This is a genomic window from Bifidobacterium animalis subsp. animalis ATCC 25527, from assembly GCF_000260715.1.
GTDB classification, from domain to species: Bacteria; Actinomycetota; Actinomycetes; order Actinomycetales; family Bifidobacteriaceae; genus Bifidobacterium; species Bifidobacterium animalis.
This window is the reverse complement of sequence record NC_017834.1, coordinates 230,686-288,356: the sequence shown is the minus strand read 5'-3', so window position 1 is coordinate 288,356 and position 57,671 is coordinate 230,686. Positions and strand designations below refer to the sequence as shown.

At 62.6% G+C, this 57,671-nt stretch carries 44 protein-coding genes and 1 other RNA gene (2 of these 45 only partly in view); 8 read left to right on the top strand and 37 right to left on the bottom strand.

Annotated features, from left to right (window positions below):
* The 3 genes from BANAN_RS01190 to BANAN_RS01180 form a co-directional block, all read right to left on the bottom strand.
* Window positions 1-357, bottom strand: partial view of a Cna B-type domain-containing protein gene (locus BANAN_RS01190; protein ID WP_014697167.1) — the start only. 792 nt of this gene lie to the left of the window's left edge; the window shows 357 of its 1,149 coding nt (coding positions 1-357); it begins with the start codon at window positions 355-357; its stop codon lies off the left edge, out of view.
* Window positions 358-412: 55 nt separating this feature from the next.
* Entirely contained in the window at window positions 413-1,372 is a 960-nt protein-coding gene (locus BANAN_RS01185; RefSeq protein WP_014697166.1) for a class C sortase, read from the bottom strand.
* Between the two features lie 147 nt (window positions 1,373-1,519).
* Window positions 1,520-3,049, bottom strand: coding sequence for an isopeptide-forming domain-containing fimbrial protein (locus BANAN_RS01180; protein ID WP_014697165.1), 1,530 nt, complete (start codon window positions 3,047-3,049; stop codon window positions 1,520-1,522).
* Window positions 3,050-4,035: 986 nt separating this feature from the next.
* On the opposite strand from BANAN_RS01180, the gene BANAN_RS08095 reads away from it, so the two are divergent.
* Both BANAN_RS08095 and BANAN_RS01175 read left to right on the top strand, forming a co-directional pair.
* A complete protein-coding gene (locus BANAN_RS08095; protein WP_337442331.1) occupies window positions 4,036-4,155 on the top strand; it encodes a type II toxin-antitoxin system HicA family toxin in 120 nt (39 codons plus the stop codon).
* A 26-nt stretch (window positions 4,156-4,181) separates the two neighbouring features.
* On the top strand, window positions 4,182-4,592 hold the full coding sequence (locus BANAN_RS01175) for a type II toxin-antitoxin system HicB family antitoxin (RefSeq protein ID WP_014697164.1): 411 nt from the start codon (window positions 4,182-4,184) through the stop codon (window positions 4,590-4,592).
* Window positions 4,593-5,000: 408 nt separating this feature from the next.
* Here BANAN_RS01175 and BANAN_RS01170 read toward each other — a convergent pair whose 3' ends face one another.
* From BANAN_RS01170 to BANAN_RS01130, 10 genes are all read right to left on the bottom strand, one after another.
* Window positions 5,001-6,518 carry a formate--tetrahydrofolate ligase gene (locus BANAN_RS01170; protein ID WP_014697163.1) on the bottom strand — a complete coding sequence of 506 codons (1,518 nt, stop codon included), beginning with the start codon at window positions 6,516-6,518 and terminating at the stop codon, window positions 5,001-5,003.
* Between the two features lie 437 nt (window positions 6,519-6,955).
* Entirely contained in the window at window positions 6,956-8,581 is a 1,626-nt protein-coding gene (locus BANAN_RS01165) for a C69 family dipeptidase (RefSeq protein WP_014697162.1), read from the bottom strand.
* A gap of 512 nt (window positions 8,582-9,093) precedes the next feature.
* A complete protein-coding gene (locus BANAN_RS01160) occupies window positions 9,094-10,707 on the bottom strand; it encodes a C69 family dipeptidase (protein ID WP_014697161.1) in 1,614 nt (537 codons plus the stop codon).
* Between the two features lie 567 nt (window positions 10,708-11,274).
* Window positions 11,275-11,829 carry a YbhB/YbcL family Raf kinase inhibitor-like protein gene (locus BANAN_RS01155; RefSeq protein WP_041777084.1) on the bottom strand — a complete coding sequence of 185 codons (555 nt, stop codon included), beginning with the start codon at window positions 11,827-11,829 and terminating at the stop codon, window positions 11,275-11,277.
* A 222-nt stretch (window positions 11,830-12,051) separates the two neighbouring features.
* Complete coding sequence (locus BANAN_RS01150; RefSeq protein ID WP_014697159.1) at window positions 12,052-13,344, bottom strand: DNA polymerase III subunit delta'; 1,293 nt, start codon at window positions 13,342-13,344, stop codon at window positions 12,052-12,054.
* A gap of 5 nt (window positions 13,345-13,349) precedes the next feature.
* Window positions 13,350-13,970 (bottom strand): dTMP kinase, encoded by a 621-nt coding sequence (tmk, locus tag BANAN_RS01145; protein ID WP_014697158.1) that lies wholly within the window; start codon window positions 13,968-13,970, stop codon window positions 13,350-13,352.
* Between the two features lie 351 nt (window positions 13,971-14,321).
* On the bottom strand, window positions 14,322-17,282 hold the full coding sequence (topA, locus tag BANAN_RS01140) for a type I DNA topoisomerase (RefSeq protein WP_014697157.1): 2,961 nt from the start codon (window positions 17,280-17,282) through the stop codon (window positions 14,322-14,324).
* A 459-nt stretch (window positions 17,283-17,741) separates the two neighbouring features.
* The gene (locus BANAN_RS01135; protein ID WP_014697156.1) at window positions 17,742-18,908 is read right to left on the bottom strand and encodes a phosphatase PAP2 family protein; all 1,167 of its coding nucleotides are present in this window, start codon (window positions 18,906-18,908) and stop codon (window positions 17,742-17,744) included.
* A 38-nt stretch (window positions 18,909-18,946) separates the two neighbouring features.
* Window positions 18,947-19,043, bottom strand: an RNA gene (gene ffs / locus BANAN_RS08085) — signal recognition particle sRNA small type.
* 201 nt (window positions 19,044-19,244) lie between these two features.
* Window positions 19,245-20,387, bottom strand: coding sequence for an inositol-3-phosphate synthase (locus BANAN_RS01130; RefSeq protein WP_004219311.1), 1,143 nt, complete (start codon window positions 20,385-20,387; stop codon window positions 19,245-19,247).
* Window positions 20,388-20,696: 309 nt separating this feature from the next.
* Here BANAN_RS01130 and BANAN_RS01125 point away from each other — a divergent pair, with 309 nt between their 5' ends.
* Window positions 20,697-23,093, top strand: coding sequence for a transglycosylase domain-containing protein (locus tag BANAN_RS01125; protein ID WP_014697155.1), 2,397 nt, complete (start codon window positions 20,697-20,699; stop codon window positions 23,091-23,093).
* A gap of 146 nt (window positions 23,094-23,239) precedes the next feature.
* Here the strand turns inward: BANAN_RS01125 and leuA are convergent, their stop codons facing one another.
* From leuA to BANAN_RS01055, 14 genes are all read right to left on the bottom strand, one after another.
* Window positions 23,240-25,153, bottom strand: coding sequence for a 2-isopropylmalate synthase (gene leuA / locus BANAN_RS01120; protein ID WP_014697154.1), 1,914 nt, complete (start codon window positions 25,151-25,153; stop codon window positions 23,240-23,242).
* Between the two features lie 380 nt (window positions 25,154-25,533).
* Window positions 25,534-26,163 carry a DUF5701 family protein gene (locus BANAN_RS01115; protein WP_041776938.1) on the bottom strand — a complete coding sequence of 210 codons (630 nt, stop codon included), beginning with the start codon at window positions 26,161-26,163 and terminating at the stop codon, window positions 25,534-25,536.
* A gap of 155 nt (window positions 26,164-26,318) precedes the next feature.
* A complete protein-coding gene (locus tag BANAN_RS01110; protein WP_014697152.1) occupies window positions 26,319-27,389 on the bottom strand; it encodes an aspartate-semialdehyde dehydrogenase in 1,071 nt (356 codons plus the stop codon).
* A gap of 56 nt (window positions 27,390-27,445) precedes the next feature.
* Window positions 27,446-28,012, bottom strand: coding sequence for an ACT domain-containing protein (locus BANAN_RS01105; protein WP_004218521.1), 567 nt, complete (start codon window positions 28,010-28,012; stop codon window positions 27,446-27,448).
* Window positions 28,013-28,084: 72 nt separating this feature from the next.
* Complete coding sequence (locus BANAN_RS01100) at window positions 28,085-28,849, bottom strand: aspartate kinase (RefSeq protein ID WP_014697151.1); 765 nt, start codon at window positions 28,847-28,849, stop codon at window positions 28,085-28,087.
* A gap of 121 nt (window positions 28,850-28,970) precedes the next feature.
* The gene (recR, locus tag BANAN_RS01095) at window positions 28,971-29,573 is read right to left on the bottom strand and encodes a recombination mediator RecR (RefSeq protein WP_014697150.1); all 603 of its coding nucleotides are present in this window, start codon (window positions 29,571-29,573) and stop codon (window positions 28,971-28,973) included.
* Window positions 29,574-29,603: 30 nt separating this feature from the next.
* Window positions 29,604-32,156 carry a DNA polymerase III subunit gamma/tau gene (gene dnaX / locus BANAN_RS01090; RefSeq protein WP_014697149.1) on the bottom strand — a complete coding sequence of 851 codons (2,553 nt, stop codon included), beginning with the start codon at window positions 32,154-32,156 and terminating at the stop codon, window positions 29,604-29,606.
* Window positions 32,157-32,304: 148 nt separating this feature from the next.
* Entirely contained in the window at window positions 32,305-32,721 is a 417-nt protein-coding gene (locus tag BANAN_RS01085; protein WP_014697148.1) for an Rv3654c family TadE-like protein, read from the bottom strand.
* Complete coding sequence (locus BANAN_RS01080) at window positions 32,718-33,107, bottom strand: TadE/TadG family type IV pilus assembly protein (protein ID WP_014697147.1); 390 nt, start codon at window positions 33,105-33,107, stop codon at window positions 32,718-32,720. Before BANAN_RS01080 ends, BANAN_RS01085 begins: the two co-directional genes overlap by 4 nt.
* 4 nt (window positions 33,108-33,111) lie before the next feature.
* Window positions 33,112-33,387, bottom strand: coding sequence for a DUF4244 domain-containing protein (locus tag BANAN_RS01075; protein ID WP_014697146.1), 276 nt, complete (start codon window positions 33,385-33,387; stop codon window positions 33,112-33,114).
* Window positions 33,388-33,563: 176 nt separating this feature from the next.
* The gene (locus tag BANAN_RS01070; RefSeq protein WP_237705822.1) at window positions 33,564-34,193 is read right to left on the bottom strand and encodes a type II secretion system F family protein; all 630 of its coding nucleotides are present in this window, start codon (window positions 34,191-34,193) and stop codon (window positions 33,564-33,566) included.
* A 4-nt stretch (window positions 34,194-34,197) separates the two neighbouring features.
* Window positions 34,198-34,929 carry a type II secretion system F family protein gene (locus tag BANAN_RS01065; RefSeq protein ID WP_014697144.1) on the bottom strand — a complete coding sequence of 244 codons (732 nt, stop codon included), beginning with the start codon at window positions 34,927-34,929 and terminating at the stop codon, window positions 34,198-34,200.
* A 5-nt stretch (window positions 34,930-34,934) separates the two neighbouring features.
* Window positions 34,935-36,131, bottom strand: coding sequence for a TadA family conjugal transfer-associated ATPase (locus tag BANAN_RS01060; protein ID WP_041776937.1), 1,197 nt, complete (start codon window positions 36,129-36,131; stop codon window positions 34,935-34,937).
* Window positions 36,128-37,237: a CpaE/TadZ family protein gene (locus BANAN_RS01055; RefSeq protein WP_237705821.1), complete on the bottom strand. Its 1,110-nt coding sequence runs from the start codon at window positions 37,235-37,237 to the stop codon at window positions 36,128-36,130. Before BANAN_RS01055 ends, BANAN_RS01060 begins: the two co-directional genes overlap by 4 nt.
* A gap of 1,144 nt (window positions 37,238-38,381) precedes the next feature.
* On the opposite strand from BANAN_RS01055, the gene BANAN_RS01050 reads away from it, so the two are divergent.
* The 4 genes from BANAN_RS01050 to upp all read left to right on the top strand — a co-directional run bounded on the left by BANAN_RS01050 (window position 38,382) and on the right by upp (window position 43,876).
* Window positions 38,382-40,616 carry an RNA degradosome polyphosphate kinase gene (locus tag BANAN_RS01050; protein ID WP_014697141.1) on the top strand — a complete coding sequence of 745 codons (2,235 nt, stop codon included), beginning with the start codon at window positions 38,382-38,384 and terminating at the stop codon, window positions 40,614-40,616.
* A 207-nt stretch (window positions 40,617-40,823) separates the two neighbouring features.
* A complete protein-coding gene (locus tag BANAN_RS01045; RefSeq protein ID WP_014697140.1) occupies window positions 40,824-41,885 on the top strand; it encodes an NUDIX hydrolase in 1,062 nt (353 codons plus the stop codon).
* A 4-nt stretch (window positions 41,886-41,889) separates the two neighbouring features.
* Window positions 41,890-42,609, top strand: coding sequence for a hypothetical protein (locus BANAN_RS01040; protein WP_014697139.1), 720 nt, complete (start codon window positions 41,890-41,892; stop codon window positions 42,607-42,609).
* A gap of 625 nt (window positions 42,610-43,234) precedes the next feature.
* The gene (gene upp, locus BANAN_RS01035; RefSeq protein WP_014697138.1) at window positions 43,235-43,876 is read left to right on the top strand and encodes a uracil phosphoribosyltransferase; all 642 of its coding nucleotides are present in this window, start codon (window positions 43,235-43,237) and stop codon (window positions 43,874-43,876) included.
* A gap of 90 nt (window positions 43,877-43,966) precedes the next feature.
* Here the strand turns inward: upp and BANAN_RS01030 are convergent, their stop codons facing one another.
* The 10 genes from BANAN_RS01030 to ftsY all read right to left on the bottom strand — a co-directional run bounded on the left by BANAN_RS01030 (window position 43,967) and on the right by ftsY (window position 57,256).
* Window positions 43,967-45,004, bottom strand: a complete 1,038-nt coding sequence (locus tag BANAN_RS01030; protein ID WP_014697137.1) for a glycerophosphodiester phosphodiesterase family protein — start codon at window positions 45,002-45,004, stop codon at window positions 43,967-43,969.
* Between the two features lie 111 nt (window positions 45,005-45,115).
* Entirely contained in the window at window positions 45,116-47,266 is a 2,151-nt protein-coding gene (locus BANAN_RS01025; protein WP_014697136.1) for an ABC1 kinase family protein, read from the bottom strand.
* A 108-nt stretch (window positions 47,267-47,374) separates the two neighbouring features.
* On the bottom strand, window positions 47,375-47,722 hold the full coding sequence (locus tag BANAN_RS01020; RefSeq protein WP_014697135.1) for a phasin family protein: 348 nt from the start codon (window positions 47,720-47,722) through the stop codon (window positions 47,375-47,377).
* Window positions 47,723-47,829: 107 nt separating this feature from the next.
* Window positions 47,830-48,579, bottom strand: coding sequence for a type 1 glutamine amidotransferase (locus BANAN_RS01015; protein WP_014697134.1), 750 nt, complete (start codon window positions 48,577-48,579; stop codon window positions 47,830-47,832).
* Between the two features lie 63 nt (window positions 48,580-48,642).
* A complete protein-coding gene (locus BANAN_RS01010; RefSeq protein WP_014697133.1) occupies window positions 48,643-50,145 on the bottom strand; it encodes a Mur ligase family protein in 1,503 nt (500 codons plus the stop codon).
* Between the two features lie 96 nt (window positions 50,146-50,241).
* Complete coding sequence (gene dnaB / locus BANAN_RS01005; protein ID WP_014697132.1) at window positions 50,242-51,621, bottom strand: replicative DNA helicase; 1,380 nt, start codon at window positions 51,619-51,621, stop codon at window positions 50,242-50,244.
* A 177-nt stretch (window positions 51,622-51,798) separates the two neighbouring features.
* Window positions 51,799-53,625: a [protein-PII] uridylyltransferase family protein gene (locus tag BANAN_RS01000; RefSeq protein ID WP_014697131.1), complete on the bottom strand. Its 1,827-nt coding sequence runs from the start codon at window positions 53,623-53,625 to the stop codon at window positions 51,799-51,801.
* 334 nt (window positions 53,626-53,959) lie between these two features.
* Window positions 53,960-54,298: a P-II family nitrogen regulator gene (locus tag BANAN_RS00995; RefSeq protein ID WP_004218496.1), complete on the bottom strand. Its 339-nt coding sequence runs from the start codon at window positions 54,296-54,298 to the stop codon at window positions 53,960-53,962.
* 1 nt (window position 54,299) lies between these two features.
* Window positions 54,300-55,595: an ammonium transporter gene (locus BANAN_RS00990; protein ID WP_014697130.1), complete on the bottom strand. Its 1,296-nt coding sequence runs from the start codon at window positions 55,593-55,595 to the stop codon at window positions 54,300-54,302.
* Window positions 55,596-55,855: 260 nt separating this feature from the next.
* The gene (gene ftsY / locus BANAN_RS00985) at window positions 55,856-57,256 is read right to left on the bottom strand and encodes a signal recognition particle-docking protein FtsY (RefSeq protein WP_014697129.1); all 1,401 of its coding nucleotides are present in this window, start codon (window positions 57,254-57,256) and stop codon (window positions 55,856-55,858) included.
* 126 nt (window positions 57,257-57,382) lie between these two features.
* On the opposite strand from ftsY, the gene BANAN_RS00980 reads away from it, so the two are divergent.
* On the top strand, window positions 57,383-57,671 hold the beginning of the coding sequence (locus BANAN_RS00980; protein WP_014697128.1) for a TetR/AcrR family transcriptional regulator. The gene runs 410 nt beyond the window's last position; the window shows 289 of its 699 coding nt (coding positions 1-289); its start codon is at window positions 57,383-57,385; the stop codon falls past the right edge of the window.

Below are 57,671 nucleotides of genomic sequence, written 5' to 3'. Positions count from 1 at the left end.
TGTGATGGTGATAGTTCCACCGTCGTTGCCCGCAATACCGATCTGGTTGAAGACACCGTCCTTGAATGCGCCGATTGGGTCATATCGCCCTTCCGCCCCGTTCCATTCACCGATTTGGTAGAGCTTGAACGTAGCGCCCGCCACCGCAGTTTTCACATTTTCGCCAGCCTCGTCTTTTACGACATTGCCCTTGTTGTCGGTTTTGTCGACAACAAAGTTGACGGTGATGCTCCCCGTCTCCTCCGCCTGCGCGGCCGGCACGCTTGCGCCGATGATGCCGCTGAGCCCGAGCCCGGCCAGCACTGCGCATACCGTGCCGACCAATCCTGCGCGCTTGCTGCGCTGCATGATGTTCATGGTGTTCTCCTTCACTCACTCTGTTGCCAAGAGTATTCCCGCGCATTGCGCGGAATCAAGTTCTGTTGCCGTGTTCCGTTGTTTCCGTTCCGGAATCGGCTCGCTGTTCTGTTCCGTGGTTGTCGCTTGCAGATTCGAGCGTCTGGGCGGCTTTGCGCTTCTTCCCACGCCTTCTCACGAGCCAGATCGCCAGCAGCAACAGCACGAGCAGCACCCCGGCCCCGATCGCGATGGCCGTCCACAGCATCGATTCGGGCTCATCGTAGTGTGCGGCCACCTGCTCCGCAGGCGGGTTCGGCACGCGGTGCCCGCGCACGAGCAGCCGGTGCGAGTTCACCCCGTACGGCGTGCAGGTGATGAGCGTCGAGTAGTCGGCCCCCGGTTCAATGGCGAGCTTGTCCATTTCGCCCGGCAGCACGACGTTGATCTCGTCCACTTCGTAGGTCAGCGTGCGGTCGAGCACGGTGTACTGGAACAGGTCGCCCTTCTTGAGCTGGTCCAGATCGGTGATCAGCTTGGCACTCGGCAGCCCGGTGTGCCCAGAGACCACGGAATGCGAGGTCTCTCCGCCCACTGGCAGTGATGAGCCGGTCAGGTGCCCGAGCGCGATCTGCAACACGGCTTCGTCGGTGCCGTGGTAGATGGGCAGCTGCACGCCAATTTTCGGGATCGACAGGTAGCCCATGATCCCGGTGCCGGTGATGTCGAGCGTGCGCTCGTACCGTTCGCGTTGTTCGGCGTTGTCGTCGAGGTGCCACCGGTCGGCCACGTTCGGCAGGTCGGCGTTGTATTTGTCGGCTTCGGCGAGCATGGCCGCCCGCCGTTCGGGTTCCATGCTTTTGACTTGTTCGACGTACCCGGCCACGGCGCGTGAGGCGTGCATGCGGTTCCACCAGTCCGCCACGGTGGGGTATGAGAGCACGCCGATGCCTACGAGCAGTATCACGGCGAACAATGTGATGAACAGATTGCTCACCAGATTGCTGCGTTGCTTCGCCGGCGTGTGTTTGCTCAACGTGCCCCTCCGTATGTGTGTGATTGTAGATACCGCAAAAGCGGGCATTTCATTCCGTGTATTGGAGTGGAATGCCCGCTTGTGCATGTGTGTCCTTAATCTAGCGGATTGCTATTCGCTCATCCTCAGATTTCGGTGTGCAGACTCTCAGGCCTGGCGGCGACGGAGAGCGACTGCGAGACCAACACCGGCGATCAGGACGATCAGGCCGCCCACGGTGTAGAGCACAACGGTGCCCATGCCACCGGTCGACGGGAGCTGGGAGTTCTTGGTGTTGATGACCGTCTTAGTCACAGAGCCCTCTTCCTTGTTGCCAGTGAAGTTATTGTTAGCGGTGAGGCTGGTAAGCTTTGCGTGGGTTTCACCAGTCTCGGTGGTGGTCTGATGCTCCGCCGAGATCACAAAGATGATCGGCTCAATCTTCTGGTAGCTGTCCGGAGCAGTCTTCTCAGTGAGGGTATAGGTACCTTCATCGAGATGGTTGAAGGTGAAGCGAGTGTCATCAGTAGCAGTCACCACATCGATGACATTGCCGTCAGCATCGGTCAGCTCGAAGACAGCGCCCGCAAGCGGCTTGTTATCGCCGTCAACCTTATCCACGACAACCTTGTAGGTGAAAACAATTGCGTAATCTGGCTTGGTTGTACCAGTCTGGTCAGAATCAGGGTTGTTCGAGTACTCGAGCTCAACCTTGTTGTCGTTGCCGGCAGAGCCGTGCACAGCGTGCTCGTTCAACGTAGCCTTATAGTTAATGATAACCTTCGTGTCCTTTGCATAGTCCGCAGCCGTAACACCAGAAACCTTCTTAATATCAGCATTAGTGAAGGTCAAAGTGGTCGCAGAACCATTACCACCGGTAGTGGTTACATCAAACTCAATCGGCTTACCGTTAATCGTACCGGTAACCTTATTATTCTTGAAGGTCTGAGCCGTCAAGCCTGCAGACAGCGTATCGTGGAACACCAGCTTGTAGGAATCATAGTCAGCGATGCGATCGCCAAGGGTGGCGGTCAGCTGGAACGGAACTTCTTCACCTAGACCGTAGTCTGCAGAATCATTCCAATCCTTGTTGTTCTCATCCTGCTCGTCGTCCTTAACCTTCTTCTCGACAGTCGGGGCGTCGAACTTCTTGGTGACCTCTACCGTGGCGCCAGAAGCAGGCAGCGCAACCAAGAGGCTGTACGCGTCTTTCTGGTTCAGATTAGCGGTAGCATCGGTGAGGAGATAGAAGCCCTCATCGACAGTCAACGGGGTAGCCGCGGAAACCTGACCCGCCTTGGTGCCAGAAATAGTACCATTATCGGTAATAGCGACAAAATCTTTCAGAGTCTCGAGCGCATCAACCTTCTCTTTATCGGTCGTCTTGTCTTTGAGCGCGTCCTCAAGGGTCTTCAGGTCTTCATCGGAAGCCGTGCCGGTCTTCTTGGCCGCAGCGCCCCAAGAGAGATTTGACCAAGTACCGTCAGCATTGTGAGTACCGGTGAAAATCTGCCAAACATCATAAGTGTGGCTATTGTTCGAGTTAACCGTGATGCAAGTCCGTCCTGCAACCGGCTGCTCTGCGCAAGCACCAGCAACAGCTTCGGCAGCATAGGCGCTGGAGGCGCCGACGAAGCCGGTGACGCCGAGCGAGAGAGCTGCAACAACAGCAGCCGCGCCCTTCCATACTTTCTTCATAATATCTCCTTATATCTCTGATGCGAGAACAGCCTCGCATCGGAACAATGTTCCGGCCTGTTGGGCCGGTTGCGTCTATGGTTGATCGGCTCGCGCCTCTCCCCCGCAGACGTGTCCTGTGCTGTACCAATCCACAAACCAGGACCTTCGTGCATTCGCGGTTCCATGGTTTCTTTGCCATATCTCCGTAAATGCCGCTTCTCTTCAGTTGTTCGTCAAGCCTTCCGCATAATCGCTCAGCCCTGAGCAATCTGAGTTGACTCCGCAACAAATCATATGCTATTTTCACAATTTCTGCAACATGAAGCGCCTAATCCAAACACTTGCCTAATCATTTCCCTAAGCAAATCAAGCGTTTTCGAATAACCAAGTATCTAAATCCGCTATCCACCATATGAACACCCTCACCCCACCTGTCTCCATCCACCCGACCCCTCTTCCCCCTTACCCCCTATACAATTCCCACAAACCTGCCCACCTCTCCAACACCCACCTTCAACCTGCTCAAACCCATTAGACACAACCCCTAATTCCGTCCTCCCCACCACGATCCACCTCCCCGTTACGGGCTAACCTTCCCGTTACGGGTATATTTTTTTGTTACGGGCTAGGGTTCTTCCCCAAATGCGGAACACAGATCGCCCAAAATCTCCCAAAAGCAACCATGTGGCACGACAACAAGAACACAAACAGTCAGTTCACGAACAATTCCGCACATGTATATCTGAACCCCAATAGCCCGTAACAGAAAATCCTAGCCCGTAAGGGTTTGAGTAGCCCGTAACAGAAAGGTCGTCCTGTAAGCGACAGCAATATCTAGCGACAGCGGCATCTGCAGTGATTATGCAGCGGCTAATGACATCCCGTAGCAGCATAGATCAACATGATCACAGAAACGCCGACTACACTACCATGCGCATTATGCGTATAATCAGAGACTGCGATTCAAGGAGGTCGAACGTACCTTACTTAGGGATGGCTGGCGCGTGAAAACACAGGTGGGAAGTCACCGACAGTACGTTCACCCCGCCAAAAGCGGGAAAGTGACTGTGCCCACCCATGCCGGCGATCTACCTCCCGGCACCGTGCGCGCAATCTGGAAATAAGCAGGCATTCAAGGAGAGAAAATAAAGTGAAGTTTACATACCCCATCGTCTTGGAACCGGAAGAAGAAGGCGGCTATACAGTCACCGCGCCCGATCTACCGGGGCTCGTCACCTTCGGCAACACACTCGACGAAGCGCTTGCCATGGCCATCGACGCAGCTAGCGGGTGGGTGCTCACCGAGCTTGAAGACGGCAAACCAGCGCCCGAAGCGACACCGCTCCACCAGGTACACACCAATGATTCCAAGGATCTCACCACACTCATTCTGCTCGATATGGACGCATACGCCGAGCGATACGGCAACCGGGCCGTGCGAAAGAACGTAACCATTCCCGCATGGCTCGACACCTGGGCATCGAAGGCAGGCGTGAACTATTCGCACACGCTGCGCAATGCTTTGGAATCCGAGTACAAGCGCGCAACGGCGAAAGCATAGCACCCCTCTGCCTCTCTTACGGATAGCCCATTATTTTTTACGGGCTAGCAAGGCGCTTACGGGCTAGGATTTTCGGTTACGGGCTAAGATCAACCGAGTAGCCACGGCGGCAATGAAAACAAGAAACGTTGGAAAATAGCCGTTTCCCAGACTCCAGCAAATCAGCGGGAGGCGGCAAATCACAAAAACCGGGAGAAATCTGCTAGCCCGTAGCAGAAAAGGCTAGCCCGTAAGGGTGATGATGGCCCGTAAGCCAAGCGTTAGCCCGTAACAGATAATGACATCCCGTAAGAGAGACGACGGGGCTAATGGAGGCGTGCGGGCCGGGAGAACAGGGATGAAGGCGGCCAAATGTCTGAGGGGCCACCCATTACGGGCGACCCCTCAGACGCTGAAGGCCAGAACAGATCAGACGATCTTCGGCATCGGGGTGGTCAGGCTCGTGGTCAGGTTCACCTGCACGAGGCCGGCACCCGAATGCGCCTCGACCTTCTTGAGCGTCACGGTGCGCTCGTCGGCGGGGGCGGCGTCGTTGTCGGTCATCGTGGCCGGCGACTTCACAGCCACCAAGGCGAGATCGGCGAAGTCGATGCCGGCGTCGGCGCACAGGCGCTCCGCCTCGGCCTCGGACTCGGCGAAACCGGCCTTGTCGACCACACGGTCGGCCGGCACACCGTACGCATTGCCACACACGAACTCGATCTTCTCGCGCAACGACTCGCCCTTGAAGCTCTTCGGCTGCTCGGGCAGCGCCTCGTCGGAAACGGCCTCGACGAACGCATCGAGCTGCGGTGCGAGCGCCTCGCCGCCATCGCGGAACAGATTGCCCACAATCGGGTCACGGAAGCCAAGTTCCTCCGCAGTCTCGCGCAGGGCGGGAATCTGGTCATCCTCGCCCTCCCACAGGTTGATGAGCGGGAAGGTGGGAATGCCGAGCTTCTCCAAGCGATCGACATGGAACGGGTAGCGCCACTGCAGGGCAGGATCGTCGCGCCAAGTGGTCGCGCGAGTCACCACAACCGCGGCACTCGGCCACTGCGCGCCGTATTCACGGCATGCGATGTCAAGCCACTTCTGCGCGCCGGCGTCGGCGCCGTAGCCGGCCTCGACGATCACCACGTCGTGCAGCGCGCACGCCATCTCAACGGAAACAAGCGTAGGAATGCCAATGGAAACGTTCGCGAACGGGCCGCCGTGCACATACACCGGCGAGCCGTTCACGGTCTCGGTTTTCGCCGGCTTCACGGCGTCGGTGAGCATGTTCGTGATGCGCCACAAGTCAATGAATTCGCCGAAGATCACGGGCTTGCCGTCCTTCGTGCCGGCGATCATATGCGCCACACGGTCTGCGATCTCGTCCATCGAGCGCGACAGCACGACGATCTGCATGAGCTCGCAGGTCGGTGTGAGCACCACGCGCTCGGGAACATTGCCCTTGCCGCGGTCCACGGCAATCTGGCGCAGCGAGCGCGACGGCACTTCGGAGACGCGCGGCACGAGCACCGTGTCGAGCAGGCCGTCGTCAATAGCCTTCTCGGCGAAGGAGACGAGCAGATTCTGCGCGGCCTCGATCGACCCCATCTCGCCGCACAGACCCCAGTCGATGAGCTCGGGATGCGTGAGCGACGCCTTGCCGCCGCCGGAGGCACCGCCCTTCGAACCGGCTGCGGTGATGCCCATGCTCGGCTGGCGAAGAACGGCGGCCGCATCGATGCCACGTTCGTTGAGCGCGTCGATGAGCGCGATTGTCGTGGTGGTCTTGCCCTCGCCGCGCGATGCCTTGAGCGGGGTGTCCGCCGTCACAAGCACCACCTTGCCCTGCTTACGCGGTGCGTCGGGGTTGTTCTTCAGGGAGTCGAGGTAACCGAAAGCGTCGATCTTGTCTACCAATCCGTAAGGCTTGGTGAAGTTCTCGATGAGCGTCACTACACGTTCCTTTCCGCGGGATTTGCTGCCCTTTCAACATATCAGCACGGCATGGCGCACGAGGCGAGCGTGTCACTGTGCGAACGCGGCGCAGCCTCGAGAACGGGCCTGATCATGGGCATTGCGGCTCCCTCCTATATTCTGTACTCGGCAATCTGCACGAGTCATACTCGGCAATTTGCATGAGTTCTACTCAGCAATCTGCATGAATCGTATTCTCCCCTTGTGCATGAATCTGCTTTGGTGTGACGGTCGGCTGAGCTGCCCTCATTCCAAAATGGCGGAATTCCGCCATTCGCAGTTCGGGTCTCTAAGTGGCACCGTCACACCAAAGCGGGAAACGCCACACCAAAGCATTCTCCGGGGCCGCTCGCCTCCCAACCCCACGACTGTCGTGGGGTTGGGAGGGGAGCGGGAGGGAGGACTGCAGGTGTGAATCAGTTGTCGGACATCGCGAAGTGGTTCTTCATCGCGAGGCTCGACGTGAACAGCGCGGAGTCGAGCAGCTTCTCGGTCTCCTTCTTGAGTTTGCGCGCCAAATCGTCGTTCGCCGTGGCCAGCACCTCGCGTACCTCCGGGTTGCGCACGGCGGCGATGATCTCGTCTGGGCTCATCGGCTGCACGTCTTCCACGAGCTCGTCTTCGACGAATTCGGCATCGGCCTCGCGCTCACGGGACGCGGCCTCGAGCACGGCGGCGCCACCCAAGCGGTTCACCTGCTCATCGGCGGCACGCACCATGGCATGACCGAGCGCGCCGACTTTCTGCTGGTAGGTCTCCACGGCGTTCGCGGTCTCGGCGAACTGCGCGTCACACAGCACGCCGATCAGCCGGTTCGCCCAGTAGAAGTTCTCCGAGGTCACGCGCGTGGTCGTGTCGCGCAGATAGGCCGGGGTGTCGTCCACGTTCGGGAAGAACGGGACCATCGCGTTGAACGGATTCGAACCATAGGCAAGCCACTGCACCGCGCGGTTGACCTGCGGGCGGTACGGGCGAATCTGCATGACGGCCAGATGATTCGTGCGGTTGATGCCGATCGGGCGGAAGCGCGTGCGCGACGCCGTGTCACCACGCGAGCCATACGGGTCGAACGGGGTCTCCTGGTAGTGCGAGCTCAGAATGTACTTCACATCTTCCATCGAGATCTTGCGGTCGGGCTGGCGGCACCACGGAATGTCGTCGGAATCCGGCTTGTGGTCGGCATCCGGACCGTCCCACACCTCGTCGAGCGGATTGAAATAGCGCTGCATATACCACGCGCGCGGCGTGTTGTACACATGGTCGGAGTCGGAGTGCGAGCCGAACGCGTCGCGCGGCGAGAACGGCGTGGACCCCTCCACCGCGAGATCGAGATGATTCTCCTCAATGAAGTCGAGCAGATCGGCACTGCACATGTAGTTGACCTGCTCGCCGGTGCCGTCTTCGATGTCGAACTCGTCAATGCCGAGCTGATTCGGCATCGTCACATAGCAGTCATCCGGCACGCGGCGCGCGATCCAGTGGTGGCCACCTACGGTCTCGAGCCACCAGATCTCGTTCGCATCGCTGAACGCCACACCGTTCATCTCGTACGTGCCATACTCCTCGAGCAGCGCACCCAGGCGAGCGACGCCCTCGCGCGCGGTCTTGACATACGGCAGCACGATGGTGAGGAAGTCCTCCTCGCCAATGCCGCCGGCGATCTCCGGCTCGTAGTCCGCGTCGCCCGGCTTGCCTTGCGCTGGCACATACTCGACGAGCGGGTCGGCACCGAGCACGCGCTCGTTCGTCGTGAGCGTCTCGGTGGCGCTCATCGCCACGTTCGCTTCATTCACGCCGGCCTCGCCCCAGATTCCCTGCTTGCGGTCCGCGTTCGGCACACTCGAATACTGCAGCGGGTCGTCGGGCAGCTCGATCTGCACATGCGAGATCACCGCGCGGTAGGTGCGCGGCTGGTCCTGCGGCTTCACAATGATGAACTGCTTCGGGTCGAATTCGCCGTTGCAGCTGTCTTCATTGCGCGCGATGATCGTCGACCCGTCGTAACTCGCGTCTCTGCCTACTAGCAGTGTGGTGCAGCTCATGATTCTCCTCAGCTCGTCTGTTGTTTTTCGAACATTGTAGAAGTTTACAGATTCTCCACACATGCGCCACCCATGATGCGATATGCGAAGTTCATATGCTGAGATTGTGCGCTGCGGCAGAGCGTTTCCTGCTTATGCATGGCATGGCATGCATAGTGCTTACGGGCCAACAAACCTCTTACGGGCCAGGATTTCCGTTACGGGCTAGGATTTCCTGTTACGGGCTAGGGCAAAAGTCCCAAATCCCAAATCAAGGCATTGGAAAATGGCGGTTTTGCGTCACGAATACTCCGGAATCCGGGGATTCGCCTTAGCCCGTAACAGGAAATCCTAGCCCGTAAGCACAAAACTAGCCCGTAAGAAGTACCCTAGCCTGTAACGGAGCACGTAACAGAACCCGTCGCAGAACCTGTGACGGAAAAGTGGGGCATGCGGTCAGAGATCGCATGCCCCACTTGCATATGAACAGCGACGCGACCCCAATGGAGGGAACGCATACGCCATATGGGAGATTAGAAGTCGGCCATGCTGAAGGCGTCCTTCATGTTCACGCTCGTGGCCTGCAGGCACTGGGCGAGAATCGTCTGGGTCTGGGCCTTGAGCTGCTTGGCCATGTTCTCGTTGGCGGCGGCCAGCACCTCGCGGGTCTTCTCATTGCGGGTGGCCTTCACCACGTCTGCGGGCTTCATCGGCTCCACGTCGGCAGGCAGCGACTCCTCCTCATCCTCGCGTTCGCGGGCGGCAGCGGCGCGCGTGTCTTTGCCGCCGAGACGGGCGAGCTGCTCGTCGGTGGCGAACACCATCTGATGCCCAAGCGCGGCGACGGTCTGCTTGTAGTGGGCGATTGGCTCGGCGGTGCCCGAGTAGTCCGAGTCACCGAGCACGGCGAGGAATCTGCTCGCCCAGTAATAACTGTCGAGCGTGACCTCCGGCGTCGTGTTGCTCACGTAATCCGGCATCGCGTCGACGTTCGCGAAGAACGGCACGGTGGCGTTGAACGGCGTGGCGGCGAACGTGATCCAGTGAATCGCGCGGTCGGCCTGCGGGGCGTACGGGCGAATCTGCATGATCGAGCGCTCGCAGGTGCGGTTGATGCCGGCAGGACGATACAGGTGACGGGTCGCCTCGGTGCCGAGCTTGCCGTACGGGTCGAACTTCGTGCCCTGGTAGTGCATGGCGAGCGCGTAGTCGATGTCTTCGATTGTGATCTTGTGGTCGGGCTGGCGGCACCACGGAATGTCGTCGCTGGATGGCGTGAGGTCGGCGTCCGGGCCCTCCCACGTCTCGTCGAGCGGATTGAAGTAGCGCTCGATCATCCACGCGCGCGGCGTGTTGTACACATGGTCCATGTCGGAATGCGAGCCGAAGGCGTCGCGCGGGTCGAACTGGCCTTCGAGCGCGTAGTCGACGTCGAGGTGATGCATGCGCATGAATTCGCGCAGATCGGCGGAGCACATGTAGTCGCGCTGCTCGCCGAACGCATCTTCGAAATCGAACTCGTCGATGCCCAGGCGGTTCGGATTCACCACGTAGCAGTCATCGGGCACGCGGCGCGCGATCCAATGATGCCCGCCCACCGTCTCGATCCACCACACCTCGTGCGAATCCGCGAACCCGATGCCGTTGCTTTCGTACGTGCCGTATTCCTCGAGCAGCGAACCCAGGCGCTCCACGCCCTCGCGAGCGGTGTGAATGTACGGCAGCACGATCGTGACGAGATCCTCCTCGCCAATGCCGCCGGCCACCGCGGGCACATAGTTCGCGTCGCCGGGCTTGCCGATCGCCGGCGTGTATGGCACGAGCGGATCTGCGCCGAGCACGCGCGCGTTCGACGTGATCGTTTCGGTCGCGGTCATCGCCACGTTCGCCTCGTTGATGCCGGCCTCGCCCCACACGCCGGCGCTCGTGAACGAATTCGGGGTCTCGGAATACTGCAGCGGATTGTCGGGCAGCTCGATCGTCAGGTGACCGTTCACGCTCGTGTAGGTGCGCGGCTGGTCTTCGGGCCGCACGATGATGAGCTTCTTGTTGTTGAACGAGCCGGGCTCGTCGTCTTCATTGCGCGCGATGATCGTCGACCCGTCATAGCTCGCGCCGCGGCCCACCAGAATTGTAGTGCATGCCATTTTGCTCCCTCGATTTCACGAATTGGTTTCTCTTCGCTCCTTTAGTGTTCTACCGCGCTTTGCCGCGCACCGGCAGCGCTGGGCGGCCAATTATTCCATAGGTGGATATGTGGGCGAATATGCGGGCGCCGATGTGGTTTGCAGATCGCCCCATTCGCGGCCTGTTATATGGAAGACTCCGTGAAACGAACCACTGCACGACATATCTGCGTCCCGTTTTACGGAAGCTTCCGTAAGATATGCCGCAGATTGCCCTCCTCGCGGTCTGTTACGCGGAAGGTTCCGGAAGATACGCCACAGATTGACTCCCCATGGCCTGGCATACGGAAGCATCCGTAAGACGGACCGCCAATCAGCTAATCTGCGGCCAGTCATACGGAAGCATCCGAAAAACGGACCGCGGAATGCCGCTCCCGCGTACCGTTACACGGAAGCTTCCGAAAGAACGACCAAGAAACTGACCCACCGCGGCACAGCATACGGAAGACTCCGCAAAACAGACCGCAGACGAACCTCACTGCGGCATAACGCACGGATGCTTCCGAAAAACGGACCGCGAGGCAGAGCTCAGCACTTGCCGATCAGCGTGATGCCGCCGCCGTCGACGACCTGCGAATGCTCGAGGCCGTGGAGCATCTCGTTGAGCCAGAAGCCGAGCTTCAGGCCTTCGATCGGCGAGGTGGTGCCCCAGATCTGCAGTACGTAGCCGTGGTCCTTGTCCGGCGGCTGCGGTCCGGTGTAGTGCGCGACGAGCTGCAGATTCTGCTGATCCTGCCCGTACAGCGGCGACGCTTGCGAATTGCGGCCCTGCACGGCCTCCGGGATCATCGCGGTGACGCGGCGCGAGAAGTCCGGCGGAATCTGCAAGGCGTGCGCGTCGGACGGGTCGAACATGAGCGCGGCGACCGGCAGATTCGCCATGGTCCAGTGTATCCATTCGAATCCGCACACCGGAATGGAATCCGGGTCGCTGAATTCCCAGTGCAAATACTTGGCAGCCGGGTTGAGATGGTCGATATAGAACGGGAGCGAGACGCAGGGCACGCCGTCGACGCGGGCATCTTCGGGCGCGTTCTTGGCATACTGCTCGGGGATTGTGTTGAAATCTGCGGAAACTAACATGATTCCAGTATCGCGCACAGTGTTGCCCTCGCGTTTCGTGTTCACGCCGAGCACGCACATTGAACGGCAGTTTGCGCAGACATTTCCGCGTAAACTGCCATTTCCAGATTACAGATTGGCGGTTTCCACGGGACCCTCTGAATGTTATGCCATTTTAGGGTGGCATAGTGGCTTGTTGATCGGAAGACTCCGAACAACATGCCATTCCCATAACGCAGTACGCTAGCGACGTTCGGGCAGCAGCGCGCAGAACAGCGCCTCGATGTCAAGCAACGCGTTGCCATTGCCCGCGATGCGCCGGCGTGCAGTGGAGATGGCGTCCATGCGTGCGAGGGTCTGCTCGCGGGTGAGCTGTGCGGAGAGCTCGGCTATGACGTCGCGGTTCTCGATGTTGATGAGTCCCACCGACCCCTCGGCATCGTTCTGGAACACGGCGACGTCGCGGTAGATGCTGGCGATCGTGGTGAACGCGCGGTCGAGCACATCGCGGGTCATGCGCGTGGCGTGCCGCTTGATGTCGTCTTTTTTGGCGAGCGCGGTGTATGCGCGGCGAAGATCGGCAGGCACCATCTCGTCGGGCGCGAGTCCGTTGAGTTTGCGGAATTCCGCCTGCCGCTCCCCAGCCGCCTGCTCAGCGCGTTCGTTCGCCTGCTCCTGCGCGGACCCATACAGTTCGCCCGCGAAGATGACCGCCTGCGATGCGCGGGTCATCTTCAGCACATTGTTCACAAGCCGGTCGCGCTCCCGCAGCACGCTCGGGTATTGCGCGTAGAGCCGCGCGATGTCGAGATTCCCCTCGCACAGCCGCGCAATGCGCACTGCCGTTTCACGTGAAACTGGGCACGGTTCGGGAGTGGGAGCCGTCTTGGGCGCCTTCGCAGATTTCCCGGCGCGCGCCGCCTTCGCATCCGCCCGGCCGCCGCTCGCCTTCGCCCGCGCGCGCTCGCGCTTCATCGGGTCTTCGAGCACGCGCACCTCGCGTTCCAGCCAGGTCGCGATCTCGTCGGCCACGGGCACGCCAAGTGTGACGAGCCGCGTGCGCGAACGGATCGTGGGCAGCACATCCTGCGCGCTCGGCGCACACAGCAGCCAGATCGTGTGCGCGGAAGGCTCCTCGATCTCCTTGAGCAGCACGTTCGTCGTGCGCTCGAGCATACGTTCGGTGTTCTCGATGGTGATGATTCGCCAAGGCGCGGTGCTCGGCATCTGCTCGCTGAGCGTGACCAGATCGCGCACTTCGTCGATGCCGATCGTCACCTTGTCGGTGGAGAGTGTGACGACGTCGGGGAAGCGGTCTGCGAGAATCTGCGAGGTGATCTTCGTCGGCAGCTCGCCCTCGCCGTGGTCGGGGCTCTCCAGCGCGGCGGCGAACGCGCGCGCGACCTGCATGGTGCCCGAGCCGGCCGGCCCGCAGATCAGCCACGACTGCGCCACGCCGCGCCCGTCACCCTCGGCGACGCGCCTGAGTTCCTCGACAACCTTCGGCTGCCCTACGATTGCATCCCACACACTCATAGGTGTTACTCAAGCAGATTCGCGACGTCGTCGCAAATCAATCCGGCGATTTTCTCCACGGACTGCTGCGCGTCGATCACGCGGAAGCGCTGCGGCTGCGCGGCCGCGAGCTCGAGGAACGCCGTGCGCGTGCGCTGCTGGAAGTCGTCGCCGGCGGATTCCATGCGGTCTTCGGCGTGCTCGAGGCGCGTGTGCGAGGCGCGCGGGTCGATGTCGAGCAAGTAGGTGCGCGCGGGCAGCAGATTGTTCGTGGCCCACATGCTTAGAGTCCCGATGTCGTCGGCAGTGAGCTCGCGGCCGCCGGACTGGTAGGCGAGCGAGGAGTCAAGGTAACGGTCGGTGATGACGATGGCGCCGCGCTCGAGCGCCGGGCGGATGACTTCGCTCACGTGCTGGGCGCGGTCGGCGGCGAACAGCAACGCCTCGGTGCGCGAGGAGATCTCCTCGTCGGGATTCGCGGTGAGCAGCATGGCGCGGATCTGCGTGCCGAGCGCGGTGCCACCCGGCTCGCGCGTGACGACCACCTCGCGGCCGAGCGTGCGCAGGTGGTCTGCGAGCAGATTCACCTGCGTCGTCTTGCCGGCGCCGTCCACACCTTCGAACGAAATGAACAGTCCTGCGCCCATCGCCTCTCCTTATCTGATACTTATCTGTGCCTGCTACGGAGCTGATACCTGCTACGGGCCAGAGTATCCTTTACGGGCTACCACAACCCTTACAGGCCAGACTTTTGCTTACGGGCTAGCAATTCCTGTTACGGGCTAGGGAAAATGAGTAGGGTACCCTGTATCGGCTGCATAAAACCGCCATTTTTCAACAATCTGTATCCTGCATACGGGCTACGGCCGTAGCCCGTAACAGGAAATCTTAGCCCGTAAGAAATAACTTAGCCCGTAAGGGATAACTTAGCCCGTAACGGGCTGGCGTTCCCGTTACGGGCTAGGAGTTTCCCTTATGGGACAGAGTTGCATATCCGGCTACTTGGCGGGGACGACCGGCGGGCGGGTGAAGCCTTCGTTCGCCTCCAAATACTCGACGTCGGCCTTCACCGTGGAGGCCGAGGAGCCGATCTCCTTCGCGATGCGCGTGTTCGCCCAGCCCTTGGCCGCCAGTTCGCGCACCTGCTCGCGGCGCTTGTCGCGGGCCATCTCGGTGGCGGACTTCTTCGGCGTGGCCTTCCTGCCCTTCGCTGTGCCTTTCGCGCTGGATTTCGCGCTGGCCTTCCCCTTGCGGCCCCGCTTCTTGGTCGGGCCGGCGGCACGCTTCTCGGCGAGCAGGCGGAACGCGTCCTCGGCGGAGATGGTCTTCGGATCGTACTGCTTGGGCAGCGAGCGGTTCGTCTCGCCGTCGGTGATATACGCGCCGTAGAATCCTTCCTTGATGCTCACCTCGCGCTTCGACTCCGGGTCGGGCCCGAGCGTGCGCAGCGGCGGCTTCGTGGCACCGCGCCCACGGCCGTACTTCGGCTGCGCGAACAATGCCTGCGCATGGGCCTCGTCAACGGTGAAGATCGCGTCTTCAGACTCGAGCGAGCGCGTTTCCGAAGCGCCGCCGTCCGCGCGCGTCTTCGTCAGGTACGGGCCGTAGCGGCCGTTGCTCGCGCTGATCGTGACCGAGACCGTCTCACCGGTCTTCGCATCCACCTCGTCATACGTGCACACGGTGCGTGGCAGGCTCAGCAAACGCAGCGCGTCGTCGAGCGTGACCGTCTCCGGTTTCATGCTCTTGAACAGCGACGCCATCTTCGGCTTCGGCTCTGCGGTCTTCTTCTTGCCGGCCGCAGCAGTCTCATTCGCAGATTCCGGCGCCACCAACGCCACATATGGGCCGAATCTGCCATTGCGCACCTCGACGGTGCCTCCGGTGGCCGGATCGGTGCCCAGCACGCGCGGACCGCCCGCATTGCTGGCGATGAGCTTGCGTGCCTCGCCCACCGTGAGTTCGTCGGGCGCGACGGTGTCGGGGATTGAGGCGCGCTTCGGATTGCCCTCGGCGTCCAGGTCCTTCGTGTCTTCCAAATACGGGCCATAGCGCCCCACGCGCACATGGATGCCGTCGCCGATCGGAATCGTGTTGATCTCACGGGCGTCGATCTCGCCGAGCTGCGCGACCTGGCGTTGCAGTCCCTCATGAGCCTCGTCGGCCGAGCGCGCGGAATCCGCACCCGAACCGAAGTAGAACTGGGTGAGCCATTCGCGGCCGGTCTCGTTGCCATGCGCGATCTGGTCGAGACCGTTCTCCATATCGGCGGTGAACTGGTAGTCCACGTACTTGGGGAACTTCGTCTCGAGCAGCTTGGTCACGGCGAAGGCGAGCCAGCTGGGGATTAGCGCGCGCCCGCGCTCGTACACATACCCGCGGTCGATGATCGTCGAGATGATGCTCGCGTACGTCGACGGACGGCCGATCTCCTTGGCCTCCAGAGTCTTCACGAGCGACGCCTCAGTGTAGCGTGCCGGCGGTTGCGTCTCATGGCCGTCTGCAAGCACGTTCTTCGCAGGCAATTCGGCACCCTCGGCGAGCGGCGGCAGCGACGCACTCTCCTCGCCCTTCTTGCCCGAGCCGCCGCGCTCGCCGGTCACGCGCATGAAGCCGGGGAATTCGATCACCGTGCCCGACGACTGGAACGTCGCCTCGCCGAGTCCGCCCGCAGATGCGGCAAAGCGCGCGGTGGCGGTGGAACCGGTGGCATCGGCCATCTGCGAGGCGAGCGTGCGCTGCCAGATCAGCGTGTACAGCTTGAGCTGATCGGGCGGCAACGTGGCGAGCTGCGAGGGATCGCGGAAGTGCGAGCCGGCGGGGCGAATACACTCGTGCGCCTCCTGCGCGCCCGCGGTCTTCGTCGCATACTGCTTGGGCTTTTCGGGCAGGTACTGTGCGCCGAAGTTCTTCGCCACGCTCTCGCGCGCGGCTTCGATGGCCTCATGCGACAGCGTCACCGAATCGGTGCGCATATAGGTGATGTACCCGTTCTCGTACAGACTCTGGGCCGCGCGCATCGTCTGCCGCGAGCTCATGCCGAGCCTGTTGCCGGCGGCCTGCTGCATGGTCGACGTGGTGAACGGCGGTTGCGGGCGCCTGCGATACGGCTTCTTCTCCACCGAGATCACGCGGAAGCGGGCGTCGGCGAGCGCATCGGCAAGCTCGCCGGCCTGCGATTCACCCAGCTGCAACGCGCCATCCGTGCGCGCGGCGTCGGTGAGCGTGCCGTCCGACTTGAAATCCTTGGACGTAGCCAGACGAGTGCCATTGAGCGCGATCATGCGCGATTCGAAATCGGTCATCTCGCCGAGCGCGTCCGGAGCGCACAACGTCGCCACGACATCCCAGTACGGCGCACGCACGAACGCCATGCGCTCGCGTTCGCGCTCCACAATGAGACGCGTGGCCACCGACTGCACTCGGCCGGCGGAGAGGCCCGGACCCACCTTGCGCCACAGCACCGGCGACAGCTCATAGCCGTACAGGCGGTCGAGCACGCGGCGGGTCTCCTGCGCGTCCACCATGTTGTTGTCCACTTCGCGCGTGTGGTCGAGCGATGTGCGGATCGCCTCCGGCGTGATCTCGTGGAACACCATGCGCTTGACCGGCACCTTCGGCTTGAGCGTCTGCACGAGATGCCACGCAATCGCTTCGCCTTCGCGATCCTCATCGGTGGCGAGGTAGAGTTCGCTGGCATTGCGCAGTGCGGACCGCAGTTCGGAGACGGTTTTCTTCTTCTCCGGGCCGACTATGTAGTACGGCTTGAACCCGTCGTTCACATCCACGCCGAACTTGCCGAACTTCGCCTTCTCGTCCGCCGGAACCTGGCTCGGCTGTGCGAGGTCGCGAATATGGCCCACCGAAGCCAGAACGGTGTAGCCGTCTCCGAGATACCCGCCGATCTTCTTCGCCTTGGCGGGAGACTCCACTATGACGAGCTTGCTGCCGGTGGTCATGATCGCTCTCCTTACTTTCCCTGACGAGTCCACATACTACTCACGTTCCACACAACTTTTGCGCGCGGAGCGTGTTTTCGAGCTATTGCGCCCCATATGGCCCCATTGTTCGAAGCACGCCGCCATATATACACGATATACACGTACACTATACGGAATACGAAGCCTCCCCCACTCTCTCCCCCGCACTTCCCGACCCGCTACGGGCTAAGTTTCCCATTACGGGCTAACCCGACCGTTACGGGCCAGCGTAACTGTTACGGGCTAGGATTTCCTGTTACGGGCTAAAATCCACTGGGTATCATATGACCCCACAACGTTGAAAAATGGCGGTTTTGCGGATTCTTCCTCGCGGAGATTATGGTTTTCACTCCGGAAAATCCTAGCCCGTAACAGAAAATCCTAGCCCATAAGGGGCACGCTAGCCCGTAACGATTTTGGTAGCCCGTAGCAGGGGGATCAGCGGCGCGGAGGCGCAGGCGGGGCGCCGATCTGGCCCAGGCGCGTGAGCGGCGACGCGGTGAGCTGACGCACGGCCAGCACAGCGCCGACGACGAGCGCGTTCACCGCAATCACGAGCACGCCGGCGGACATGCACGCGCCGCCCGTCGACCAGGCGACGCCGTATTCGAGTCCGGGGAAAATCTGCCAAATAACATAGCCGGCGTAGGCGAAACCGCAGATGCCGAGCGTGATGAGCACGGTCGAGGCAATCTGCACGCTGGCGGACGAGACGCGCTTGCCGGGGCGGTCCATGCCGCTCGTGCGCGTGAACAGCAACATGAGCATCGCGAGCGCGCCCACAAGGAACACGGCCATGAGCACGTCGCAGGGGCGGTGCCATTTGTCTGCGATCACAAAGACGCCCACGAGCATGGAATAGGCGGCGGCGAGCAGGGCGCAGGCGGCGCGCCACGCCCGGGGCACCGCGCAGACGAGCATGAGTCCGGCGGTGATGGCGAGCATCGTGTGTCCGCTGGGCGCGGAGTTCGCGGTGGACGAATGAATCTGCATAAGCAGTGGCCGAGGGAGTGCCGGTTTGAGCACGCGCGCGCAGGCGAAACTCACGGCGGCGAATGCGGCGAGCTGGCCGGCGAGCCACCAACGGCGGCGCAACAGCGCGACGAACACGGCGATGGCACCGAGCGCGATGCTCACGCTGATCACGACCACGGAATCGGTGAGTCCCAGATTATGTTCGAGCAGCCACTGCGGCGTGTAGTTCGCGAAATTGTCGATGACGAGGTCTTCGTAGCCCTGGCCTTTGAGCGTGTGCACGCCGAGCCAGTACGAGCCGAATGCGAGCAGTGCGAACACGAGCGCGAGCACCCCGCACAGGATGCGGCTCGAGGTGCGCGGGCGAATCATCAGCGGATCGACCTGCGTGAGCCCGGCTTCGATTTGGGCTTGCAGATCCTCCGGCGAATTCTTGGCCGTGCGCTCGCTTTCGCTTTCGGACAGCGGCACGAAGCCACGCGCGCGGGCGGCATCAATCTGTGCGGCGATGCGCGGGTCCTGATTCGGTTTGTCTGCGCGTACGTCCACGCGCTCCTGCAGCACGCTCCACTGTGTGTCGTCTGCGGGGGCAGATTGTGCGTTGGTATTCGTCTCGTCGTGCTCGCTCATGCTATTCACGATACGTGCAGAACTGAACAGTGAGCAGATATGAAAAACCTCCGCGCACCCACCAGAGGCCACTTACCCTTGCTGCATTCCTGCCCTGGGGGGATTGGGTGACATAGTGCCACGCGGAGGCGTAAGCCAGTGTACACCATCCCTGCCCCAATGCCAACCCAACGCGCGCACCCGTACCCGTCTGCGTAAATCCGTCTGCATAAAAAGGGACAGATAGAGACTTGCAGATGTCCCCGATTACGCAAAGGAGGAATTGCGTAGGGAAAACAAAAGGGTGACGCGTAGGCGTCACCCTTTCCACGGTTGCATAGGCTACGGGAAGCCGAATCAGGCCTTCCATACGTCCTTGCCGGCGGCCTTGGCGGCTGCGACATCGGCGTTGAGCTCCTCCTCGTTGGCTTCGACGTCACCCTTGATGAAGGCTTCGACGAGCTGGCGGGCCTCGGTGTCCTCATGCTGGACGGCCGGGGACTTCATGAAGTAGGAGGACGGCGCGAGCACCGGGCCGGCCAGACCGCGGTCGAGGGCGATCTTGGCGGCGCGCACGGCGTCGATCACGATGCCGGCGGAGTTCGGCGAATCCCACACCTGCAGCTTGTATTCGAGGCTCAGCGGAACATCGCCGAAGGTCGTACCTTCGAGGCGCACGAATGCGAACTTGCGGTCGTCGAGCCATGCCACATAGTCGGACGGGCCGATGTGCACGTTGTGCGGATCCATCTCGTGAGGCACCACGGAGGTGACGGCGCGCGTCTTCGAAATCTTCTTGGACTCGAGGCGCGAACGCTGCAACATGTTCATGAAGTCCATGTTGCCGCCCACATTGAGCTGGTAGGTGCGGTCGAGGCGCACACCGCGGTCTTCGAACAGGCGGGCGAGCACGCGGTGCGTGATCGTGGCGCCGACCTGGCTCTTGATGTCGTCGCCGATGATCGGCACGCCGGCATCGCGGAACTTCTGGGCCCACTCAGGGTCGGAGGCGATGAACACGGGCAGGCAGTTGACGAAGGCCACACCGGCATCCATGGCGGCCTGGGCGTAGGCCTTGTCGGCCTCTTCGGAACCCACCGGCAGGTAGGAGACGAGCACGTCGACCTTCTTGTCGCGCAGCACCTGGGCCACGTCCACCGGCTCCTCGTCGCTCTCGGTGATCATCTCGCGGTAGTACTCGCCGAGACCGTCGTGGGTCGGTCCGCGCAGCACCTCGACGCCGAGGTTCGGGACATCCGCGAACTTGATCGTGTTGTTCTGCGAGGCGCCGATCGCTTCGGAGAGGTCCTTGCCAACCTTGTCGGCATCAACGTCGAACGCGGTCACGAATTCGATGTCGCGAACGCGGTATCCGCCGAAATTGTTGTGCATGAGGCCGGGAATCTTGTCTTCGTCCTTGGTGTCCTTGTAATACTCGACACCCTGCACCAGTGACGAGGCGCAATTACCCACACCGGCAATAGCCACGCGAATGCTCATTGAAACGACTCCTCTAATCTGTGTTACTCGTGAGCGATTTTCCGCCTTTAAGCATACCTTCTTATCCCCACGAAGCAATTCGAGAGATATATACCGAAGATAGTCGGTATGCTGGAAAACGCCGCCAAAGCTACGCTTTCGTAAGTTCGCGCTGAGAATACAGTCCCGCGGCAGCCAGACACCCGCCGCGCAATCTGTTGACCCACCGCCGACCAGCGCGCTTGCCGAAACCGCACACCGCGGGTTGGCTTGTGCAGATTCCTCTTGTATTCTTGAGTTTTTTCAGGGTCTTTGACTACCGTGGAACGCATGGTCTACCAAGCACGTACCGTCAGTTCAAGCTCAAGCTCGCCGCGCGCCGCGCACAAGGCGTCCACGTCGCACCGCGCGCCCAAGCGCGGACAGAACGCGCCGAAAGGGCCGAAGAAGCGCACGAACCGCAAAAAAGGAATGTGGTGGAAGATTCTGCTCGGTGTGCTCGGCGGTCTGCTGGCGATCGGCATCGGCCTGTTCACCTACCTGTATGTGACCACTGACATTCCGCAGCCGGAGAAGGTCGCCATCGCCGAGAAAACCACGGTCTACTACAACGACGGCACCACCGAGATCGGCTCGTTCTCCGAGCAGAACCGCGAGATCATAGATTGCTCCGTGCTGCCGGACTACGTGGGCAACGCGATTGTCGCCTCCGAGGACCGCTCATTCTACCGCAACGGCGGCATTGACATCATGGGCATGGCGCGCGCGCTGTACAACAATCTGACCACGGGATCGCGGCAGGGCGGCTCCACGATCACGCAGCAGTATGCGGAACGGTATTATCTGGGCGACACCACCTCGTATTCGGGCAAGATTCGCGAGGCCATACTCGCCATGAAGATCGCGAATTCGCAGGACAAGCAGCAGGTGCTGTGCAACTACATGAACACGATCTACCTAGGCCGCGGCGCCTACGGCATACAGGCGGCGGCGAAAGCGTACTTCGGCAAGGAGGCAAAGGACCTCACCGTGGACGAGGCGGCGATGATCGCCGGCATCATCCCGGCACCGAGCATGTGGGACCCGGCGGTGAACCCGGAGCAGGCGAAAAGCAGATTCACGCGTGTGATCGGCATCATGCGCGAAGACGGTTACATCACCGGGCAGCAGGCCAGCGAGGCGAAGTTCCCCGAGACGAAGCCGGTGTCGGTGAGCAACGATCTGGCCGGGCCGAACGGCTACCTGCTCACCACCGTGGAGAACGAGCTCGTGGCGAGCAAGGCGTTCACCAAAGACGAGCTCGAGACCGGCGGATACAAGATCGTGAGCACGCTCGACCCGAACATGCAGAAGATCATGCAGACGGTGGGAGATGACCGGCCGGAAGGCATGCCGGAGAGCATTCAGGTGGGCGGCATCGCGCTCGACCAGAAGACCGGCTCGGTGAAGGCGATCTACGGCGGCAGCGACTACCTCAAGCACCAGCTCAACAACGCCACGCAGGCGAACTTCCAGCCGGGCTCCACCATGAAGCCCTTCGGCCTGCTCGGCGCCGCAATGGACGACGTGAACTTCAACACGATGTTCAACGGCAATTCGCCCGAACGCTTCGAGACAACGCCGGGCACGTGGGCGGAGGTGCCGAACGCGCTCAACATGAGCTGGGGCACGATCAACCTCAAGCAGGCGACCGCGAACTCGGTGAACACGGTGTTCATGAACGTGAACCAGCACCTGACGCCGAAGAAGTTCGCGCAGATCGCGCATGACGCGGGCATCACCGGCGACATTCAGGAAGACACGCTCTACAACATCCTCGGCATCAACTCGCTCACCGTGTGGGATCTCGCGCAGGGGCACTCGACCATCGCGAACGACGGCACGAAGAACACGCTGCACATTGTCGACCGCGTGCTCAAGGGCGACAAGGAGATGTACAAGCCGAACCTCGGCACCAAGCAGGTGTTCGACGCGAACGACTGCATGCTCGTGCAGAACGCGATGCTCGGCACCACGCAATACGGCACCGCGGCGGGCACGGCGGCCACGCTCGGCCGGCAGGTCGCGGGCAAGTCGGGCACGGCGAACGACGAGACGGCGGCCTCCTTCGTGGGCTACACGCCGTCGCTGATGAACGTGTGGGCGATCTGGAATCCGGGCGAGAACGGCGAATCGCAGATCGTGCCGGAATTCGCGGGCTACGGCGTGAGCTCGACCGGCTACCCGTCGCATCTGTTCACCGAGTTCATGGCGCAGGCGCTCGCCGGGCAGCCGGCGGAGACCTTCGCCACGCCGGTCGACAACGGCAAGATCGGCGGCCCGAACGGCGACTGGGGTCTGGGCGGCCAGCGGTACGTGCCGAGCACAAACAATGGCACGCAGCAACAGCAGCAGAACGAGCAGCAGCAGGATTCGCAGAACAAGCAGGAGTCGAACGATTCCAACACCTCGAACGAATCTTCGAACAACGGCGATGCGAAGCAGAACGAGCAGCAGCAGACCACGCCGGAAAACACGAAGAGCCCCGAGCAGTCGCAGCCCGAGAACGGCAACACCAACGGCAATAGCGGCGGTGGAACCGGCGGCAACAACGGCAGCAACAACGGCAGCAACAACAATGGTTCGAATTCCGGCGATTCCGGGAACTCCGGCAACCAGAACGGCAATGGCGGCGGCAACAGCGGCGGCCAGAACAACACCGGAAACGGTGAGCAATCGCAGCGATAGCGGAGCCACCTATGCGAAAGCCGCGGGCACAACACCCGCGGCTTTCGCATAGGCTCACATGCTTTTACTCACATGTCGACGGCCGGCATGGCGCATTCGCCGACCGGCTGTCAGTGCAGCGTCAACACAACGGCAGCGCCGCAACGTCAGCGGTTAGAGCGGTTGATCGCCGAGATGATCGCCTTGAGCGAGCTCGTGATGATCGACGAGTCGATGCCCACGCCCCACACGACGCGCTTCTCCTCGTCTTCCTGACCGACCTCGCACTGCACGTAGGAAGCGGCGCGCGCGTCCGAGCCGACGCCCATCGTATGCTCCGCGTAATCGAGCACGGAAGCCACGACGCCAAAGCTATTGAGCGCGTCCAGGAACGCGGCAATCGGACCGTTACCGGTGCCTTCGATCTCGCGCGTCACCTCGGGCTCGCGACCCACGTTGATGCCGCGGTCGAGCACGGTGGCGGTCAGGCGAGTGTCGGAACCGTCTTCACCGGACGACATGCTCACCTTGAGCAGCTTGAGACGGCCCCACTGGTCGAGCGTCTCGTCATGCGTGTCGGCGACCAGTTCGCCGGCCTCGATCGCGCCGGATTCCTCGACGGGCAGGTACTCATCTTTGAACAGATGCCAAATATCGGCATCCTTGACTTCCTTCTTCGTGGTGTCGGCATGCTGCTGCACCACCTTCTCGAACTCCACCTGCAGGTTCTTCGGCAGGTCGAGATTGTGGTTCGCCTTGAGCAGGTAGGCCATGCCGCCCTTGCCGGACTGCGAGTTCACGCGAATGATCGCCTCGTACGAACGGCCGATGTCCTTCGGATCGATCGGCAGGTACGGCACGAGCCACACGAAGTTCTCCACGTCCACGCCCGCCATGTCGGCGGCGATTTCGCGCGCTTCGAGGCCCTTCTTGATCGCGTCCTGGTGCGAGCCGGAGAACGCGGTGAACACGAAGTTGCCGGCGTACGGGTGACGCTCGGAAATCTTAATCTGATTGCAGTATTCGACGGTCTTGCGAATGCCCGGCATGTCGGAGAGATCGAGCTGCGGGTCAATGCCCTGCGTGAGCAGATTCAGGCCCAGCGTGACGAGATCCACGTTGCCGGTACGCTCGCCGTTGCCGAGTAGGCAGCCTTCGATTCGGTCCGCGCCGGCGAGCATGCCGAGTTCGGCCGCGGCGACGCCCATGCCCTCGTCGTTGTGCGGGTGGAGCGAGAGCACCACGGCATCGCGGTCGCGCAGATTGTTGGAAACATACTCGACCTCGTCTGCGAACACGTTCGGCGTGGTCATCTCCACCGTCGCGGGCAGATTGATGATCATCGGATGCTCGGGCGTGGGCTTGATCACGTCGATCACCGCATTGCACACCTCCACCGCGTACTCCGGCTCGGTTCCGGTGAACGATTCCGGCGAATACTCGTAGTACAGGTCGATGCCCTCGGCGTCGCCCTCGAGTTCCTTGCACAGGTGCGCCGCATCGGTGGCGAGCTTCTTGATGCCCGCGCGGTCCTTGCGGAACACGACCTCGCGCTGCAGCACGGAGACGGAATTGTAGAAGTGCACAATGGCGCGCTTACAGCCGTGCAGACATTCGTATGTCTTACGAATGAGGTGCTCGCGGGCCTGCGTGAGCACGACGATCGTCACGTCGTCGGGAATGAGTTCACGCTCGATGAGCATGCGAATGAAGTCGTAATCTGTTTCCGATGCGCTCGGGAAGCCGACTTCGATCTCCTTGAATCCCATGTCGACGAGCATGTTCCAGAAACGCAGCTTGCGCTCGGAGTCCATCGGGTTCACGAGTGCCTGATTGCCGTCGCGCAGATCCACCGAGCACCAGCGCGGCGCCCTGTGCAGCCGCTTGCCCGGCCATGTGCGCTCCGGGTAGTCGAATGGCACCTGCTTGTCGTATGCCACGTACTTGGTGTACGGCATATCGCTCGGCTTCTGCGGGGCGCCAATGTACCGTGCCGGAGGCAGCAGCGGGTCGTTGTTCCCTCCATTGGATGCCGCGGCAACGGCGGCGAGATCAAACACCGAAGATTGACCCTGACCCATCTTCTCCTCCTTCGAGAGTGTAAAATTTTCAGATTTCGTGACGCGCACGCGCGCGTAAACAATAACCATATACACGCTAGCAAGGGAGGGGCTTGCGACAGTCCGTATTTCGGCCATCCCACGCAGGGATTTTACAAACATTGCCTACAATTCGCGCCGCGCGGCACGGGCTGTGGCACCGCTTGCGGCATCGCCTGCGGAAAGCTCCGTAGAATCTGCCGTTTTCAGACTCCGCCGCGGCACATCTCACGGAAGCATCCGAGAATCTGACCGCAGAAGTTACCAAAAACAGCACGGCGCACGGAAGTCTCCGTAAAATATGCCATCCCTGGACCTCTCCGCAACGCAACGCACGGAGACTTCCTCAAAATACGCCGCGCTCAGCCGCGCCCTTCGATGAGACTTACACCGCGACGCGCGATGCAGTATGCATTGCCGAGCCAGGTATGGCGCGAGTTCGGCCAGACGGCGCCGAGTCGAGGGGCGCTCTGGCTCATCCAGATGCTCGGCACGCGCCCGTCGGCACTGCGCGAGCCCAGCAGATTGAATCCGTTCTTCTCAAGCAGCCATTCCGGATGCTGCGTGGCGATGGCGAGGCCCTCCTCAAGCGTGAGCGGCAGACGTTCGTCGGATTCGATGAGCTTGCGCGCCACGTCGGGCTCGCGGTTCGTATAACAGGTGCCGGTGTGCGGTTCGATGACCAGGTAGAACGGGCCTTCCGGCGGTTCGAATCCGTCGGTGGGCAGGAAGCTGACTATGTCGCGCGGCGGCATGGTGGTGAAGCCGGCCATGCGATCTATGCTGGTGCGCGCGATCAGCGATTCCGGAGTGACGAGTTCGCGTGTGGGCACGAGCAGTATATCGGCGCCCAGATCGCTGCGCTCAAGTGCGCGGATGAGCGGGCGCGCCAGCGCGCGGAATGCGTCTCCGCTCATGTCGGCCACGTCCGGGTAGCCGAGCGCCACGAGTCGTTCCAACTGTTTGTTCGCTTCGATCGATGCCATTGACATGCTTCCCAGCTTAGCCACATCCATGTGCGAAGCCTAGCCCGTAAGCAAAACCCTAGCCCGTAAGAACAATGACATCCCGTAAGGGCCAGTCCGGTATGACCGACCGTTACGGGATGTCATTGTTTTTCGGGGTGTTGAAACTGTTACGGGATGTCTCAGAGCTGGTCTGCGAAATGCTTGCGCGCGACGATCTCGGCGAGTTCGACGGCGTTGAGCGCGGCGCCCTTGCGCAGATTGTCGTTGGTGACGAAGAACGCGAGACCCTTGTTGTCGTCGACGGCCTGATCCACGCGGATGCGGCCGACGAAGCTCGGCGTCTTGCCGGCGGCGAGCTGCGCGGTGGGGATGTCGGTGAGTTCCACGGCGGGGGCGCTCTCGAGCACCTTCTTGGCTTCCTCGACGCTCACCGGGTTCTCGAACTCGGCGTTGACGCTCATGCCGTGTGCGGTGAACACGCCCACCCGCACGCAGGTGCAGGAGGCCTTGAGATCGGGCAGATGCAGGATCTTACGACTTTCGTTGCGCAGCTTCTGCTCCTCGTCGGTCTCCTGGGAGCCGTCGTCCACGATGTCGCCGATGAACGGCACCTCGTTGAACGCGATGGTGCGCGCCACCTTGGTGGGTTCCGGGAAGTCGATGGCGTTGCCGCCGAACACGAGCTTGTCGGCGCCCTGGTCAACGGCCGCCTTGGCTTCGTTCATCAGCTGCTCCACACCCGCGCGGCCCGCGCCCGACACCGCCTGGTAGGAGCTCACGATGAGGCGCTTCAGGCCGAACTTGTCGGCGAGCGGCTTGAGCACCGGCATGATGGCCATGGTCGTGCAGTTCGGGTTGGCCACAATGCCGGTCGGGATCTCGTCGAGGTCGTCCGGGTTCACCTCGGCCACGACCAGCGGCACGTCGTCGTGCATGCGCCACTGCGAGGAGTTGTCGATCACATAGGCGCCCGCTTCGGCGAACTTCGGCGCCCACGCCTTGGAGGTGCCGCCGCCCGCCGAGAAGATCGCGATGTCGATGCCGCTCAGGTCGGCGGTTGCGACATCCTCCACCGTGATGTCGTGCCCACGCCAGTTGAGCACCTTGCCCGCGGAGTGCGCGGAGGCGAGGAATCGCAGGTCTTTCACCGGGAAGTCGCGCTCGTCGAGCACGCGGCGCATCACCATGCCCACCTGGCCGGTTGCGCCCAATACCGCCACATTGACGCCACGATCGTTGATCTGTACCATTTCGGCTCCTTTTCCGGCTGCCGCCGAATACCTTGTTGTGAGTTTGCAGATTCCGCTCAGCGGCCGGTGCCGCCGTAGACGACGGCCTCAACCTTGTCGGCGTCCAGACCGTACGCGCTGTGCAGGGCACGCACGGCGTCGTTGAGCTGCGAGAGCGGCACGAGGGCGGCGATGCGGATCTCGGAGGTGGAGATCATGAGCACGTTGATGCCCTCCTCGCTCAGTGCCTGGAAGAAGCGCGCGGCGAGACCGGAGTGGGTTTTCATGCCGACGCCCACGACGGCCACCTTGCCCACGTTCGGATTGACGTCGAACGACTTGTAGCCCAATGTGTCCTGCGCGGCGGTGAGCGCCGTCTCCACTCGGGCGGCGTCGGAGCCGGGGATGGTGAAGGAGATGTCGGCGGTGCCGGTGGAGGCGCCCGCCTGAACGATCATGTCGACGTTCACACCGAGCTCGGCGAGGCGCGTGAACACCCTGCCGGCCATGCCCGGTTCGTCGGTCACGCCGCGCACGGTGACGAGGGACTCGCTGTTGTCGTGCGCCACGCCCGAAATAATCGGCGTTTCCTGACCAAGGTCTGGGAAGAGGTCACCCAAAGACTGATCGGTATTGTCGCTCATTGTCTGTCTCCATACTCCGATTTTTATATAAAAACTCGTATTGTATTGAATAATCTGTTTGCAGATTCCGTATTACCGCACGTTCGGCAGGCTGTTCGGGTCCACACCGTCGGGCAGCACGAGCGTGCCCGGACGGTGCGAGAACGAGCTGCGCACATGCAACGGCATCTTGAACCGCTGCGCATACTCCACGCATCGCAGTGCGAGCACCTTGGAGCCGCACGACGACATTTCGAGAATCTCGTCGTAGCCGATCGCCGGGATGCGGCGCGCGGTGGGCACAATGCGCGGGTCTGCGGTGAACACGCCATCGACGTCGGTGTAGATCTCGCACACGTCGGCGCCGAGCGCGACGGCCAGGGCGACGGCGGAGGTGTCGGAACCGCCGCGGCCGAGCGTGGTGGCGTCGCCGCGTTCGCTCTGTCCTTGGAATCCGGCCACAATCGCGACACTGCCCTTGTTCAGCGCGCGACGCACACGGTCGGGGTTCACGGCGCGAATATGGGCGGCGCCGAACCGGGCGTCGGTCATGAAACCGGCCTGCGAACCGGTGAATGAGTAGGCGTGCGAACCGGCGGCGTGAATCGCCATGGCGAGCAGACTCATCGAGATGCGTTCGCCTGCGGTCATGAGCATGTCCATCTCGCGGGCAGGCGGGTTCGAGTCGATGCTCATGGCCTGGTCGATCAAGTCGTCGGTGGTGTCTCCCATCGCCGAGACCACGACGGCGACGTCATTGCCGGCGTTCTTCGTCTCGATGATGCGGCGTGCCACTCGTTTGATCGAGTCGGCGTCGGCCACCGACGAGCCGCCGTATTTCTGTACGATAAGAGCCACAACCCATTCCCTCTGTGAGATTGCCGATTTGTTTTCAGTGTACGCACGAAGCACGATTATTATATGAATGCTCTGGGAGGTGTCTCATTCTCGGCTCACGATGCGAAACCCGCACGCCCGCTCACACCTCACGACGCCCTTCGAGCGCGCGAGACAACGTGATTTCGTCGGCGTATTCGAGGTCGCCGCCCACCGGCAGACCGCTCGCCAGACGCGTCACCTTGATGTCGAGCGGCGCGAGCAGGCGGCTCAGGTAGGTGGTGGTCGCCTCGCCCTCGATGTTCGGGTTGAGCGCCACGATAATCTCCTTGACCTCGCCGTCGTGGAGTCTGTTGAGCAGCTGCGCGATGTTGAGGTCGCTCGGGCCAACGTTGGCCATCGGGTTGATGGCGCCGCCCAGCACCTGGTAGAGCCCGCGGTATTCGCGCGTGCGTTCGATGCTCATGACGTCCTTCGGCTCCTCCACCACGCAGATCGTGCTGTGATCACGACGCGGATCCGAGCAGATTGTACACGGGCTGCTTTCGCACACATTCCCGCAGACCTCGCAGAACCGCACTTTCTCCTTCACCTCGTTGATCGCATCGACGAGACGCTGCGACTCCACATCTGGTGCCTGCAGCAGATAGAAGGCGATGCGTTGCGCGCCCTTGGGCCCTATGCCCGGCAGACTCGCGAACGAGTCGATGAGCCGCTGAATGGCGCCGTCGTATGCCAATGCCATGTACCCTCCTCAAGCGTATGCCACGCGGCGTCACGAGTCGCCGTGTTCCATTCGGCGCGGCTTCTGGTTGAGCGGGTTGTTCGCATCGTCGGCCGCAAAGTGCTCAACCTTGCTCACGTCGAAAAATTCCTCGACGGCCTTCAGGTCCATCACATCATGCGTTTGCACATGGGCGTCGTCCATCGAATACACGTCGTCGTCGGCATCGACCTGCGGTGCGGGCGGCTGGGATTCACCGCCCGCCACACCCGTGGATCTTGCATCCGTCGCGTGCATGCCCTGGGGTGACATGCCGTAGGCATCCTCGATGCTCATGGTCTGACCGCCCATCACAGGGGCCGCTGCGCCGAAGCCCTGAGGCCCATTCGGCATAGCACTCCATGGGTCGTCGCCATGGACGGGCGCGAGTGTGGGCCGCTCGTGCTGCTGTTCGATGGACTGCACCTTGCCAAAGTCGATGTGCGGGTGCTCGTCGACCGGCATGCTCCACGGGTCTATGCCATCGGAGACGTCCGGCACCGCTACATGCTTGTGCTGGTGCTCCGGCGCTGGCTGCTGCCGGTTCGGCTCCTCGTGGGCCTGCCCCTCGGGGTCCGATGCCTGAGGGCGCAGGCCCACGGGCTTCACCGGTTGGGCCCAGGGGTCGTCGTCCGGCAACATCTGCGGACCATCGCCGTTGGCTTGTCCCGACGGCTCGGTGGGCACCGGGGCTGGGACGGCGGCTTGATGCGCCTCCGCATCGTTGGAGGAATCCGACGTGGTGGCCTGCTGCGCGGAATCGGATGATTCGCGCGGGTGTGCGACGATACCCTGCAACGACTGCTGCAGCAGCTTCGCCTTGATCCGTTGCGCCTCCTCCGGCGGCAGCTTGCTCAGCGGAGGGGCGGATTCACCATTGGCCATCTTCTCGGTGGGCGCCAAGGCGACGTCGGGGCCGAACACGTTGTGCACCTGCGTGCGCACTATCGAGACGACGCTGGTGGTGCCCCCGATCGGTTCCTTGCTCACCGCCAGTGCGAAGGCGTACTTGTCGAGCGGGGTCTCGAACTTGATCCACAAGCGTTGCTTGCCGGATTTCCTGTCCATGGCGAGCATCACGCGTGGCACGCGCTCGCGGTTGATGTAGGCGCGCACGTCCAGCGGCAGTGCCGCCACAATGGCGTCCCAGCGCTCATCCACGGTGCCGTTGTGCTGAATGTCCTCCGGGATCGAGGGCACGTTCGAGGCTGCCTTCGGCTGCGAATCGGCATCATGCTCCGCGGCGGCGGCCTGGGTGGCTTGCGACGCGGCAGTGGGAGCGGCAGCTTGGGTGGGGGTGCCATGCCCGGACTGCGCTGCAGTGGTGCCATCGTTGAAACCGGAGGGTTGCTGTGCGTCGACAAACCCGCCGCGGGCAGATGCCTGCGGAGCCGAGGGGGCAGCAGATGAACCGCGCGCCCCTGCACCGGCGAGTGCCGGAGCCTCCGTGGCGAAGCCCGAGGCCCTGCCGGCCAGCAGCTTGGCGGCGAGCAGCTCCAGTCGCATACGCGGCGAGGCTGCGCCGGCCATGTGCCCCAAGGTGTCGTCCATAATCTCGGCCATGGCGGTGAGCTGTTGCAGTCCCAGCGCATCGGCCTGCCGGTGAAGGTCGCTCATGTCCTCCGCTTCGGCGTCATCGCTGAGCACATGCTCGGCCTCATCGCCGCCGAGTGTGAGCACGAGCAGGTCGCGTGTGCGCGCAAGCAGGTCCTCGACGAATCTGCGGGCATCGAACCCGGCCACGATCACCTTCTGAATGATGCCGTACAGCTTGGCGCCATTCTGCTCGATGATCGCATCGATCGCCTCGCCGAGCAGTGCGTCCGGCGTGAAACCAAGCAACGCCACGGTGGAGTCGTAGGTGATGTCGTTATCCACACAGCCGCCCATGAGCTGGTCGAGCACCGAAAGCGTGTCTCGCACCGACCCGCCGCCCGCACGCGTGACGAGCCTGAGCACACCGGGCTCGGTCTCGATGTGCTCCTGCTCGCACACATGCTCCAAATACGGGGTCATGATCTCAGGAGGCACCAGACGGAACGGATAGTGGTGGGTGCGTGAGCGTATGGTGCCGATCACCTTGTCCGGCTCGGTGGTGGCGAAGATGAACATGAGGTGCTCCGGCGGCTCCTCCACGATCTTGAGGAGCGCGTTGAAGCCCTGCGGGGTCACCATGTGCGCCTCGTCGAGAATGAAGATCTTGTAGCGGTCACGCACCGGGGCGAACCCGGCCCTCTCCCTCAGTTCGCGGGCGTCGTCCACGCTGTTGTGGCTCGCCGCGTCAATCTCCACCACGTCGATCGAGCCGGGTCCCCCGGTCGCCAGGTCCCTGCAGCTGTCGCATTCGCCGCACGGGTGCGAGGTGGGGCCCTTCACACAGTTGATGCACCGTGCCAGAATGCGTGCGGAACTCGTTTTACCGCATCCTCGCGGCCCGGAGAACAGGTATGCGTGGGTGAGCTTGTTCTCATCCAAGGCGTGCATGAGGGGCACGGTAACCTGGTCCTGCCCGATCACCCCTTCGAAGGTGTCGGGCCTATACCTGCGATACAACGCCAATGCCATGTCAATCCCGTCTGTGTGCAATGCGTATGCCCGAGTGGCCGGCATGCCTGCCGGAGCAGTGCATGGCGGTCTCGCGCCGCATACCGATGTGCTATATAACCTAGCGCGTGAGGGGCATCAAAATCCACTCGGCAATGATGCCCCGGCATCACGGTTGCGATGCGCCGCGTGTTGCGTCGACCTCATCGCATTGCCGTGGTCCGGCACGCGCGCGTGCGCTCACCCGTTCCACGAACGGCACGCCTGTCGCGGTGCTGACCTCCATGGCCACATCCATGTCGATCACCTCGCATGATTCCGCGGCTCCCGCATTGTTGCGCGCCACGGCAGAGCCGATGCCACAAGGATCGGCGACATCCTCGTTCCAATAGGCGTCGGCGGCAGCCAATGCCGCCATATCGGCTGCGGTGCGCGCCTGCGCCTTGGCCATGGCGATTCTGGCTCCGGCCGCGATGGTGCACAGCAACACGGCCACCACGAACACCATGCCGACCGCACCCATCGAGGCGTTGCCGGCATCGTGCGCCAGCAGGCCGCGCGGGGGTCGACTCGCTATGCTCCTCATGACTCCTCCTGCCATATGCCATGCGCACGCCCCGTCACCGTTCTCGGTACAACGCCCCAGGGGTCGGCCACCACCGCACAGTGGGCGATCACCTCGAACCCGTTGCCGGCGGTGCGCACCTGTATGCGAACGCCATCGCCCGCAGCGGTCTGGGCCACGGCCTGCGAGCCCGATTCCAAGGCATTCCCTGCCACCATCAGCGCCCGTGCGGCGTTGGCCGCCGCATCCTGGCAGCCAACCGATACAACGGACGCCCGGCCCAAATAGAGCAGCAAGGCCGCCAGCACCACGATGACCGGGAGCACCACCGCGAATTCCGCGGTGGCCGCCCCCTCGTCATCGCGCTGCAGGTGGCGCAACGCATGCCCGAATGCATGGCCGCTCATGGCATCACACGCTCAGCGCTTTCTTCACGATGTTCGTGAGCAGCGTCTTCACCGTGTCGGATTTCATGAGCGCCACCAGCACGGCGGCGAATCCGGTCGCCGCAACGAGCACCACCGCGTATTCGGCGGTTGCCGCGCCCTCCTCCGGCTGGGCCATGAGTGCCCGCCATTTCGCCTCCAAACCGACCTGCTCCCGCAGCAGCCGGTCCGAAGCCGCATTGATGCGTTCACCCACGCCATACCTCCTGTGTTCGAACAGGATCACCTCATTGTGTTCCATATCTCTCCTTGCCTGTTTCCTTGGCCTGTATGTTGTGTTTCCCATCTGGTCTCCCAGATGATTCCACTATGCGGCGGCCAATATTCGGTGTAAAGCCGGACGGACGCATGTGGATAACTTCACCGTTATCCACATTGCGGGTCGCCGGCAATGTGGATAACCGCCACGCACCCGCCTCACATACGCATGAATGACATGATCGTCGGCACCACCGCGATGAGCAGGAACGCCGGCAGCAGGCACAGTCCCATAGGCAGCAGCAACCGCACCGACAATCGCGACGCCCGTTGCTCAATCCGCGCGCGTTCGCTGCCGTCCATCTGCTCAATGGCCGCATGAATCTGCGGCAGCGGCGAGACGCCATCCTCCCAAGCGGCACGCAATGTGCGGCATGCCAATCCCAATGCCGAGGAAGCCGGGGAGGAACCATCATGCTCCAACACGGCCCACGCCTCATCCCAGCACACGCCACGCAGCAGTGCGGCGGAGACGTGCCTCAACACCTGCGCGCATGCGCCGCCGCAGCATGCGCCAATGCACTCCAATGCCCGAGGGATCGCGACGCCCTGAGCAATCGCCGCCTCAAGCAGTTGCAACAGCAACGTAGGAGACGGCTCCCAGCCGGGGCATACCTCGAGCAATCGCCGCTGCAAGGCATTGCCGCGCCCCGCCAGTGCAATCTGCGAGCGCTCCAGCCCGTCAAGCTCGCGCAACCGACGTGCAGCAATCCGCTCGCTCCTAACCATATGCAAGGTGGAGGCGAGCGCCGCGCACACCGCGGCACACCACACCCAGAATCCAGCCATAGGGCTACCCGTCCGAGGCAAGCAGGCGATGCATCCACAGCAGTCCGCCCACATAACAAATCGTGCCCAAGCACAGCATGGCGAGCCCCTGTGCCGAGCCGAACAGCATGCCCAACGGATCCGCGCCGAGCAGCTCTCCCAGGAACACCACCACCGCCGGCAGCGCGAGCAGCATGCGCGCCGTGGATTTGGGCATCGCGAAGGCATTCGCGCGCAAATCGTCTTGCAGACGGGCACGCAAATAGCCTGCGCGCACCGCTTCGATGCAGCGCGCGGCCGGGCACCCCAGTTCCAGGCTCACCGCACTGGCCACGGCGACCCCACAGGCCACCTGCGTGCAGTGGGAGGCGCGCTCATGGGGCAGTCTGCAGGCTGCGAACAGGCGTGCCATCTGCGCTGCATCCACATTGCCCTCGCCATCGCAAACGGCATACACGCCTGCGGCATGCCCAGCTCCAGCCACAGTAGGGGCACGCACATGGTGCGCATGGCCACTTCCCACTCGCGGCGCGCACACCGAGTCATACGCGCGTTCAAGTGCGGGCTCCAACGCGGCACCGGCCTGCAGCGACGCGATGATCGACGAGAGCATGACGCTGGTGCCGCATGCCGGCTCACGCACATGACCAGCCACGCCCGATCCCACCGTCTGCAGGCGCCATGAGACCGCCGCAGGAGCGGCCCATATCATCAACAGCACACTCAGCGCCGTCGCGAGCGCAGCCACGAATGCCATTCGTCTCACCTTCGTTCCGGCGCCCGCTTGGTGCCCCAACGTTCGGCGAACGGCCGCCATGCCTCGCCGGCGACAGGCTCGCCACGGCCATCCCACGAGCACACCGTGCGGCCGACGAGTCTGCCTTCCACCGTGCACAGAATGCCGATCTGCGCCAAGTACCGTTTGCCGGGGCGCCTTTCCATGTGAAGCACCACGTCGAAGGCCCCGTCGGCCAGACCCGCCATGGTATTCGGCTCAACATGCGCGAGCAGTCCCAGCGAGATCAGACGCCCGGGCACACGGCTCACCCCGTTGGCGTGCAGTGTGCTCATGCCGCCGCAATGGCCGGAGTTGAGCACGCGCATCAGGTCGATCACCTCCTCGCCACGGCATTCGCCCACCACCACGCGGGTCGGGTACATACGCAGCGTGGAACGCACCAGATCACCCATCGTCACCTCGCCGGCACCCTCCACGTTCTTGGCTCGCGCGCAGAGTGAAACCGTGTTGAGGTCACCGAGCCCCTGCAGCTCGCGAACCTCCTCGACGAGCACAATGCGTTCGGATGCGCGGCAATTGAGCAACAGCGCCTTGAGCAACGTCGTCTTGCCCGAGCCGGTGCTGCCGGTGATGAGAATGTTGGCGCGGGCCAGCACCAGGCGGTCCAAGATCGGGCGCCATTGCGCAGGCCAGCAACCAGCCTGCTGCAATGCATCCATGGTCGCGCTCATGCGGGAGGGCAGACGAATCGAAATCGACGCGCCATACGGCACCACCGGCGCAATCACCGCATGCACACGCGTGCCGTCAGCGCCGCTCGCATCGGCTATGGGACGGGCGTCGTCGAGCCGCTCACCCAATTGCGCACACAGATGCACGGCCAGACGACGCACCACGGCAGGCGAATCCAGCGGAATGGACGGATGCTCGAGCTCTATGCCAAGCCCACGCTCCACCCACACGGCACCGTCGCAGGTCACCAGAATGTCGGTGACGCGCGGATCCGCAGCCAGCTGTTTCAGCGGGCCGAAGTTCACCGGGCGAACAGCGTCCACGGCCGTCACGGCACGCACAGCATGGTGCGCAGCGGCACCCACAGTGGCGCCCACACCGGCATGACGAGGCGCCGTAGCCGGAGGCGCCGGCGCCTCGGGAAGTGGAACCGCCACGCCAGCGGTTGCGTTCGTCACCCCGTTCGGCCCTACAATCTGCCACATCATCTGCCTCCTATGCCGCACGCACGCTCCACCATCTCGGCCACATCGCCGAGCACGCGCGCATTGCGCCGATGCACGCGCCGAATTCCCAAGCCCTCCAGAATGTCGCCACAGAGTCTGGCATCGGAACGAACCGGGCCCATCAGCTCGCACTCCATATGCTCCATCTGCAAGTATTTGCGCGCCTCCTCCAACGACACCGCCCCACGGCCCTTCGCAACCGCAGGCGGCTCCACGCACAGCACGCCGATCACATGCCCCGGCACGCCCACAATCGGCTTCCACTCCTCCCCCGGCCGCGGCGGCTCCTGCGCACGCGCCGCATTGCGCTCGCCATTGCGACGCAGCCATTCGATGTGCGCCTTGGCACGCGCCAATCCCAGCACGGTGAGTTCCGCCACCACGATGTGCGAAGCCTCCACCAATGCGGGCACATGCTCGATCTCCAAGCCATGACCGGCATCGACCACCACGGCATCGCTCACCTGTGCCAGCGACTGCAGTGCCGCCTGCATCTCGAACCACGCCGGCTCCTCCTGCACCCAGCAGTTGTATGCGAGCACGCCCACGCCGTCCCAATGCGGCAATCTGCGGCGCAATGCCTCGCCATCGAGCTCGCCGAGTGGCGCATGAATGTCATGCCACCGCGACCCGGACTCATGTTCGATCCCGAGCAGCACGTCGAGCCCGCCGCCTCCCGCGCGCACGTCGGCGTCCACGATTGCGCAGTCGTTCTCCCGTTTCGCCAATTCGCGGGTCAGCATGGCGGCCAACGTGGTCGTTCCTGCACCGCCACTCGCACCGGACAGCGTGATCACGTTCTCGCACGGCGCCTGCGTTGCACACACCGGCATGCGTGCAGGCTGCGCCCCCGCATGGGTTCGGCGCGCGGGCGGCGACAGCTGCGGAGAGCACGCAGGCTCCGCCATCGCGTGCACTGGCTGGTATGCCGGCACCCTGCGTGCAGACTCCGCCTGCCACGGCCTGCATGTGCGCGCGTCACGCATGCGCACATCGCGCGCGCATGCCCCGTTCATTACCTGTGGCCGATGGAACGACCACCCATGGCGCTCGGTATGCGGCGCCCCAACACTGATCTGCATAGTCATAGTTGCATTGAACGTGGGTTCCGCAGCCGGTTCAATCTTGACGGGGCATTGTGGTCGGAGAACGCGTTATCCACATCGCGGGTCGCCGGGCATGTGGATAACGCGGCGCTGCCGAGTCACATACACCGCCGCAGACTACTTGTCAAGAACTATTCCAAAACAAAGGCGTTTTTTCATGAAATAAAAAAGAGACCCACACGAGGTGGGTCTCTTTTCCAAGTCCAACGAAGCAGAATCTCTGCACAACCTCATCGTTGTAACGGTAAGTCTTTCCAATGCCCGCCCAACGTAATAATCTTGCTGATCATCTACTTTTGTGGGTCTGCTCTTCGGTTGTCCTTGTACTTGCAATTATGCTCGGAATTTAGAATTACGCAAATCGAAATCGCCCATGCGTCACAATCTGAACATATGTGCTCTTTTTATCTTTCCGTGTTCATTTCAACGAAGAATCTCACAGAGAAAATCGCATATTCTGTTCGCTTCAGCCGCCTAGATGTTCAATCGCTCAAATACAGCGGCAATACTTCGGCGTGTCGCTCACTGTTCGCCGAAAATCTCACATTTCCACGAACATACGAAGCTCGCGAATGTACCATGGTGTTTTGCTGTGCGAAGGGCAAGCCGCAATATCCAACAATCTCCCGCGCAGACCTCAACGCCCCCTGAGCGCCCCTGCGTAAAAGGGGACAACGCAGCTCGTCGACACGTCTCCTTTTACGCAGAGGAAGCAGCCTGCACCCCAGCTTCCTCGGAACCCTCACCCTCCTTCTACGTAAAAGGAGGCAATGCAGCTCGTCGATACGTCCCCTTTTACGCAGACGGGGCAGCCTGCACCATCCCACCTTCTCCAGGATTCCCACTCTCCCTCTACCCCTCTACGTAAAAAGGGACAAAACGGACCACCAATCTGTCCCTTTTTACGCAGAGGCGGTTACGCAAAGGAGGCTTACGCAAGGGGGAACTTACACAAAGGGAGTTTACGCAGAGGGACGCGCGCACAGGCATGCAGTCCACCAACGCAACCCAGCAGCGGCGCCCAACAGCACAAGATCGACACTGGGAAACCGGCAATGTGTAGACATATTCCGAATTCTTTCGTGAGCTCAGTGATTTTTCAGCCCGCTCGTTCTAAAGTAGAACCATGTCACAGATTTTCAACGCACCATCGAAGGCGATTTTGCGCAGCCAGATTGCCGAACATATCGCCGAAACGGACAAAAGCGACAAGCGGGAGAACATGGAGGGCGAGCTCCCGCTGCCACCCGACCGCTTCTTCGACCGCGAGCTCAGCTGGCTCAAATTCAACAAACGCGTGCTCGAACTCGCGCAGGACGAGACGATTCCGATCATCGAACGCGCGAGCTTCGCGGCGATCTTCGCCAGCAATCTCGACGAGTTCTTCATGGTCCGTGTCGCCGGTCTCAAGCGCCGCATCGACACCGGCATCGCCGTGACGAGCGCGAGCGGACTGAGCCCACGCCAGCAGATGCGCGCAATCTCCGAGCAGGCGCACCGCTTGCAGGACGAGCATGCGCATTACGTCGTCGACACGATCCTGCCCGAACTCGCCAAGCAGAACATCCAGCTGCTCGGCTGGGACAAGCTCACGATCGCCGAGCAGGAGCGCCTCTCCCGCTACTTCCGCCAGCAGGTCTTCCCGGTGCTCACGCCGCTCGCGGTGGACCCGGCGCACCCCTTCCCCTATATTTCCGGCGGTTCGATCAATCTCGCCGTGCTCGTGGAGAACCCGACCTCCGGCAAGTCCCACTTCGCACGAGTGAAGATTCCCGACAATCTCGACCGTCTCGTTCCCGTCGACGACATGACCGAAGACGAGGCGGAGGACGTCCGCTACGGCTTCATCACAATGGAGAATCTGATCATCGCACATCTGGAGACGCTGTTCCCGGGCATGATCATCAAGGAGGCGCGCTCGTTCCGCGTCACCCGAAACGAAGATATCGAGGTGGAGGAAGACGACGCCGAGAATCTGCTCAACGCGATCGAGAAGGAACTGCTGCGCCGCCGTTTCGGACCGCCGATCCGCCTGGAAATCTCCGATGAGACGTCGCCGTTCCTCTCCCAGCTGCTTGCGGACCAGATGGGCGTGACGCCGGACGAGGTGTACCGTCTGCCGGCGCCGCTCGATGCCACCGTGCTCTTCGAACTCGGCGGCATCGACCGGCCGGACCTGAAATTCCCGCCCTTCGTGCCGACGACGAACCGGCAGATCGCCGAGGTCGAGTCGAGCCGCGCGCAAGACATCTTCGCCGCGATCCGCGAGCGCGACATTCTGCTGCATCACCCGTACGACTCGTTCTCGACGTCGGTGCAGGCGTTCCTCGCGCAGGCGGCCGCCGACCCGAAGGTGCTCGCCATCAAGCAGACGCTCTACCGCACGTCGAGCAACTCGCCGATCATCGACGCGCTCATCGACGCCGCACAGGCCGGCAAGCAGGTGCTCGCGCTCGTCGAGCTCAAGGCGCGCTTCGACGAGGATGCGAACATTGCGTGGGCGCGCAAGCTCGAACGCGCCGGCGTACACGTCGTCTACGGCATTGTCGGGTTGAAGACGCACTGCAAGCTCTCGCTCGTCGTTCGTCAGGAGGCGGACGGCCTCACCCGCTACTGCCACGTGGGCACCGGCAACTACAATCCGAAGACCGCGCGCCAGTACACCGATCTCGGCCTGCTCACCTGCGACCCGGTGGTGGGGCAGGATATGACGAAGCTGTTCAACCAGCTTTCCGGCTACGCGCCGAAGTCGAGCTTCCACCGTCTGCTCGTCGCGCCGCGCACCGTGCGCTCCGGGCTGATCCAGCGCATTCGCCGCGAGGAGGAGGCCGCGCGCGCCGGCAAGGAGGCGTGGATCAAGATCAAGGTGAACTCGATCGTGGACGAGAAGACGATCGACGCCCTCTACCGCGCCAGCCAGGCCGGTGTGAAGATCGACATCGTCGAGCGCGGCATCTGCTCGCTCAAGCCAGGCGTACCCGGGCTTTCCGAGAACATTCGCGTGCGCTCCATTCTCGGCCGCTTCCTCGAACACAGCCGCATCTACGCGTTCGCGAACTCGGACGGTCCACAGATTGGCGAGGGCCCGGTTTCCGGGCCGGAGGTGTGGATCGGTTCCGCCGACCTCATGCACCGCAATCTTGACCGCCGAGTCGAGGCGCTCGTGCGCATCACCGCGCCCGAGCAGGTGCAGGAGCTCATCGACTACGTGGACCTGCAGATGGCCGACACCACGTCGAGCTGGCATATGCAGCCCGACGGCACCTACGTGCGCCATTCGAAGGACGCGGAAGGCAAGCCGCTGCTCGATTGTCAGGAGTACCTGATCAAGAAGCATATGCGCAAGAAGGTCACGAACTGATCTGCCGCCATTCTGCGTAGACCGCCTTCTCTCTGCGTAAAAAGAGACATTACCAGCGCCAATCTGTCCCTTTTTACGCAGAGGAAGTTTACGCAGAGGAAGCCGCATTCTACGCAAAGGAGGCTTTCACGCCAGTGCGGCTCTTGCACAAGGCAGCTTTTTACGCAGAGGAATCTTTTTACGCAGCGAATGGCGTAATCTGAAACCATGAGTGAGAAACGAACTGTGGAGGCTGCGGGCGGCATCGTGTACCGCATTGTGCGCAGCATCGGCTCAATGATGGCTCCGTTGAGCGCGAACGACGTGGAGGTGTGCCTCGTGCACCGCCCGAAATACGATGACTGGAGCTGGCCGAAAGGCAAACTGGAGATCAACGAATCGCACCGGCACGCGGCGGTGCGCGAAATCGGCGAGGAAACGGGCTTCCCCGTCGCGCTCGGCCCGTTCCTGGGCGAAGTGGAGTACCCGCTCTCCTCCGAGGGCAAGAAAACGCGTCACACGGGCCGCGGCGACGGCAAGGACGCCACCAAGCATGTGCTGTACTGGATGGCCACGCAAATCAGCGACGACGACAACTGGCACCGCCGCGAGGCCTTCGCCCCCATTCACGCGGTCGATCTGGGCGAGGTGAGCGAGATCTCGTGGCTCTCGCTCGACAAGGCGCGCAAGAGGCTCACGCATTCCACCGACCGCGATATGCTCGCGCTATTCGTGGACCGCATCGAGGAGGGCGCGCTCACAACGACGCCATTGCTGCTCGTGCGCCATGCCAAGGCGGAGCCGCGCAAGCAGTGGGACGGCACCGAGCCGCACCGCCCGATTACCCCGGAGGGCGCCGCCGCCGCGTATGCGCTCGACCGCGAACTCGCCTGCTATAATCCGGTCGAGCTCGCCACCTCGCCGTGGACCCGCTGTGAACAGACCATAGAAATGCTCTCCTGGCAAACGAAACGCGAGCGCCGCGCACTGCCGCCGCTCACCGAGGAGGCGTTCGAGCGCGACCCGCAGGCGGCCTGGCATTGCTTCGCCGAGCAGATCAAACATGTGCTCGAGACCGGCAACACGATGGCGATTTGCATGCACAGGCCGGTGATCGGTGGTATGTTTGAACATCTGCGCCCATTGTGCGCAACCAAATCGCTGGCTAAGAGACTCGTCGCGAAATCGCCGTACATGGCCACGGCGAACGCGTTCGCGCTGTTCCTCGTGCAGACCGAAGATGGCCCGCGCATCATCGACATACAGAAAGTGACGCCTATTGTCTACTAATTCCATGCATTCCGGCTCGATTATCGCGAGCCGTTCCGCATTCACGCACACGGGCTCGCCCCGCCCCGCTCGCCCTGGCCAGCTCGATCAGGCGATTGCCGAGGGACTGGCCAGCGACGTCAATCCCGAACGCCTGCGCGAAGTCGCCCACACCACCGCCTGGGCCCTGCTGAGCAAGGTGCACAAGACCGACGACCCCGCCATTGTGGAGCGCGTGCTCACGCTGGTGGACCGCGAAGGGGTCGACGTGATCGCCGAACTGTGGAGCAAAGCGGAGCCGGACTCGCTGCCCGGCGTGCTGTGGCGGCTGTATCTGCTGCGGTCATGGATGCGCAAGCAGCGCGACACCATCGCCCGGCTATGGCGCCTGGGCGAGCCAATCGCCACCTCCGCCTCCGCGATCGCCGGCGTGGATTCCGCCCCCACCGAAGATGACATCGCGCGCACTGCCGACTCGATTCTCACCGGCGCGTTCCGCGGCGATTTCGCGGTCGCGTTGACGCGCGCATCGGTGTTCGTTGGCATCGTCGCACTCGGATTGCGCGTCGAGGCGCGCAATCTCACGCAGCGGGCGAATCTGAATCCGATCGATTTCACCGCCGAGCAGAGCAAGCGGTGGCGCACGCAGGCCGCGCAACTGCTGCACACCGCGGCGAATCTGAACATCACGAGCAAGGATTTCAAGCACGGCGCGGCCCTGTGGCGCCAAGGCAAGCTCGAGTAACCGGCCGGTTTTGCGGGGCGCGCACTTCCCGCGTGACAAACCAGTGCGAATCTGCGCGCATTCGTCGCATTGACAGGCCCGCAATATGACGAACATATGCGCTCATGCACGCGTTTGTCATGTTTGCAGACCGTTCCCGCGACAATGCCGTACACGCATGCACTGCTTTGTCACATCTGCGCATCGCTCCCGCGACGACTCCGTACACCCACGCACTGCTTTGTCGCGTTTGCATGTTCCCAACATGATAAACAGGCACCCTCACACACGGGTTTGTCATATCTGCAGATTGCCAGCGCGACAAACCCGTGTACTCTCGCGCATATTTGTCATATGAGATCGCAGATTCATCGTTCAGAGCACTGCAGGCCGACACACCTTGGCGAAAGGTGTATGCTTGGGTATTGCGCCGGGCCGTACATAGCCCCGGGCTCCGTTTTTTGCCGCCGCGAGCGGCCTTTGCGCCGACAGGCGCTTTTGCGGTCCGGCGTTTTCCTAATATTTCTGCCGTCTGTTCACCGCGAGCTCATCGACAACGGCAGCGTGCGCAATCTGAACGCATAATTCGGCACTGAATTTCGTGTTTTGTCACCCGCGAACACAAACAAGGCTTACTCTAGTAACTATGGAATTGCATGTACTCAATCACCCGCTCATCGAGCACAAGCTCACGGTGCTCCGCGACAAGAACACCCCCTCCTCCACGTTCCGCGAACTCGTCTCCGAGCTCGTCTCGCTGGAGGCCTACGAAGCGACCCGCAATCTCGAGGTCGTAGACAAGCCGATCGAGACCCCGGTCGCGCCCATGGTCGGCAAGCAGATTGCCAAGCCGCGCCCAATCATCGTGCCGGTGCTGCGCGCCGGTCTGGGCATGCTCGACGGCATGACGCGCATGATGCCGAGCGCCGAGGTCGGCTTCCTGGGAATGAAGCGCGACGAGGAGCACCCGACCCAGCAGATCACGTACGCGAACCGCCTGCCTGACGATCTCTCCGGCCGCCAGTGCTTCCTCATCGACCCGATGCTCGCGACCGGCGGCACGCTCGTCACCGCGACACACTATCTGATGGACAAGGGTGCCAAGGATGTCACGGCGATCTGCATCATCGCCGCTCCGGAGGGCATCAAGTTCGTCGAGGAGAACATTCGCGAAGGTATTAACTTCCGCGTGGTCGTGTGCGGCGTCGACGAAGGCCTCAATGACAAGAGCTACATCGTCCCCGGCCTGGGCGACGCCGGCGATCGCCTCTACGGCGTCATCGACTGACCTACCGGCAAACTGTACCCCCGAACAGATCTACTCATGTTCGGGGGTACAGTCTTTTGTTGAGGGGTACGGGTCAGAAAACGCTCAGATTCACTGCTTCGGTACGAATGCCTCGAAAATGAAGCGGTCGAAGTACGGCTGCGCGCCCGCGAGCTCGTCGGAGGTGCGCACGGTCCACGCCACGGCCATCGCGCCCATTCTGCGCACGAAGCGCAGCATGGCGCCGTCGCCGTTCTTGAAATCGTATGCCACGAAGTCCGGGCGCGAGATCTCGTTGAACATGAGCTTGCCGCCCATCCACAGCATCGGGTTCGCAGTGAACGCCGTGTCTTCGGCGAGCTGGCCGCGGCATACATCGGGGTGCTCGCGCTTGTACCAGTTCATTGCGGCCGGGTTGAACGACTCCACCACATACAGTCCCTGGTAGGCGTCGAGCAGATCGGCCGCGGTCTGCATGAGCTCCTCGTCGCGGTCGTCCCACGTACGGTAGTTCTCGAATTTGAATTCGACGATGATCGGCACGCGGCCGTCCACCACACGCAGCACATCCTCGAGCAGCGGCACATGCTGGTAATACCCGGCCTGTGCCTGCGATGGCGTGGTCACAAGCGGCGGATTCTCGGTGGCGCCGGGCAGCAACGGGGAGACCTCGGCACCGGGAGCCGCCGTGGGGAACAGCGGGATGCGCACGAGCTCGTCGTAGGTGAGATCGCGAATATTGCGCGGATCTCCCGCCACACGCAGCAGATCGGGGTCATGGGCCACGACCACCTTGTTGTCGAGCGTCAGCTGCACGTCGAGTTCGATGCCGTACCCCGCCTCGGCCGCCGCCGCGAATGCGGCCAGTGAGTTCTCAGGTGCCAGCGGGCCGGGCTCGTCGATGGAGCCGTACCCGGCGCGCAATGCCATGCGGCGCGCGAGTGCGATGTACTCGCCGCTTTCGCCGGCATGCTGTTGCGAGAGACCGGAGCCGGCGTCGTGCAGACCGCGGTGCGCATACAGCACATCCGGCAGCGTGGGCACGTAGTTCTTCCGCTTGTTGTTGAAAGTGCGCGGGGCCACCGCCCACACGCCCAATCCCGCGGCCACTGCGCCGCCAATCAGCGCTTTCTTCAATGCATTGGCCATATTTGCCCTCCCTAAACTCGAAAGCACGTCACTATGCACGAGACTACCCGAATCCGCGCACGCGCGCAGCCTACGCGCTCAGCTATGCGGCGCGCGCCACCGTCTGTGCTGCTACTTGCGCGTCTTGTGTTTCGCCGCGTGCCGTTTGATCAGAATGTCGATCACGATCCAGACCGACAGCACGAACGCCGCCACGTACCCGAGGAACCCGACCACCGGTATGCCGAAGATGATCGGCTTCATGCCGGCGTAATACACGATCGAGGAGCCGATGAACAGACCGACCACAATGAGTGCCATCGTCAGCCGGTTCACCATGTCGCTCATCTGGCTGAGCGGCTCCTCGGATCCCACGAGCTCGAGATTCATCTTGAGTTCGCCGCGCGTGAGCATGTGCAGGGCGGTCTGCGCGTCCACGATGCCCTTGAGCCCGCTGTGCAGCGCCTGCTCGCTCTCTATGCCGAGTCTCTTCACCTCGGATTTCACCATCTCCACCGGCGTTTTCGACGATTCGATGTGCTGGGAGATGATCTCAATCATGTTGACGTTCGGAATGAACTCGTCGAGCAGACCCTCCAACGTCACGAGCGCGCGGCCCACCGTGGTCACCGAGCTGGGGATCTCTATGCCGTGCCGGCGTGCCATCTGCGTGAGCGAGGTGATGAACGCCGCCAGATCGAGGTCGGCGAGGTCCACGGTGCCGAACTCCTCCACAATGCCGTCGAGATCGCCGAGCAGCGACGGGTAGTCCGCCCGCTCCACATCGGTGCCGGCGAAGCGGAGCAGCGCGTCGGCGAGGTCCGCCGAGTTCTGCTTGGCCACGGCGAACAGCATCTGTTTGAGGGCCATGCGGGTGCGCGCGTCGAGTCTGCCAGTCATGCCGAGGTCGAGCAGAATGATCTTGCCGTCGCGAATCTCGATGTTGCCGGGGTGGGGGTCGGCGTGGAAGAAGCCGGCGTCAAGAATCTGCGCGGCGTAGTTGTCGACGAGCTTGGTGCCGATCTCGTTGAGCGAGTAGCCGTCGTCGATCAGTTCGCGCGTATGCGAGATCGGTATGCCGTCGATGTATTGCATGACGAGCACGTGCTCAGTGCACAGGTCGGTGAACGGCGTCGGGCAGTCCATGTACGCATAGTGCGAGCAAAACCGTTTGAATTCGGCCAGATTACGCGCCTCGTTCAGGAAGTTCGTCTCCTCGTCGAAGGTCTCCCACAGCTCCTCCACCACGCCGCGGAAATCGACCACCTGCGAGTTGTGCATGATCTTCGTGGCGCCCTTGGCGAGCGAGCGCATGATCGAGACATCCTGCGCCATTGTTTCGCGCACGCCCGGCCGCTGCACCTTCACGGCCACGTCCTCGCCGGTCTTCAGCGTCGCACGGTGCACCTGCGCGAGCGATGCGGAGCCGAGCGGCGTGGTGTCGATGTGCTCGAAGATCTCGTCGATGGGCCGCTGGTATTCGTTCTCCAGTGTTTCGAGCACGATCGCGTACGGCATCGGGTCGGCGTCCGCACGCAGTTTGGAAAGCTCGGCGCAGAACGACTCGGGCAGAATCTCCGACCGCATCGACAGAATCTGACCGACCTTCACGAAGGTGGGCCCGAGCGCTTCGAACATAAGGCGCATCTTGACCGGCGTGAGTCCGCGCAGCGCGTCGTATTCGAGCGCGATCTTGCCAATCTGCTTGAGGCGTTTCGCCTTGCTCATGCGCGTCAGGTGGTATTCGCTCGAGAAATTGCGCTTGTGCGCGCCGAACAGACCGATCGTCTCCTCGACCTGCGGCTGCTGCCTGCGCGCGATGCTCACCGGGATGTCGTGGGTGTGCGCGTCCGCCGGGCGTTCGGACTGCGCAGATTGCGGCGCTGGCGTTTCCGGCTGTGCCGCGGTTTCACTCGTCTCGCCGCCGGACTGCTCGGCTTCCTCGCGCTGCAGATTGTGTTCGATGATGGCGCCTTGTTCGTCCACCTCATCGCCAAGATGCAGGATCTTCTCGGATTCGGCGGTCTCCACCGTCGCCCGCAATGCGTCGTCGGTCGGATTGTCGAAGGCCGGGCCGTCGCTGTGGGCCTCCTGGTTCTCCAAACGGTTGCTCAGGTCGATGAGCTCGGAGGTCTCGTGCTTCTCCTCGTGTTCGAGATGGCGTGCCTCGCGGGCGTCCTTGCGCTGCTGCCGGCGCTGCCCGGCCTCCTCGCGTCGCACGTCACGCCTGAGCTCATGCGCCTCGGTTTCTCGCTTGGACTTGTCGCTGTTCTTGTCGCTCATATAAGAATCCTACCCAGTCGGGAGGCCGGCGTCGCCGGCGCATACGGGTGAACATACACGCGTGCGCCGCCTGAATCCAGACGGCGCACGCGTAGGGGAATCACAGGATCACTGCTCGTCGGACTTCTTCTCGGTGGCCTTCTTGATCGTCTGCTCGGCCTGGTCGCTCAGACCGGCGGCCGCATCGCGAACGGTGTTGGAGGCGTCTGCGAGCTTCTCCTTGAGCGAGTCGGACTTCTCGCCGGCCTTGTGGGCGAGTTCGGAGTTGAGCTTCTTGCCCTGCTCCACGGTGAGCTCACCACGCTTGACGAGGTCGTTCACGAGCTCCTGACCCTTCTCGGCAGTAGCTGCAATGGCGCCCACGCCGGCAAGGAACACCCTGCGCAGGCCCTCGCCGAAGTTCGGCATTGCGGAGTTGGTCTTGTTCTCGGTTTCGTTCTTGGTTTCGTCAGTCATAGTGCCCTCCTGGGTGTGTGTTGAAGCTGGTACGCTCAACTCTACACGCCCGCAAACGCAGACGGTCACGCCGTGGGTTTTTTACCCGAGAGCACAGATTCCCACACTCACCGGGGTCGTGTGGCCGCCGTCTCGCGGGCGTGTGCCGCATATTCGTCGATGCGCGCGAGCTCGGCGCGCTGGGCGTCCGTCTGCTCGGGGTCGAATGCGCCGTAGCGGCGTTCGGCCGCCGTGCGGATCATGAAATCGGTGATCTTCGGGTTCTTCGGCAGCAACGAGCCGTGCATGTAGGTGCCGATCACATTGTGCACACGCGCGCCCTCGGTGTGGTCCTCGCCGTTGTTGCCCGCGCCGTCGCCGTCCACCGTGCCGAGCGGCTGCACGCCCTCGCGCAGGAAGGTCTGCCCGGAGTGGTTCTCATAGCCGATCACATCGCCGAACTGTGCGCTGTGCTCGACGAGATTGCCTATCATGCGCACGTCACGGCCCACCGTGTAGGCGCGAATAATCGAGATGCCCTCGAGCTTCGTGCCGTCGATCGTTTCGAAATACTCGCCGAACAACTGGTAGAGCCCGCAGATCATGAGCATCGGCACGCCGCTCTGAGCGAGGTCGCGCAGCTGGTCGGCACGGCGGAAGAGGTCTTCGATGATCTTCTTCTGACCGGTGTCCTGGCCGCCGCCGCCCAGAATGATGTCGGCATGTTCGGGCCACGGGTCATTCTGGTTCACGGCATGCACATACGGCTCGTACCCGTACAGTGCGAGCCTGCGCTCCACGGCGAGCACATTGCCGCTGTCGCCGTATATGTTCATATCTTTCGGGTAGAGCGACACCACGTCGATTGCCTTGCTCATTCCGGCTCCTCCCCTGCTCCTGTCGTATTGCCCGATCGGAAAACTGCTGTGTTGCATCGCCGATTACTTGCCCACGCCGGCGTCGGCCACATCGGCCACGGCGGCGAGCTCGGCGCGAATGGCGAGCATGGCCGTGTACGTGCAGTAGATGTGTTTCGGCGTGCCCGGATTCGCGTCGACGAACTCGCGCACGGCGGCGTGCAGATCGGGTTCGACCTTCGCCACCGGCACCTGGTCGTATTCCAAACGCAATGCCATGTCCCACGCGCGCACGCCGGACACCATCGCGACGCCTGTGGGCCGCAGACTCGTGAAATCGACGTCCCACAGCCAGCTCATGTCACGGCCGTCGGCGTACTGGTCGTTGATCGCGATCATCGTGTCGGCGCCTTCAGGCGGGAACGAGGCGAGCGCCAGGCGGAAGCCCATCGGGTTCTTGACGAGCAGCAGCTCCACCGGTGAACCGTTCACGTCGATCACCTCACCGCGGCCGAATGCCGGCGTCACGTCGGCGAGCGCGGCGAACAGCGCGTCGGTGTCGGCGTCGGCGAATGTGTGAGCGCGCGCGGTGAATGCGCGGGCGGAATCTGCTCGATCCAATTGGGCGGCCGCATATCCCACCGCGTTCGGCCTGCGCAGGTCGGCCTGCACGGCGCGCACCACGGCGAGCGCGGCAGCCGCATTGAACAGATTGTAGACGCCTTCCAGCTTGACGTCTGACTCGTATTCACGCCCGTCGACGATCATCTGCGCATGGTGGTCGCCCACCTTGGTGAGCATGACGTCGGCGTGCAGCTCGTGCGCGCTGCCGACATCATGCGCGACGTCGACGATCTGCGCATCCGCGGCTTCGGGAGCCTGCGCCGAATCTGCGGGCTGCACCTGGAACGTGGTGGTCATATCGTCGTCGGCGGGGAAATAGTGGTGCAGGCCTTCGGCCAAGCCGAAGTAGCGGGTACGTACGCCGTCCTTCACCACGTCGCGCAGGCGTGCGATGCGCGGGTCCTCCCGGTTGAGCACCACGGTGCCGCGGGTCGCCGCGGCGACATGGCCGAGAAGCCGAGCGGTGTTGTCGATCTCGCCGAAACGGTCGAGCTGGTCGCGCATCACATTGAGCAGCAGCGCATAGCGTGGCTGCACCTGCTCCACGAAGTGCACGGCGTAGGCCTCGTCGAGTTCGAGCACGGCGATGTCGGCGTCCAAGCGGCCGTTCAACGGCACTTCGGTGAGGATCGACGAGACGACGCCACGCGTGAAGTTGGAGCCGGTCGGGTTCGTGAACACCTTGAGACCCAGCGATTCGAGCATCGTGGCGACCATGCGGGTGGTGGTGGTCTTGCCGTTCGTACCGGAGACGAGCACCACCCCGAGCGGCAATGTGCTCAGCGTGCGGCTCAGGAACGTGGGGTCGAACCGTTCCACCACCTTGCCGGGGAACGCGCTGCCGCCGTGATGGAGCAGGCGCGAGGCCCAGCGCACGGATTTGCCCACGAACGGGGTCGCAAAGCCATACCAGGGTGCGTGCGCGCGCACCGGGTTCGCATTGGAGGTGCCGGAATCTGCCATATGCCTGCCTCTTATCAATCGTGTCGTCAATCGTGTTCGCTGTTGTTATGCCAATTCATACTCGCATGCCGCGCCCACCCGTGAGATGCCTTCGCGTCACACCTCGCGGTTCATGTCGCTGAAGCGTGAGTACTGGCCTTGGAACACCAGGCCGAAGGTGCGCGTCGGGCCGTTGCGGTGCTTGGCCATGATGATGTCGGCCTCGCCCGGGCGGTCCTCCTCGTCGTAGAAGTCCGGGCGGTGCACGAGGAACACCACGTCGGCGTCCTGCTCGATGGAACCGGATTCGCGCAGGTCGGAAAGCTGCGGTTTCTTGTCGTTGCGCATTTCCGGGCCACGGTTGAGCTGGCTCAACGCCACCACCGGCACCTCGAGCTCCTTGGCGAGCAGCTTGAGTGCTCGCGAGAACTCGGAGACCTCCTGCTGTCGGCTCTCCACCGCCTTGCCCGAGGTCATGAGCTGCAGGTAGTCGATCACGACGAGCTTCAGGTCGTTCGTCTGCTTGAGCCGGCGGCATTTCGCACGGATCTCCATGAGGCTCATGTTCGGCGAATCGTCTATGAACAGCGGGGCGTCCTGAAGCCTCGCATAGAAGTTGTTGAGCGTATTCCAGCGGTTCGGGTCAATGTCGTCGGCATTGCGCAAGGCGGCCAGCGGCACGCCCGTCTCCGCCGAGATGATGCGCTGCGCAAGTTCGACCTTGCTCATTTCCAAGCTGAACAGGATGGTCGTGTCGTGGTGGTGAATGGCGGCGGAACGCGCGAAATCCACACCGAGCGTGGACTTGCCCATGGCCGGGCGACCGGCGACCACCACCATCTGGCCCGGTTGCAGGCCCTTGGTCACCTCGTCGATCTCCTGGAAGCCGGTGGGCACGCCCGCCTGGAGCTCGCCCTTCTGAATGCTGTCGATCTGGTCGAGCGCATCGTGCACGGCGGCCTGCACGGGGGCGTAGTCCTGGCGCACGCGGCCGGTGCTCATCTCATACACCTCGGCCTGCGCCATGTTGATCACATCCTGCGCCTGCGAGCCTTCGGCGTCATAGCCGAGCTGCGCGATCTTCGTACCCGAGGCGATCACGCGGCGCAACAGCGCGCGCTGGTGCACAATCTCCGCATAATACGAGGCGTTCGCAGCCGTGGGCACGGAGGCGATGAGCGAATGCAGGTAGTCGATGCCACCGACCTTGTCGAGGTCTCCGGAGTCGCTCAGCCTGTTGGCCACGGTGACGGCGTCTGCGGGCTCGGATGCGGAGAACTTGCCAATGATCGCCTCGTAGATCGTCTGGTGTTTCGGCTCATAGAAGTCATCCACCGAAATGATCTGCGAAACCTCGCCAATGGCGTCCTTGCTCATGAGCATGCCGCCGAGCGTCGCCATCTCGGCGTTGTCGTCGTGCGGGGGGACGCGGTCGAAGAGACCAGCAGCATTGGCGCTGGTGTCGGTGCGAGTGTTGTTGTGGAATCCGTCAGCCATAGCTCTCGATTATATGGGGTCAGTGCGTCGCAGCCAAGGGGCTCGGAGGAACGGTGCCTGTGGATAACTGTGGGAGAATCCTCGAGTTATCCACATGATGGGGATAACCCTGTGGATAACCTATGCAGTTATCCACAAACCGCATTCCCGTTGTGGATAATCACAGTGGCGAAACACTCACATGGTGTTTCGCGCCAGCGTGGCCATCTGCGTCACCAGACGCGCGCGCCATTTGCTCCACCCCACCGTGTTCGAGATCGTCTCGCCGGCGGTGGCGCCCAACGACGACATGTCGGCCTTCGTCAGCGCGAACAGCATGTCGAGCAGCTGGGGGTCGCCGCCCACACGCGACGCCAGTTCGGCGCCCACCTCCGGGTCGTTTGGGTTGCGCGAGCTGGCGAAATCCGAGAGTGTCAGGTGTTCGCGCACGAGCAGGCGCACCCAATCCACCATCTGATTGTCGAATCCCATGCGCCGCACGATCACCGCAGCGTGGCGCGCGCCCTCCGCCGCATGATCGGCCACGCCCGGCCGCTTGCCTATGTCGTGCAGAATCCCCGCGAGCAGCAGCGCCGTGTAGTGGGCGTCATCGAAGGCGCCACAGCTGACTGGCCGCTCACGCCCCAGTTGCGCGGTCACCGCGAGCATATGCCGGTCGATCGTGTAGCGATGCGCCGCGGAGGCGCTCGGCCGGTTGCGAATCGCGTCCCATTCGGGCATCAGTCTGCCCGGAATGCCCACGAAATCGAGCTCCTCCCACACCTGTGGCAACCGCTCGCCGCTCGCCAGTAATTCCACGAACAGCCGGCGCATCTCGTCGCTCCACACGTTGTCGTGAATCGGCGCACGTTTGAGATTCACCAACGTGGACGTATTGATCGGCAGACCCTCACGCCCGGCGACCGCGGCCACGCGCAGCGGCAGCGCGGGGTCGGCGAGCGGGTCCGCCTGTGGGGCGAGCACGATCTCCTGCTCGTGTTTGGCGACGCCCGGCGCGAGCGTCTCGAATTTCGGCGCCTCACGTTTGCCGCCGGCGCGCGGTGAGAGAATCTGGAAGAACGAGAACCGCGGCTTGTCATGCACGAGCGTGCGCTGCGCGCGCGAGGCGGTCGAATCGAGCGCGAACGCGATCGTGCGGCTCAGGCTCGCGAGCAGCGTCTGCAGGTCGTCAATCGACTTCGCCCCGCGCTCCCCCTCCGGCAGCGTGGGATCGGCGAGACCGAGCATCGCGGCGACCTCGGCCTGGTATTGCGTGAGCAATCTGTTCGTGTCTTTGCGCGTAATCAAATGGATTGCATCGCGCACGTCGAGCAGACGTTCCACCGCGTCGTCATAGCGGCCGTGCGGGCGGTCGGCGAGCCAGGAGGCGGCGAGCGCGGAGAGGAGCACCGTGTCGCGCAGACCGCCGCGCGATTCCTTGATGTCGGGCTGGTTCACATACGACATTCTGTCGAAGCGTTCGTTGCGCACGTTTGCAGATTCCAGCAGTTCGGGCAACCGCTTGCGTGCCGCCTTGCGCCACCGTTCGAGGATCGCCGTGGCCGTGGTCTCGATCAGGTGCCGGTCGCCGGCGATCGGGTTCACGTTGAGCCAGCCCATCGCAGCGGGCAGATCGTGGTCGGTCACCGATTCGCATTGGCTCACCGTGCGCACCGAATGGTCGAGGTCGAGCCCGCTGTCCCAGATCGGGTACCACAGCTTGTTTGCGAATTCGTTGAGCTGCGCGGTGGAGAGCGCCACATGGTCGGCGGTGATCAGTACGAGGTCGAGGTCGGAGGCGGGGCCGATCTGCCCGCGTGCGAGCGAGCCCACCGCAGCCAGGCCGATGCCGGAGTCTGGAATCTGGAACGGCACGGAGTGCACGGCTTCGTTCCACAATGACTCAAGCTCGCGCATCGCCAGATTCGTGCGGGCCATGCGCTTGGCGCTGCCATTGCGGTAGACTCCATCGTCGTCCGGCTCGCTCAGCTCGAGGAACTGCTGTTTCAATGTGCTCATCGCCATGTTCTCATCTCTCCTCATTTCGTTGCGCTTGCCGTGCCCTTTGCATGCACACCCCTTTTTACGTAAAAAGTAAAGATACCTTGCGTAAAAAGAGACAGATAGCGCTCCAAAAATGTCCCAAATTACGCAAAGGGAAAAGGTAATGATCTGCGTACAAGCCCCTGCGTAAAAAGGGACAGATTGCAGTCTGAAACTGTCCCCAATTACGCAGGAGGAGGGGAAGCCACATAATTTACGCAGGGAGGACACGCGCGAATATGACAATCCCCGCCGTACACGGGCCGTGCGTGGCGGGGATGTCACTTAGGGTTATCTGGAGAAATCCGTAAAGGCGTCAGATCGCGGCGGAACCGGTCTCGCCGGTGCGCACGCGCACCACCATGTCGAGCGGGGCGACCCAGACCTTGCCGTCGCCGATCGTGCCGGAGCCGGCGGACTTGACGATCACATCGACCAACGTCTCGGCATCGGCATCGTCGGAGAGCACTTCCACGCGCACCTTCGGAATGAGGTCCACGGTGTACTCGGCGCCGCGGTAGATCTCGGTGTGTCCACGCTGGCGGCCGTAGCCGTTCGCCTCGGAGACGGTGAGACCGTGCACGCCGGCGGAGGCGAGCGCCTCCTTCACATCGTCGAGCTTATGTGGCTGAATGATTGCGGTAATGAGCTTCATCTCACTTCATCTCCCTAATAACAGAGCTGGCGGTACCAGCGAAATCGTAGGCACGTTCGCCCTGATCGGCCAAGTCGATGCCGGCCACTTCCTGGGCCTGCGTGACGCGCCAGCCAATGGTCTTCTCGAGTGCGAAGGCGATGATCGTGGTGATCACCGCGGAGAACGCGATGGCGATGATGGCGATGATCAACTGCACACCGAGCTGGTTCCACTTGCCGCTGTAGAAGAGGCCAGTGCCTTCCATGAAGAAGCCGAGGAGCACGGTGCCGACGAGACCGCCGACGCCATGGACGCCAACCACGTCGAGCGAATCGTCGTAGCCAAGCTTGAACTTGAGCGAGCAGGCCAAGCAGGTGACCACACCGGCGATGGCGCCGAGTACGATGGCCCAGATCGGCGAGACCACGTCAGCGGCTGGCGTGATGGCGACGAGACCGGCGACGATGCCCGAAGCGGCACCCATTGCGGTGTAGTGGCCGGTGCGAATCTTCTCGGTGAAGCCCCAGGTGAGCATTGCGGCGGCCGCGGCGAGCGAGGTGGAGACCCAGGCGTAGCCGGCGACACCGTTGGCGGCGAATGCGGAGCCGGCGTTGAAACCGAACCAGCCGAACCACAGCAGGAAGGCGCCGAGCATGACGAACGGCACGTTGTGCGGGCGCATCGGCTCAACACCGAAGCCCTTGCGCTTGCCAATGATGAGCACGATGATGAGGGCTGCGACTGCGGCGTTGATGTGCACGACGGTGCCGCCTGCGAAGTCGTGGGCCTGGGCGCCGAGCGCCTGGGAGATCGGGCCGTCAGCCGAAAGCAGACCGCCATTCCACACCATGTGGGCCATCGGAGCGTAGTCGAAGGTGATCCACAGCGCCACGAAGATCATCCACGTGCTGTACTTGACGCGTTCGGCGATGGCACCGCAGATGAGCGCGACGGTGATCATGGCGAACGCAGCCTGGAAGGCGACGTCAACGCTGGCCGGGTAGGCATTGCTGTTGAGGCTGGCGGAGGTGAACACGCCATCCTGTGCAACCATGGTGTCACGAAGCAGGAAGCCGGTGGCCGGGTCGCCGAACACACCGCCGATCGAATTGCCGGCGTAGGCGATGGACCAGCCCCACAGGCCCCAGATGATCATGGTGACCGACAGTGCCGCCGCCTCCATGATGAGCATGTTGAGCACGGCCTTGGCACGGACCATGCCACCATAGAACAGCGCCACACCAGGCGTCATAAGAAACACCAGGCAGGCGCTCGTCAATATCCACGCGGCGTTGCCGGAATCAAGCTGACTCATGCGAACACCCCTCTCTTTTCTATACTTTCCATCCGCCTCTACAACGGATAACTCTCTTTCGCGGCTCCGCTTGGCGAGGGGCCTACGAAACCCACATGTGCTATGGAACCCCCGCCGAGTTTTGAAAACGTTACGACGCGTTACGAGAGTGTAACCATATGCGCTGCATATGCCCTTTGCGGTTGCATTGCATAACGAAAACCGCCGCCGGTATTGCCAGAATGCCAGCGGCGGTTGAACGAAAGGCGCGCAAACGCAGATCACTCGCCCAGAATGCCGTCCACGAACGACTCAGGGTCGAAGGGCGCCAGATCGTCGGGCCCCTCGCCCACGCCGACAAGCTTGACCGGCACGCCGAGCTCCTTCTGCACCGAGATGACAATGCCGCCCTTCGCCGAACCGTCGAGCTTCGTGAGCACGACGCCGGTGATGCCGATCGCCTCGGCGAACACCTTCGCCTGCGCCATGCCGTTCTGCCCGGTGGTCGCGTCGAGCACGAGCAGCACCTCGTCCACCGGCAGGTTCTTCTCGGTCACGCGGCGGATCTTGCCCAGCTCGTCCATCAGGTTGGCCTTGTTCTGCAAACGGCCTGCGGTGTCGATGATGAGCACGTCGGTGCCAAGTTCCTTCGCCTTCGCGCTCGCCTCGAAGGCCACTGACGCCGGGTCGGCGCCCTCGCGATCGGAACGCACGACCGGCACGTCCACCTTCGCACCCCACGTCTCGAGCTGGTCGGCGGCGGCGGCGCGGAACGTGTCGGCGGCGCCGAGCAGCACGGTCTTGTCTTCGGAGACGAACAGACGCGCGAGTTTGCCCGCTGTGGTCGTCTTGCCGGTGCCGTTGACGCCCACCATGATGATGACGCTCGGCTTCTTCGCATCCGGCTTCTCGGCCTCCAGCGTGCGGTCCATGTCGGGCCCCACCAGCGCGAGCAGCTCGGAGCGCAGTGCGTCGCGCAGCTGTTGCGGATCGCTCTCACCGGTCACGCGCGCGTCGGTGCGCAGCTTGTCCACGAGCTCCTCGCTTGCCTCGGCGCCCACGTCGGCGAGCAACAACGTGTCTTCGACGTCCTCCCAGTCCGCCTCCGACAGCTGGTCTTTCGCGAGAATGTTGAACAGGGCCTTGCCGAACGGGTTGCTCGACTTGCTCAGCCGTTCGCGCAGCCGCTGCAGTCGGCTCTTCTTGCCGGCCGGCTTCTCGATCTGCTCGGCCGGGGGCGTCGGCACCTCCTCGACCACGGCCAGGTCTTCGACCACAGATTCCGCCTGTGCAGACTCCTCGCCCGGCACCTCCTCCGCCGCGGCGAGCTTCGGCGGCGTCTGGGACAGCCGCTCACGCTCCTGCGCCTCGAGTTCGGCGTGCGAGATCGCCGGCTCCTCGGCCTCGATCTTCTCTTCGTTGGTCGGCTCCGCCGGTTTTCCGCCGGAAGATTGCCCGCCCCCGCTTTCGGCGGGCTTCTTCGCCCGTTCATGTGCCTCGCGCTCCTCCTGCTCGGCCTGCGCGCGTTCTGCGGCCAGGCGCGCGTCGGCGGCCGCCTTCGCGTGCTCGGTCGATTTGTTGATCGCATTCCGGCGCGAGCGGCCGATGAGCCAGCTGCCGATGATCAGCACGGCGGCGATGACCGCGAAGATCACAATGGCGTAAATCGTGTTTGTATCCATAACCCCAGCGTAAAAAGCGCAACGGACAGTGCCGTGGATCCGCACGAATCTGAAATCTGTTGGAAAACCAAGCGTGTCGCATATGCATATGCTTAGGATTTCCAGCGCGCGTGAAAAGATGGGCACATGGCCAGTGCTTCGAGAATGTCTTCATACCAACGTCGTGAACAGCTGCTGCATATAGGGCGTTCGCTGTTCGCCGCCAAGGGGTTCGAAGCGGTGAGCGTGGAGGAGATCGCGGCAACCGCGAAAGTGAGCAAGCCGATTGTCTACGAGCATTTCGGCGGCAAGGAGGGCCTGTACGCGGTGGTGGTCGACCGCGAGATGCGCGCGCTCAACGACACATTGGTGGCCGCGCTGTCGGCACAGGACGTGCATCCGCGGCAGATCGTGGAACGCACGGCGCTCGCATTGC

Coding starts and splice junctions, on each gene's coding strand:
- BANAN_RS01180 (WP_014697165.1), bottom strand. CDS start 3,049: ATGAAGAAAGTATGGAAGGGCGCGGCTGCTGTTGTTGCAGCTCTCTCG.
- BANAN_RS01165 (WP_014697162.1), bottom strand. CDS start 8,581: ATGAGCTGCACCACACTGCTAGTAGGCAGAGACGCGAGTTACGACGGG.
- BANAN_RS01160 (WP_014697161.1), bottom strand. CDS start 10,707: ATGGCATGCACTACAATTCTGGTGGGCCGCGGCGCGAGCTATGACGGG.
- BANAN_RS01155 (WP_041777084.1), bottom strand. CDS start 11,829: ATGTTAGTTTCCGCAGATTTCAACACAATCCCCGAGCAGTATGCCAAG.
- BANAN_RS01150 (WP_014697159.1), bottom strand. CDS start 13,344: ATGAGTGTGTGGGATGCAATCGTAGGGCAGCCGAAGGTTGTCGAGGAA.
- tmk (WP_014697158.1), bottom strand. CDS start 13,970: ATGGGCGCAGGACTGTTCATTTCGTTCGAAGGTGTGGACGGCGCCGGC.
- topA (WP_014697157.1), bottom strand. CDS start 17,282: ATGACCACCGGCAGCAAGCTCGTCATAGTGGAGTCTCCCGCCAAGGCG.
- BANAN_RS01135 (WP_014697156.1), bottom strand. CDS start 18,908: ATGAGCGAGCACGACGAGACGAATACCAACGCACAATCTGCCCCCGCA.
- BANAN_RS01130 (WP_004219311.1), bottom strand. CDS start 20,387: ATGAGCATTCGCGTGGCTATTGCCGGTGTGGGTAATTGCGCCTCGTCA.
- BANAN_RS01125 (WP_014697155.1), top strand. CDS start 20,697: ATGGTCTACCAAGCACGTACCGTCAGTTCAAGCTCAAGCTCGCCGCGC.
- leuA (WP_014697154.1), bottom strand. CDS start 25,153: ATGGGTCAGGGTCAATCTTCGGTGTTTGATCTCGCCGCCGTTGCCGCG.
- BANAN_RS01115 (WP_041776938.1), bottom strand. CDS start 26,163: ATGTCAATGGCATCGATCGAAGCGAACAAACAGTTGGAACGACTCGTG.
- BANAN_RS01110 (WP_014697152.1), bottom strand. CDS start 27,389: ATGGTACAGATCAACGATCGTGGCGTCAATGTGGCGGTATTGGGCGCA.
- BANAN_RS01105 (WP_004218521.1), bottom strand. CDS start 28,012: ATGAGCGACAATACCGATCAGTCTTTGGGTGACCTCTTCCCAGACCTT.
- recR (WP_014697150.1), bottom strand. CDS start 29,573: ATGGCATTGGCATACGACGGCGCCATTCAGCGGCTCATCGACTCGTTC.
- dnaX (WP_014697149.1), bottom strand. CDS start 32,156: ATGGCATTGGCGTTGTATCGCAGGTATAGGCCCGACACCTTCGAAGGG.
- BANAN_RS01085 (WP_014697148.1), bottom strand. CDS start 32,721: ATGAGGAGCATAGCGAGTCGACCCCCGCGCGGCCTGCTGGCGCACGAT.
- BANAN_RS01080 (WP_014697147.1), bottom strand. CDS start 33,107: ATGAGCGGCCATGCATTCGGGCATGCGTTGCGCCACCTGCAGCGCGAT.
- BANAN_RS01075 (WP_014697146.1), bottom strand. CDS start 33,387: ATGGAACACAATGAGGTGATCCTGTTCGAACACAGGAGGTATGGCGTG.
- BANAN_RS01070 (WP_237705822.1), bottom strand. CDS start 34,193: ATGGCTGGATTCTGGGTGTGGTGTGCCGCGGTGTGCGCGGCGCTCGCC.
- BANAN_RS01065 (WP_014697144.1), bottom strand. CDS start 34,929: ATGGCATTCGTGGCTGCGCTCGCGACGGCGCTGAGTGTGCTGTTGATG.
- BANAN_RS01060 (WP_041776937.1), bottom strand. CDS start 36,131: ATGATGTGGCAGATTGTAGGGCCGAACGGGGTGACGAACGCAACCGCT.
- BANAN_RS01055 (WP_237705821.1), bottom strand. CDS start 37,237: ATGACTATGCAGATCAGTGTTGGGGCGCCGCATACCGAGCGCCATGGG.
- BANAN_RS01050 (WP_014697141.1), top strand. CDS start 38,382: ATGTCACAGATTTTCAACGCACCATCGAAGGCGATTTTGCGCAGCCAG.
- BANAN_RS01045 (WP_014697140.1), top strand. CDS start 40,824: ATGAGTGAGAAACGAACTGTGGAGGCTGCGGGCGGCATCGTGTACCGC.
- BANAN_RS01040 (WP_014697139.1), top strand. CDS start 41,890: ATGCATTCCGGCTCGATTATCGCGAGCCGTTCCGCATTCACGCACACG.
- upp (WP_014697138.1), top strand. CDS start 43,235: ATGGAATTGCATGTACTCAATCACCCGCTCATCGAGCACAAGCTCACG.
- BANAN_RS01030 (WP_014697137.1), bottom strand. CDS start 45,004: ATGGCCAATGCATTGAAGAAAGCGCTGATTGGCGGCGCAGTGGCCGCG.
- BANAN_RS01025 (WP_014697136.1), bottom strand. CDS start 47,266: ATGAGCGACAAGAACAGCGACAAGTCCAAGCGAGAAACCGAGGCGCAT.
- BANAN_RS01020 (WP_014697135.1), bottom strand. CDS start 47,722: ATGACTGACGAAACCAAGAACGAAACCGAGAACAAGACCAACTCCGCA.
- BANAN_RS01015 (WP_014697134.1), bottom strand. CDS start 48,579: ATGAGCAAGGCAATCGACGTGGTGTCGCTCTACCCGAAAGATATGAAC.
- BANAN_RS01010 (WP_014697133.1), bottom strand. CDS start 50,145: ATGGCAGATTCCGGCACCTCCAATGCGAACCCGGTGCGCGCGCACGCA.
- dnaB (WP_014697132.1), bottom strand. CDS start 51,621: ATGGCTGACGGATTCCACAACAACACTCGCACCGACACCAGCGCCAAT.
- BANAN_RS01000 (WP_014697131.1), bottom strand. CDS start 53,625: ATGGCGATGAGCACATTGAAACAGCAGTTCCTCGAGCTGAGCGAGCCG.
- BANAN_RS00995 (WP_004218496.1), bottom strand. CDS start 54,298: ATGAAGCTCATTACCGCAATCATTCAGCCACATAAGCTCGACGATGTG.
- BANAN_RS00990 (WP_014697130.1), bottom strand. CDS start 55,595: ATGAGTCAGCTTGATTCCGGCAACGCCGCGTGGATATTGACGAGCGCC.
- ftsY (WP_014697129.1), bottom strand. CDS start 57,256: ATGGATACAAACACGATTTACGCCATTGTGATCTTCGCGGTCATCGCC.